Genomic DNA, 55,534 nt, shown 5'->3' with positions numbered 1-55,534 from the left:
CCCCGGTCGCCGCGGAAGTTGCCGCCGCTGAAGCCGCCAAAGCCGCCACCAGGTCCGCCGCCGAACCCTCCGGAGGGGCCTCCCCCAAAGCCAGCGCCGGGTCCGCCGCCAAAACCGCCGAATCCGAAGCTGCCCATCATGCCCGGCTGGAACAACGGGGTGGTCGAGGTGTCGGCCGTGCGGAGAAGTTCCCGCATGGCGGTGGCCGCGTCTCGTGCCCGCACATAGACGCACTTGTGGGACATTTGCTCGGCCGAGTTGCCATCTTCAACGTCTTGATTGCTCTCCAAGTCATTCACCACCCGGCGCAAGTTTGCGGCCGTGTCGATCATCACGAGGGCGTTCCGGTGTCTCAGAACAACCACCTCGCTGGACTTGCTCAGCATCTTTTTGACATCGTCCCGCATGTCTTCGGCTGACGCGGTTTTGAGCACCAAGACGACTTGGACAATGTCCTTGCCGCCGAGCGTCTTCAACTCTTCCAGCGTGACCCGGCGGACAAGCACGGGGTCGATGGGTTGGTCGGCGGGCCAGAGGCGGAAGGATTGTTCGCCCCGGATCAGCACGAAGTTCTTGGACATCAGCCCTTCGTTAATCACATCCGTGACTTCGGAGAGCGTGTATTTCCTCGCTTCACCCGTGCTGGTTTTTGGCGGGATGAAGTTGAAGGTGCCGTCCGGGGCCTTCTCAGTGGAGAGGAACGCGAGGCCGGTTTCGGCCGCGTACCACTCGATGACCTTGGCCCACGGCTTGTCGCTCATGGCGAAGGTGACGAGCTTTTCCTTCACCACCGGCTTGGCCGGGGGTTTGGGAGTCAGCGAGGGGACTTCCACCTTCGGGACTTCCACCTTGGGAAGTTCGATTTTGGGAGCATCCTTCGGGGTTTGCTGTTCAAACAGCGGGTCGGCGGCCCAGATGGCCCCGCCCACGAAACTGGTGGCCATGCCCGCCCCGATGAAGGAGCGCATCCACCGGCGAGGCCAGAAATGTTGCCTTGAATTGCTCGTCATCGTTCGTACTCCCCCGACGGAAAGGACCGCTTCGCCCCCGCGAATCGGCCAAGAATATCATCATTAGCCGTCATGCGGCCTGTCATTGCCGGTAATTTCGGCACAACCGGTTTTCATTATTGACCAGAACAACCGAAGTTTCAGGAAAGGTTAATCTTCGCGGGGCGATTGAACGACATGCCTCTTCCCCAAAATGCCGGAACTTGGATCTTAAACGTTCTTCGCAGGCTTCGCCATCTTTTCCTGTCGGGCAGGATGGGCGGGGGAAACGGACGCTTCACTCCCCGGTCAAAGGCAACCTCACCCCCCGGCCCCCTCTCCTAAAAGAGAGGGGGAGCAAGAGGGCGCGTATCGCAGGCAATAACTTCCCGTCTTCGTTGGCCGGTTTTGTTCCCCCTCTCTGTCAGGAGAGGGGGTTAGGGGGTGAGGTTGTCTTTGCGACCCTTTTTACCGTCCCGGATCCTCGTCGCTGCTCACCGCCAGCACGGACGGTTTGGCGTAGATTGCCTTGAATGCTTCGCGGGAAGTCAGCGGAGAGAGGCCGTCGAAGGAATTGCCGATGCTGACAACGCTGCAAAACTTCTCGTTCAAATGAACGGCCGACCAGAGGCCGCCGGCGACCATCAACGGGAACGTTGCTTTCTCCTTGGCTTTTTCCTTGTCTTCATAGATTTCCTCCACGATCACATCGGCGGCGTTGATCCGGCGGACCCGGAAGACTCGCTTGTTTTGGCCCGCATCGCTGCCGTAGATGATCTGCTGGCCGCCGGCCTTGTAAATGGTCTTTTTGCGGCCGTTCAGGTCGTAGGTCGCGTCCACGGAGATTTTGCCGCTCTCGGTCTGCGTGACGGTGTACTCGTGGTTGTTCAACTTGTCCCGGAACACCGCGACGAGCAGGCCGTCTTGCGGGTGGCCGACCACCGATGTCAACGTGATGAACTTGGAAATGTCATCCTCCGGATCCACCGAATCAGGGGTTTCGGGAGGAGGTTTGATGACGGGGGCCGGGCCGAAAAAGATGTTCTTCATCGAGATCGACTGATAATCCCGGTGCGGCTCGGCCAGCGACCCGGCGAGGGCAATCGGGCTTCCCCGGCCGCTTTCGTAGGAGTGCAACGCCATCCCGGTTGATCCGAGCCCGCCGGCGATGGCCGTCGCTTGCGGTATCGCGGCGTAAAGGGTGCCGCGATCAGCCGCGTTGTCCAGGACGATGGCTTCCACGTTAATCACCACGTCCAGTTCGGCCTTGGCCTGCGCCTTGGAGTCCGACGGCCGCTGGATGTTGATCTTCTTGATCATGTGCAACATCGGCTGATCGTAAAAATGCTTGAGGAACTCCACGAAGTAATAGAGTTCCCCCTTCGCGCTGATTTCGTAAGAGAGCCGGGTATAGGCGGTCTTTTTTCCCTCGACCACCGGGGCCGACTTGGAATCCGCCTCGGAGACCACCAGTTTGAAGGAACCGGCCGGGAGGCCCGAGCGTTCCAAGAGACTCTTGAGCAGGCGCGAATAGGTGCCGCGGGAGATGTTGACATCCCCCGGCAGGCTCATTTGCTTGATGGCCTTGAATTTTTCCTTGTCCATCTGGATTTCAAGCAGTTCGAGTTCTTTCTGGGAAACCTCCCCGCCGAGGGTGACGATTTGCTCGTTCAACTTGCCCATCGGCTCAATGATGAATTGGTAGGTGATGAAACCCAGCCCGACCAAGCCGAGGAAGCCGATCAGAACGATCACCAGCATGCGATCTTTGGTAATCATGATTCGGGCCCTCCGAAGCCGCCGGGGAATCCGCCGCCAAAACCGCCGCCACCGGGAAATCCACCGCCGCCACCAACCCCCCCTTTGCCGCGAGGGTTTTCCTCCGGGCCTGTCCGTTTGTCAGGCTTGAGGGAGGGGGGCTCGACCATCTTGCGGATGTACTCGTTTGGCATCCGGTGTTCCAGTTCCGCCTTGAGTTCGTAAAGCTGCATGTTCGAGCCGAGACGGCCGCCGGTGCCGCCGCGTGTTTGCGGCACAATGTCGTGATATTTCCGGTCGCTGGTCATCACGCTTTGCAGGTTGTTGAAAGCCTTGTCCGCGCTGGTCTGCACCTTCATGACGATCCGGCCGACGTTCTTGACCTTCGCCCCCTTTTCCGGATCGCGGGCCTCGCCCCGGAACAAGTCGAGCTTGGTGGTCTTGCTGTCCGGGAAACGGGAGGACATGTCGTAAAGTTCGTCCAGCCAGTTGATCCGCTTCTGATCCCATTCCCGGACGGCCTTGATCCGTTTCCTGTCCACTTCCAATTCCTTTAACGTGTCGTCCGCCGCTTTTTTTTCTTTGATTAACTGGGCGACCTGGCGGTCCTTGGCCATCACGCGGGTATAACCGAAGACCAACGCCCCCAAGACCAGCAGCAACACGCCGAACCCGGCCAGCGCCATCATGTTCTCTTTGCGACGGGACGGCGGCTTGGGTTCGCGGGGGGACAGGAAATCGACCGCCAGCGGCAGGGCGAGGGACTTCTGTTGCAGCAGCCCCACCAACCCGGCATAGTGGCCGCGTGTTTCCGGCGTCGTGTCGTTTTCGACGCCGAACAACGGGTCGAACCCCTGCACGGGGATGGTCAGCCCCGCCCGGATGCGGCCGGACCAGGCGCCGGCCGGGCCGCTGGCCTCGACGACAAACAGGGCCTCCACGGGTTGCTGCGGGGTCTGCCCGTTATAAACGGCGAGGTTGCGCTTGATTTCGCCAAGCAGCATCGCCTCGGAGTTCAACGCCCCGGCGCTCACGGCCCGCGAGAACAACACCTGATCGTCGCGGGCGATCATCAACTCGCCCCACTTGTCGCCCCGGCTGAGCATCGCCACGGAGGCCGAGCGGGACACGGGAGCGGTGACATCTCCCGTCTTGATCGCCCGCGTCAACGCCCCGAGCGAGCCGATCGGTCGGGGGGTGGCCCCGGCCAGTTTCAGCCCGGCGGCCGTGCAAAACTGGCGATATGCCTCCAGATATTCCCGGCGAAGCGAGACGATCACCGCCCGGCGCTGGCCGTCCGGCTCCGGCCGGGTGAGCGTGTAATAGTCAATGATGACGGCGTCGACGGCCTCCGTCAGATCTTTGCTCGCCTGAAAGCGGACGAGGGAGGCTTCCTCGGTCTCGGGCACGCCGGGGGGAATCTTCGCATCCTTGACGATGACCCTGTCCCGCCCGAGGGACACCAGCACCGGAGCCGGGGCGATTCCGGCGGCCTTGAGGGCCTCCCGAAACTCCTTCCCCAAGTCGGCGGCTGTCGCCACTGAAAGCGGCGCCTTGAGGGGCAGGGCGGCCGCCGACTCCAGCGTCGGCACGCCTCCTTTCGCCACTCCCGCCACCACATGGATGTGGGTTTGATCCACATCGATCGCCAGAAATCGTGACAAACGAACACCTGTGCTTGAAGTCAATAAACCGGGCAACCATTACAAACGGTCAGCCGATGAAAACAGAAGGACAACCCGGCGGCCGCCTCCGTGCCGGATCGCCGGGAGGCTCACTGTGAGATCGTGCGAGGGTCCACGGCCCGCCCCTGATCGGTCAAATCGCGGTAGTAAACGATCCGGGGCTTTCCTTGGTTCACGTCAATCACCGCCTCGATGCGGGCGATGGGACCGACCTCGTCGAAGTGGCCGACCGAGATTACGCGGTACACCTGCGTGCGGGCGGTGATGTAGCGCTCCAGCGCCTGCAAATCCGTGGACTTCATCCCGCCGCTGGAGATGAGCCAGGCGACGGTGTTGAAGGTGGTGTCCTGTGCGTCGCCGTTGAGGTAAGTGGGGCGGTTGTTGATGATCGATTGGACGTACTGCTCTGTCATACCCGGCAGGGCCATCAGCACGTCGTGCGGGGCGGTGTTCACATTCACACGGGCCGGAAGTTCCGCATTGGCCGAGGTGGTGCATTTGTCCAGCAGCGTGCCAAGCAGGTCGCTGCTGGACCCGTCGTTGGTCAGCGGGGAAGCGAAAGACATCGACGGTTGCTGGCGGTTCTGGCTGGTGACAGTGACCGAGGCTCCCATCAGCGAAAACAAGCTGGAAATCCGTTGCTTGGGCTGTGTTTGCGCGGTGATCGCCTGATTGACGGATTGTTGTAACTGGGCCGGACTGCCCGGCCGGGACTGGGTCGCCCCGCCGCCCCCCCCCATCCCGCCCCCCTTGGGGGAAGGGGCCGATCCGCCGGAACCGGAACCGGAACCGGAACCGGAGGAAGAAGAACTGGTTCCCCCATAAATCCGGTAGGCAATGATAAAGTTGGCGAGATCGGCCCCGACGGCGGTGGTCAGGTCGGTCATGAGCGTGTTGAGGTCGTTGCCGTTGAGGTTCACCCGTTTGGCGCCAGTGCTATCCACGTTCCGCTCCCGGCTGTAGACGGTGAGAAACGCGGACCAGCCGAGGGTGAAGCCAAGGCTGTCGTCCTCGCCGGGGTCGGTCTTGCCGTTGCGGTTTATGTCCGTGCCGTAAAGCAGCAGGGGGGTCACCCCCTTGACCAGCAGCAGCTCCTCAATGGTGTCCAGCGGGCCGTTTTTGCACTGATACGGCGGGGACAACGACGAGTAATACTGGCTCTCGGCCCCGCCGGTGCTTTCGGTGTCGTTCGGGTCCACCCAGTCAACGATGCACCAGGCGATTTCGTCCGTCATGTTCGTGAGTTTCATCAGCGCGTCGTGCAGCACCTGCCCGGTGGAGTCGGCCGCATAGAGGGCGTTGATGTTCAGCTTGCTCCCCTCGTCGATCATGCCGAACCGCATCGGCGCCATCCCGGAGGTAAGCACGGACTGGTCCGCGTAATTCGGGGAGACCAGCGAGAACCGGCCCTGCGCCCTGGCGTTGTCGCTTTCCTTGACGAGGACCGACTGAAACACCGAGGGATTGTCGTAGGGGTTGCTGTTGAGCGTGCCGGAAAAGGCGTCCGGGTCGGCCAGCATCGCGCAGGCATAATGAATGCCGGAATCGGCCAGAATGCGGGCCTCGTTGGTCTTCCGCATCCGGTCGGCCGCCAGATATTCCGCGTCCATCAGCGAGCTGTACTGGTAGGCCGCCAGCATAAGGACGGCGATCACCATCAACACGGCCACGATCACAAATCCGCCCCGGCGGGGGTTCGTCGTGCGTTGCCCGGTGATCGTCGTCCGTAACAGCATGGAAAGTCACTCGTTGATTTTGTCGTCAGATCACTGGTTGGTTGTCGTCAAGTCGGCGTCCGAAGTCGCCGGGCCGGCCGCCGAGCGAATGGCGATGGTGTGCCGGATTTCCTTGGGATCTTTGCCGGGCACGTTCACCCAAAAATGGACGCGAATGGCGGCGGGCGGCCCTTGCGGGGTTTTGCCATCGGCCCCGAGAGTGGTGCCGTCCCAGCTTTCCTGCCATGCGGAGCCATCCCAATATTCAAACAGCAGATCCGTGACTTCGTCTGCGATCACATAATCGGCCTCGGATTTGTCCTGCTCAATCACCGGGTCCGAGATGTTCGCCACTTGTTCCGAGGTGACGTAGGAAATTTCCTGCCGGGCCAGACCGCGATCCGCCAACAACCAGTAAGTGATCCGGCGAATGTCCGCGACAATCGGGGGGTTGTCAGAGTTCTGTTGGAGCAAGTTGGTTTTGACGGTCCGACTGACGAAGATCGTCAGCGTCGTGGTGTCCCCGACCACTCCGGCTTGAAACGGGATGGTGTCCGTCGTCGAAGTCGCATCCGTGATGGCGTCGCTGGAATCCGTCGTCGTCGTTGCGCCGGTGCTGTCGGTCGTGGTGGTGGTCGTCGTGGAACTTACCGCCGGGGCCACGGGGCCGAGGACCATCACCAAGTCGCTTTCAAACCGCTGGGTGACGGCCCGTTCCAACGTGGCTTGTTCAATAAGGTCGCGTCCGCTGCTGGCGAGCCGGAGTTGGATATCAAGGGCCACATAAAGGGCGGCCATCAGCACGAGGGCCAGCGCGCTGGCCAGCAACACTTCCAACAACGTGAAGCCGGAACGTCGTCTGATTGTCTGAAGTCTCATGACTTGCCCCCTCCTCGGCCACCACCTCCGCCTCCGCCACCCCCCGCGCCTCCACCACCACCTCCGCCGCCCGCGCCTCCTCCACCACCCGCGCCTCCTCCGCCTCCCTTGGTTGCCCCGCCCCCGGTGGCGCCCGCCCCGGTGGTTCCTCCAGTCGAACCCGAGGTGGTTGACCCGGAAGAGGAGGAAGAAGAAGTTGTCGTGCTCGTGTCGGCCAGCAACCCCTTTTGGGTCGGGTCGAACACATATTGGGCCAGGATAATCTCGACTTTACCGCGAGGCGTGTCCCGTGAAACGGTGATCTTGACCTTGTAAAGGTTCACGGCCGTGCCGTCGGCCGTGCATTCGGCGGACCATGACCAGTCCGGTTCTTCGTCAAAGACACCGCCGCCGCCGGAACTGACGCTTTCCACCCCGGAGACGAAGTCGTTCAATTTGGACTGGCACAACCGGTTGGCCCTGGTCAACTGGCTGATCTCCAAGGCCTGGTCGGCCGAGGAACTCATGAGCTGGCCAATGGCGACCAGCGAGAACAAGAACATCGCCGTGGAAACAAGCACCTCCAAGAGGGTGATGCCAGGCCGCCGACGGGAAACGGATCGCAATCGCATGTCACTTGCCCCCCGTTTTGGGTGCGTTTCGCACGCTGACGGCCCCGGTCATTGCCCGCACCCGAATCACGATGGGGCTGGTGTCGTCGTCCGCACTGAGAGTGATTTCGCGGTCTGACGCGCAAGAACCGTCCGGCAAAAAGGTGACAACGGTAGTCCAGCCGTCCGCGCTGGTTTCGCCGAGTCCGTCGGGCACAGTGAAGACGATCGACTTCGGCAATTCTCCCTCGCTGGTGTGCGAGGGCAGGGCGGTGTCCTCGCTGACGGAGGCGCTCGAATCTCCTGATGAACCGCCCCAAGACTCGGGCGAGTCTGGGGCGATGCGAAACTTGCCGGTGTTGGGCTGCACCGCAAAGCGATAGGGCCGCCCCTCGTCAATGGAATAAGCGCGGCATTCTGTCCACGACCCGCGCACCTGGTCGGCGGCGGCCTTCACACGAATATCCCCGTACATCGCGCTGATGCTCGGCATCGCGATGGCCGCGAAGGACACCAAAATCGCCATGACAAGGAGAACTTCGATGAGCGTGTAACCGGACCGGACTGCGGGGCGGGTCATGCGAAGGCCCCTTTCAAGTGGAGGAGATCGGAGTTTATTTCTTCGTGTCGCTGCGGATTTCCGCACCTGTCTCGGGGTTGCTCGTATGAATGTAATAGCTCGTCACATCATTGTTCTGAGTGCTGCCCATTTGGAACTGGTTGCCCCACGGGTCGGTCAGTTTGCTCACGTCGCCGCCATCGATGTAGCGGATGATGTCCTGAAGCGAATTCGGCGGGTTGCCTTCGTTTTTGATGATGTACGTCTGGAGTGCTTTTTGCAGGCTGATCGCCTGGATTTTAGCGATGTCATTCTTGTTTTCCTTCTGGACCTGAAGGACAGCCACGGTGGCGACGGACGCCAGCACCAGAATGATGGCCACGACGACCAGCACTTCAAGCAACGTGAACGCCGAACGGCGTCGCGCGGGGCTTTGCGGTTGAACCAAGATCATGGGAGGGAACTCCTGCGGGGGGCGACGAGGGATGCTGTAGACAGTATATCCGAGAACGTCCTTAAAGGGTCATGAGAGAAAATTGCCCAAGCCGGGAAAGAGTTTGGCCAATCTTTGCGGGCATGGCTTCCTGTTCTTTCCGCCACCTTAAAACCGCCTGATGGATTTCTGCCCCAAAATAATGCCGACAACTCGGTTTCGGGCTTCCGGGTTCATCTTTCCACACGTGCCGAAAAGTTACAGGCACCGCGCGAACACTTTCCTTGCGCAACCTTCACAAACGTTTGTCTTTGCGGGTTATCCGGGCCATGCTGTCCATGCTGGAAAATGGTTTTTGCGATCATTTTCCAGCACGTCACAGTTCTCGCCGCACTCGGAAGGCAAACGGATGCCTGATTCGGACCCCACATTTCGACTGGTCAAACCCCTGAAACCGGGGCAGGAACTGTCGTCGGCCGCCCGGAGTTCGGACACGAGAAGGCTGACGGCCGGCTCGCCGCCCGTTGACGGCGAGGACGACATTTTCACCGCCGGGTCGGCCTTCGTGAAGCAACATTCGCACGCCGAGTCCTTTTCCCATGTTCCCCCCTTTCTGGGGCCGTACCGGATTCTGCGCCCCCTTGGCCGGGGGGGGATGTCCCGCGTTTTCCTCGCCGAACATCAGCATTTGCGGCGACAGGTGGCCATCAAGATTTTGCCGAAGTCGATGGCCGCCGATCCGGTGATGCGGGAGCGTTTCAAGCGGGAGGCCCGGGTGGTCGCCGCGCTTGACCATCCGAACATCGTCCGGGCCTATGACTTGATGGAATCGGATGGATTCCATTTCTTCGTGATGGAATACGTCGCCGGAAGAGATCTCGACCGCGTCCTGCGGGAATCCGGCTCGTTGTCGACGCATAAGGCGGTGAAACATGCCATCAAAGCCGCGACCGGGCTGAATCACGCCCATGAACGGCAAATGATCCACCGGGATGTGAAACCCGGCAATCTGCTGCTGGACGAGACGGGGACCATCAAAATCCTCGATTTGGGGCTCGCTCGCTTCAACGGGGAACTGGACGACCAGTTGACAGCCCGGCTCGACAAGGGCACTGTGATTTGCACGCCCGAATATGCCGCCCCGGAACAAATCATCGATCCCGACAAAGTGGATCAACGGGCGGACGTTTATTCCCTCGGGGCAACCTTATACGCGCTCCTGACCGGGCGCTCCCCGTTTCACGACCAACCGACCCGGCATCTCACGTCGGTCCGGCACCGCGAGGCTCCGCCGCTCCATCATCTGCAACCGGAAATCCCGCGCGCGCTGTCGGGGGTCGTCCGTCGCATGATGGCCGGTGATCCGGCCCGGCGCCCGACGAACATGGATGAGGTCATCCGTCTCCTCGAACCGTGGTCCGAGCCGCAGACCCTTGATGACACGGTTGTCAACCTGATGGAAGACACCGTCGAACAATCGTCCGATATTGTCTGCGTCACGTTGCCTGACCCACAATCACCTGAGCCGGAACCGGCCCGGCCCGTTCGCCGGTTAACACGGCGGCCAATCATTTCGGCGGCCGCCTGTGTCTTGGGTCTCTCGGCATTGGTGGCATGGGCAAACTGGCGGACGCCCGAGACGAACGAGGGAACGCCGACCGCCAATCAGTTGGCGAGCGTGTCCGAACCATCGGAACCAACTCGAACCGTTTTGTGGATGGATTTCAGAGCAATGGAACCGGGATCGGCGACGGTGAACCGGCTGGCCATGACGGAAATGGCCGGAGCGTGGCCGTCGAAATGGAATCTGACTTCCGTGGAAGGGACGACCGGGCGCGGCGGGCTGGAGACGGCCGCCGAAGAGGCCCGGCTGTTCGTCGAAACGATCGACGGCCCCGGCCACACGCAATTGGAACTCGGCCGCAGTCTGGCGAGCATGCAACCCGGCCGCCATTACCGTTGCCGCGTGGCCTATCGTTGTCCGCAAGGGCTGCGGGCGGAAGTGTTTTCGATTTGGAATTCGGATCGTTCCTTTGCCCGCCGGCTCGCGGAGACGCCGGACGGAGAGGGAACCGTCGAATGGTTGGAATCGCCCGCCACCCCCGCCCGGCTGAGCGTCGGATTCACGGCGTGGAAAGCCGCCGGAGGCGCGAGGCTGGAGGTTCGGTCGGTCGAGATCATTGAGGAGGATTTCGATCCCGCCATCGGCCGGGCGATTTGTCAGCTCAATCCCCGGATGATGACGTCCGGCGTGATGACGCGGGCCGTCCGGGGCGGGGAGATCGCCCGCTCGGGGGCGGGGCGGTTCCCCGAGGAGTGGAGCATCGATCCCGAGCCGGATTGCTCCCTTCCCGCGATGGTCGCCGTGGAAACCGGTTCGGTTTCGCGGGTGATCTCGGTGGCCGAGGGGACAAGCCTGTTCACCCCCGATCCGCAGATTTCGCTGGCCAGGGGGCACACCTATCTGGTCCGTTATGATTATCGTCTCCCTTCCGGCGGCCGAGCTTCCTTGGGAATCGGCCTCGCGGCGGGCCAGGCCGATTTCGCCGAATTACCGTTGGGCGAGCAAAGCGTTTCCCGCGTGTCCCAAGCCATCCTGAAGCCAGACCACGACGGCCCCGCCTTCCTGAGTTTCCGGCACGAAGTGTCGCCGGGATTCGGCACACGAGCCAGGGGGACGTTGCATCTGCGGTCGCTGGAGATCCTGGACCTCACCCCCGAATCCGATTCCGAGATCGTCTACCGGCTGGAAACACCCGCCCGTGGTTTTCTCACCAAGATGCGGGGCGACGAACCCGTCGAGGGGGGGGCGCCGGGAACCTGGCCCGGCTTGTGGAGCGGCAGGGGACGAGGCATCGGCACGGCGGACTTCCAGTTCGCGCCGCCGGGCAGCGGAGAGATCGTCGCGTTGCGGGGGAATGGCAGCATCGCCGAAATGCACAGCTCCCGCCCCTTGGCGAAGCTGGTCGCGGGGCGGCGATACGAAGTCCGGGTGACTTACCGAACCGACGGGGGCGGGACGGGGATGTTGGACATCAAGGATGCCCGCCAGCCGATGGCCCGCCACGGGGCGACGTTAAATGACACGCGGGGGGAATGGCAGATCACCACCCGCCAACTGTCGCCGGACCGGGACATGGCCGTGCGAATCGGCCTCCGAAACGACGGGACCACACCCGAAAAGACTCTGCGCATCCGCGAACTGGTCATCCGGGACGCGGGACCGGCGACACAGAATTGAGAACCGCCTCAAACTCGACGGCTGTCGCGGATTCCGCTAATTGATGGGACAAACGCTCCAGCGTTTCCAGATCTTCCACGCCCGCCACCCGGTTCGCCAGCGGCAACCCTTCCAACAGGAACCGGGACAAAATCGTCTCCCGGAGAACGGCTCTCGCCTCCTGCCGGGCAGCCTGCTTTTGCTGTTCGGCAATCTGCTTCTGCTGTTCGGCGGCCTGCCGGTCTCGTTCGGCGGCCTGCCGGTCTCGTTCGGCGAGTTGACTCATCTTTTCGCCAAGTTCCCTCTCCAATCGCGCGTAGCGCCGTTCTCGGGCAGTGTGATCGGCCCGGCCCATCCAGCGTTCTTCATAGACGAGGCGTTCGGCGTCAGTCATGGCCAGTTGCTCCAGCACGTTCACGGCTTCCCTGATTGTTTCATCTTTCATCGGTTCGGGCAAGTTGGCCGTGTCCAATTCCTCCGCGTGGCGCATCAGGTAGCACCAGCGATCAAGCGAGGTTCGCAGTTCCTCGGCTTCGAGGCGAAACTTGGGGAGTTCCACAAAGTGCATCTCGAATTGATCCGACAGAAGAAGCTCCGGGGGTTGGTCCGCCCGCAGATGAAACACCGTGTGGTGGCCGGGCGTGTCGAACAACACGTGGTCGAGGAACGAGATCATGATCGTCGGCCGGAGTTCGCCGTAGTTTTCGCCTTGATGCAGTTGTTCCACATATCTCTTGGACCAATAATACACGCACCGCCCGGGAAGCCGTCCGTCGCCAGCACTTGCATTTCCACAAGATACAACCGGCCGTCGGCGTCGCGGGCCTTCACGTCGAGGATCGAGAGCTTGTCCTCCGGGGATACCTTCACGCTGAACGGGTTCAGAATTTCGATGTCGGTGATGGGAGCCCGTAATCGCATCACCATTAGCGCGTTCAACAGATGGATCAACAGGTTCTTGTGGGCGGGAGAGCCGAACAATTTTTTGAAGGCGTAGTCCACCTTCGGATCGATCCCCAAGATCACGAGCCAATCTCCGAAGCGAGTATCGAGAGGCCATCGTAACCGATGGTTTCAAAACGGGCCAACTTGTTTTCGCGCTTGAGCAGTGCCCCCGGTCGGGATATCCTTTCCTCATACAACCCACCGCGAGTCACTCTCCCCATGAAGAACCTGTTGTCGGCCCTGATCGTGGGCCTTGTCTCTGTCGTCGCCGGCGCCGCCGAGCCGATCAAGGTGTTGATCGTTGACGGGCAGAACAACCATAATTGGAAGGTTACGACGCCAATTTTGAAGAAGATCTTGGAAGAGACGAAACTCTTCACTGTCGATGTCGCCACTTCCCCGCAGGGAAAGAGCGAAAAGCCGGTCGTGTTTCGGCCGAAGTTCTCCGATTATCAAGTCGTCGTCTCCAATTACAACGGGCAGGCATGGCCCAAGGAAACGCAGGCTGACTTCGTGAAGTTCGTCACCGATGGCGGCGGTTTCGTCGCCGTCCACGCGGCTGACAACTCCTTCCCCGAATGGCCCGAGTACAATGTGATGATCGGCGTCGGCGGGTGGGGCGGCCGCAACGAGAAGTCCGGGCCGTACATCCGGTTCCGCGAAGGCAAGTTCGTGCTGGACACCACCAAGGGCAACGGCGGTTCGCACGGGGCCTTTGCCCCGTTCGTCGTCGAAACACGCGACGCTGAACATCCGATCACCAAGGGGCTGCCGGAGAAGTGGATGCACGCCGGGGACGAACTGTATGACCGCCTTCGCGGTCCTGCCAAGAACGTCACCGTGCTGGCCACGGCCTTCGCCGACCCGAAAAAGGGTGGGAGCGGTGAAAACGAGCCGATGTTGATGGTGATTCCCTACGAAAAAGGCCGCGTGTTCCACACGACGCTCGGCCACAGCGATGTCTCCATGAAGTGCGCCGGTTTCCAAGTGACCTTCGCCCGAGGCGTGGAATGGGCGGCCACCGGCAAGGTGACGCAAGCCGTCCCCGCTGACTTCCCGACCGCTGAAAAGGTTTCGGCCCGGCCGTGAAAAAGAGTTTCATGTTCCAAGTTTCAAGTTCCAAGTTGAAAGCCAAGTCGAGTCCTCTGCCCGGCAATTCGCATCCCGGCATACAAGAATGGTTTTCAACTTGGAACTTGAAACTCGAAACTTGGAACTCATACCTTGGAACCCTTGCCCGAATTTCCGCATCGAATGACGTATGCCCGCGAAATGAGATCCCATGTCGGAAGCCAAGCCATCGTCGGTTGATCGTCGTGACTTTCTGCGGACCAGCGCCGCCGCCGGGGCGGCGTTGTCCCTCACGGCGGCCAGCTATGCGCGCGTGGCCGGTTCCAATGAGAAACTTGGCGTCGCCGTCTTGGGTTGCGGCGGGCGGGCGCAGGCCCATCTGAATACGTTGTTGAAATTGCGCCGCGACGGGCAGGCCGTTTCCGTCGTCGGCGTGTGCGATGTGTGGGACGGGCAGGAAGACACGTTTGACCACGAATTCCCGGTCGGCACAGTCACCCGACGAAACTATTCGCAGGGCTTGTATCCCTCGGCCAAAAAGTGCGGCCTGAACCCGAACGACACCAACCGGGTGACCAAGGATTTTCGCCGGCTGATCGACCTGAAAGACGCGGACGTGATCTGCGTGGCGACACCGGACCACTGGCATGCCCGCATGACCTTGGACGCCCTCGCGGCCGGCAAAGACGTCTACTGCGAAAAGCCGATGACCCGGACGACGGCCGAGGCCCAGGCGGTCGTCGATGCGGCCCGCAAGCACAACCGCGTGGTGGTCGTTGGCGTGCAATCACTCGCGGACGCGACATGGTCGAAAGCCCACGAACTAATTCGCGGCCATCGCATCGGCCCGGTGGTGATGGGGCAGACGGGCTTCCACCGCAACGACATTCGCGGCCAATGGCGCTATTACCGGCTCACGCCGCAGATGACGCCGAAGACCGTTGACTGGAAGATGTTTCTCGGCTCGCAATTCGAGGTCAACGGCGAACCTGTCGGCCCGACGACGGATGTGCCGTTCGACCGGGCCAAGTTCGCCCAATGGCGCTGTTATTGGCCCTTTTCCGGCGGCGTCTTCACCGATCTGTTGACGCACAAAACCACCCAATTCCTCGCGGCGACCGGCCTTCGCCACCCCCGCCGGGTGATGGCGGCGGGGGGCTTGTTCTGGGAACACGACGGCCGGGATGTTCCCGATGTCGGCACGGTGATCGCCGACTTTGACGAAGGCGTGCAACTCCTCTTCACGGCCACCACGGTGAGCGGTTACCCCGTGGAGGAAATCCTGCGCGGCCGCCTTGGCACAATGAAGTTCGTCAAAGGGGGCATCCAGCTCATCCGCGACGACCCCATGCGCGGCTCCGGCCTCCCCGCCCGGTTGGAAAAGAGCATCGAGCCGACGGAAACCATCGACGTCGCCCCGCCAAGCAACGAAACGCAGGCGATGTGGGAACATTTCTTGGAATGTGTCCGCACACACAATCGCTCTACCCTCTGCCCGCCGGAACTCGGAGCGGCGGCCGTCACCATCGCCGCCTTGGGAGTGGAAAGCTTCCGCACCGGCCAAGTGCTGACATGGGACAAGGAAGCCCGCCGCCCAACCGCCTCCAACGGTGCCGCTTGGGCCGGCAACTGGGAAACCCGAAGCCACAACCGCGAACGCTTCGCCGGCCTCCAGCCGCCGAAATACATGGGCCTGGCGGGCGATCAGGAAGGGTGAGGAGCCGGTACGGATTAGAGAAAGGGACCGGACTCGCTTTCTTGGCCCCACTCCTTAAGAATGCGACGGGCGGACTTGGCCACTTCGTCGGACCCGGCTGCCACGGCTCGAAACAGTTCCATCACCTCGGCCGTCGGGCCGAGCGCCTTCAGCCCGCTCATGACTCCGCATCGCACCTCCTCGGATTCCGCCTCATCCCGGAACCGCTCGGCCGACACCGTGACAATCACGGGCAAGTCGATGTACGCATCCGACACGCGGGCGAGCCAGCATTTGACCAGCCAGTCGTCCTCCCGCCGCAGCGTGTCCGCGACACATTCGCCGATGAGCCGGTGCGCTTCCGCATCCGGGGCCGGGTCGATCCCGAACCACTTGAGCAAGTGGCAGCGGGCCATGTCGTACTCGTCGGTGTTGCCGAGGATGGCGAGGAAGAAGGCGAGGACATCCCGGTCTCCGAGGTGGTCTTCCAGTTCCTCAAGCACTTGGATTTTGCCACATGCCTCCCCCTTGGCGTCGAACGGGGCGGCGTGATACGCGGCGATCTGTTCGGCAAGCCCTGCCACCATCGGGAAGCCCTCCCTTGCCGGACAACCCCGCCAGGCGGTTGTCATAACACGCGCGACTTTGAACCCGGTCACTCACACAGCGTTTTGTGCAGCCAGTACCGTGAGCGGCCGTCCCGGTAGTCAGGCAATTCTCCGCAGATGCGATAGCCGCGTTGGAGGAAGAAATCGGCCGTTTGGGAAGTGGCCGTGTCGAGGCACGCTCGCCGACATCTCCGCGTTTTGGCTTCCGTCTCGGCGGCGGCCAGCAACTGTGTGGCATGCCCTCGCCGTCGAAGCGGTTCGGCCACCCACACGAACTCCACTTCCAGCCAAGAACCGTGGGTGTGAGACAGAAGGCCGCCAAGCACTTCTCCCGTCGGGTCGCACAACGAGACAAAGAGTTGCCGCCATTCGCCGCCGGTGTTCCATCGGTGATATTCCGTCAGATGATCGGCCAACAGCCGCAAGGTGGCGAGCCGACGGGCATCGTCCGTGTCGAACACGGTCAGCGTCATGTCACCCATTGAAGACATCCCCAAGCTCTTGGTACCACCACTGGCCGGTCTGCGACGGACGGCGTTTCCCCCTGATGCCGGATGAGTCAACGCATGATATCACACTCGGGCAGATTCTTTCGCAACTCGGCGACACCGGCGTTTGTTACCTTGGTTTTGAAGAGGCCCAGAAGCCGCAGTAGTTTGAGTCCCGCCAGTTCCTTTAATCCCGCGTCCGTCACCTCGGTATTGGAAAGGCTCAGAGACTGCAGTTGCTGAAGCCCGGCCAATTCTTTCAGTTCCACATCCGTCAACTCGGCGCCGGAAAGATTCAGAAATTCCAGTTGTTTGAGCGCGGCCAGTTCCTTCAGCCCGGCCGCCGTCATCTTGACGCCGGATAGGTCCAGGTCTTCCAGTTGTTTGAGCGCAGTCAGTTCCTTCAGCCCTGCCTCCGTTATCTTCGCGTGGTGAAAGTACAGTGACTTCAGTTGTTTGAACGAGGCCAAGTCCTTCATAAACGCGTCCGTCACCGGGGTGCCTCGCAGGTCCAATGACTGGAGTTGTCGCAGACCGGCCAGTTCCTTCAGTCCCGTGTCTGTCACTTTCGTGCAGAAGAGTCTCAACTGCCGCAGTTGTTTGAGCTCGGCCAGTCCCTTCAGCCCTGCGTCCGTCACCGAGGTGCCGCCGAGGTTCAGCGACTGGAGTTGTTCAAGCCCGGTCAGTTCCTTCAGGCCCGAGCCCGTCACACTGGCGTTGTCCAGACTCAGCGACTTTAGTTGCTTGAGCGCCGCCAGTTCTTTTAATCCCGCGTCTGTCACGTTGGTGCCGTCGAGGTCCAGTGACTGGAGTTGTCGCAACCTGGCCACTTCTTTCATCCCTGCGTCTGTCACTTTCGTGTAGACAAGACCAAGCAACTTCAGTTGATTGAACGCGGCCAGTTCCTTCGCCCCCGCGTCCGTCACCTGACCGGCGAAGATTCTCAGCGATTTCAATTGTTTGAGCGCGGCCAGTTCCTTCAACCCCGCATCCGTTACTTTGGTGTTGCTGAGGTTCAGGGATTGGAGTTGCGTGAATCCGGCCAGTTCCTTCAACCCTGCGTCCGTCGGGGTATCGGAGAGATCCAGCCCGAATTTCTGCCCCGGCGACGGCAGTTTGTTCAACAACCCGGCCTGCCACGCCTTCAATCGGAATGCGGGTATTTCCGCGGGCATGCCATTTTCGCCGCGCCGGAAATTCAGATCGTCAGGCTCCATCCACCCGGCCTCGGCCCCTGCTTTTTCCCAGGCGGCCACCACCTCCGCCGGCAGCGGCGACGGGTCCTCCGGCTGGGCCAACGCCATGCCGTTCAACAGAGCTGACAACACAACCGCCATCAGGACTCGTCGCATGATATTGCCTCGGTTTGGGAATCCGTGATGCCGGTCGTCTCTCGCACCGATGCAGAAAAACTTGCAAGTCTGTGAGTTCCGGCCAGGCGGCAAGTTGGTTTTGCATTAACCAACTTGCCGCCTGGCCGGTCGGAAATTCACTTCACCAAAGTGGCATTCTCAACCAAGACATATTCATCATCTTGAAGGCCGGCGCAGAGACCCCGGAGAGTTAGTTTTTGGCCTTCTTTGACCTTTCCGGCCGACTTGGTGGCCTCGGGGGTCAGGCGGCATTCCAAGTATGGTCCCTTCTTGGCGCGGAACAAGACGATGAGTTCCTTTTTGTCGGCGGCGATCACTTCCGTCACTTCGCCCGTGACTTCGATTATTTTGCCTTTGTAAGTCTTGTTCGCGTCATCCTCATCCTTCTCATACTCTTCGATGAGTTTCTTCTGCTCGATTTTGACCGTTTCGCCGGGAGGCACGCCATCAAGTGCGATATCCCTAGCCAGCTTGCAGTTCGTCAGGATGACATACTTGGACCGACGATCAACCCCCTTGCATTTGCCGCGAATCGTGACGGTTTTGCCCTGCTCGATCCCCGCCAGTTCGGCCTGCGTTGCCGAGCCGAAATCGCAATCAATCGTGTCTTCCCGGCTCCCCAGTTCGACCGTGATGCGGCCGGGCCGCTCCTTGGAGACGAGTTTCACCTGACCGGTTACTTCCAGCACCTTGTCCTTGTAAGTTTGATCCGCCTTGATGACGTTCGTGTCGTACTCCCGGCAGAGTTGCGCCGCCGAAATCTTGGTGGCGTCGGCCACTTCCACTTCCATGTCTGCGACCTTGTTCGATGCGTTGGCCATGAACAAGATCCAAACCCCGGCGATCAACATGCTGAAGACGCTGGTGATGATCCCGGCGATTGGCAATCCCTTGCCGTGATTCGACGATCTGGCGACGAGCAGGCCAATCCCCCCAAGCACCAAACCGAGGGCTCCCCCAAAGATGGCGATCGCACCGACACACGGCATAAAGCTCACCAACAGGGAGATAATCCCTTGAATCAGCGAGAGCAGCCCGAGAATGCTCAGGGTTTTGGCCGGAGCGGTCCGGGGTTGGTCGTCGTCAAAATCCCGGCGGGGCCGGCGGGGACGATCATCTTCAAATTCATCGCGACGATCCGGCCGGCGACGCGGTCGGTCGGCATCCTCAAAATCATCACCGTCTGGACGAGAAGCTGCCATGAAGAACTCCTGAAATTTGTTGAGTCGGATGATGACAAGGCGGGGATTAATCGGCCTGCAAAAGTTAGAATATGACCAACGTGGGCCGGCGTGTTGTGATGGCAAAAATCATCTGACGATGGCTCTGTCGGCTTAACCGCGAATCAGCCCCAAAGAACGCAAAATTTCTGTTGCCCCCGCAATATGGCCAGGCACCTTGATGCTTCCCCTCTCATATCTCATCGGTGTCCACAATCAGCCCCCCGGCGGCGAGCAGCACGGCATGGGGACCGGCGGTGTCCCAATTGTTAAACGCCCCGCCGAGTCCTTTGTTGATGCCGGAGACATCGCATTCGCCTCGGGCATGCCATGCAGGTTCGCAACGAGGATGGCCAGGCGAGACATGATGATTCCTTGATCGGCGTAATATTCTTGGCTATAAGCAATTGCTGCGATGATGCTTCCGACGCCCTTCGGCGATTGGTGATCGGATCTTCCCACGGAAAAGATCCGCCGTCAATCTTCGTTACCAAGCGCTTGCCGATCACCGGAGGCCACCAATTTAGCTGTTAACAAACGGCTGCATTTTTGATGGTTCTGGAGCAAATTTCAAATTGACATCGCGTCGGGGCCACCCGTCCTCCGTTGGCGGGGCGTGCTACGGTATCGGAAGAATCAAGCGCAGTTCGGGGGCGGGTCGATGGCTTTGTGGCGAATCATTCGCGAGGCGGCGGTTCGATTTCCCGACCGAATCGCCGTGAGCGTCGGCGAACAGCATATCACTTACACCCAATTGGATGATCTCGTGGAACGGGTGGCGGCGGGGCTTCGATTTCAGGGCTTGGGGGAGTCGGATCGCGTCATCACGTTTCTGGGCAACACTATCGAACATCTGGGCCTCTTGCTGGGTTGCTTCCGGGCCGGTCTGGTGGCCGTGCCGCTGGCGCCCTGGTCGATCCCGGCCCAAATTCGGCACGCCGTCCGCAGCAGCGGGGCGCGCGGCATCGTGGCGCCGACGGCCACGCTTCGTGCCGTCTTCGAGGGGCATGAAGAACTCCGGCCGGAAGTGATGGTCACGGTGGGCGACCTCAATCCGCCTCCCCCCGTCCTCCCTTGGGAAATCATCGAGGCCGGCCCCGGCCAATCGCCGACCGAACCGGACCCGCGTCTCGATCATCTGGCGATGATCGTTTACACCTCGGGAACCACGAACCGGCCGAAAGCCGTCATTCACACGCAGAACCGGATGGCCCGGCGGGCGCTGGCCTTCGCGGACGACACGGGCCTGACCTCCGAGGACGTGGCCTTCGTCGCCGCCGGGATTTGCCGGCCGATGATCCTCCTCGGGCAGATCATGCCAATGTGCCGGGCGGGGGGCCGGTGCGTGATGATCGAATCCCCCAAGCCGGGCCTGTTCTGGAGTGCCTACAAGAGCAGGCCGCCGAAAACATACGTCATGACGGGAACCGGCACGACCGACGCGCTGTTTGCCAATCCGGCCGCCCGTGACGCCGACCACTCGGCCCTTCGGCTCTGGATCGCGGGGGGTGACATCGTTCCCAAGGGGCTGCACGGCCGGTTTCGGGAAACCACCGGCCGGGATTTGGTGGAAATGAGCGGGATGACCGAGACGGGATTTTTTGCGATCAATCCCCTCTCTGGCCCGGTGCGGCCGGGTTCGTGCGGCCGGTTGATGCGCGGGGTGGAGATTCGCCTCCTTGGGCCGGACGGCCATGAGGCGCCGGCCGGGGAGGCGGGCGAGATCGCTATCCGCAGCAACGACCTCATGTTTGGCTATTGGAACGACACGGCGGAAACCTTCCGCGTCCTCCGCGAAGGCTGGCTGCACACCGGCGACCTGGCCCGGATCGACGACGACGGATTCTTATGGCACTTGGGGCGGGCGCAGAACATTATCAATCGAGGCGGCCGCCGGATTTCTCCCACGATCATTGAACAGGCCCTGAGCCATCACCCCGCGATCACGCGCGCCGTGGTCGTCCCCGCCCCGGATACCGCCAGCGGTCAGGTTCCCTTTGCGTTCATGACACTCCGCGCAGGCCATGACCGGCCCGACGAGGCCGGGTTAAAGGCTTGGCTCGCGGATCAACTCGATACCTGCTCCATGCCAGAGGGCTTCGCCTACATCGACGAATGGCCTCTGACCTATCACGGCAAACTCGACCGTGCTCGGCTCACGTGGATCGCCGCCAACGGTGGAGAGCCTTTCTGAACACGTGGCCGGAGATTTTACCCCACCAGATCCTTGATGACCCGGCCGCCGTTGACAATCGGCACCGGGCGGCCGAGCGGGGTGGTGTAGGTCTTGCTGCTGTCGATGCCCATTTGGTTGAAGATCGTCCGCAGGATGTCTTCGACGCTCACTGGGTCGGCGGTGGGTTCGGTGGCGTTTTTGGTGGTGGCGCCGATCACGATGCCGGGTTTGACGCCGCCGCCAGCGAAGAGGACGCTTTGGGCGGCCGACCAGTGGTCGCGGCCGGCCTGGGCGTTCACCTTCGGCGTGCGGCCCATTTCGCCCATCATCACCACGAGGGTGCTGTCCAGCAGGCCGCGATCTTCGAGGTCGGTCACAAGGGCGCTGAAGGCGTGGTCCACGCTGGGGATCAGGTCTTTTTCAAGGCTCGGGAAGCAGGTGAAGTGCGTGTCCCAACCGCTGTGGTCGGTGCCGACGAACCGGCAACCGGCCTCCACCAACCGGCGGGAGAGCAGCGCGCATTGGCCGAGGGTGGTGTAGCCGTAGGCCTCCCGCAATTTCGCCGGTTCGGATTTGATGTCGAACGCCTTGCGGGCGGCGGGGGAACTCATCAAATCGCGGGCCTTGTCGTAATAGGTGGCCATCGTCCCGGCTTTCCCGGCGGCTGATTGCGATAGATCCAAGCCGCCGAGCAATTTCTGACGGCGGGCGTCCCGCTTGGCGTCGATCCCCTCGACGGGAAGCAAATCTCGCACTTCAAAATCCGGCTGGACCGGGTCCCCCTCGATCACGAACGGCGCGTGTTCGGCCCCGTAGAAACCGGGTCCGCCGGCGGTCAGCGGGTGGGGCATGTTGATGTACGGCGGGACGGTGCCGCGATTGCCGAGTTCCCGCGAGACGACCGAGCCGATGGACGGATACAGCACGTTGTTCGGCTTGCGGCTGTTGGTGCCGTCGGCGAAGTCGGCCTTCACGCCGGTCATCACATAGTGGTAACCGGTGGTGTGGCCGTTGTCGTTGTGGCTGTGGCTGCGGAGGATTGTGTATTTGTTGGCGATCTTGGCGCATTTTGGCAAATGTTCGCCAATGAACGTCCCGGGCACGTTGGTCGGAATTTGCTTGTACGGCCCGCGAACCTCGGCCGGGGCGTCCGGCTTCATGTCCCACATGTCGATGGTGCTGGGGCCGCCTTCCAAGAAGAGGAAGATGCACGACTTCGCCTTCACCGGAGCCTCCGTCCCGGCGAACGCCTGCATCTGGAGCAACCGGGGAAGGGACAACCCGCCGAGCATCCCCACGGTGCCGATGTGGAGGGCCTGGCGACGGGACATCGGTCGGGTGCGGAATGACGACATGGTCTTTTCCTTTTAACTTCGGCGTTCTTCCCAACACAAAAAGCTCAATGTGCGTTGAAGCAGACCCCCTCCAACTCCCCCTTGCCAAGGGGGAGAGCAAAACCGGCCTCTCTTCCAAGGCTAATGGTTTTGGCAACGACCGGATTTCCTCTCCCCCTTGGCAAGGGGGAGCTGGAGGGGGTCTCTTCGGTTTTAATCCAAAGGCTCAATCAAAGTAATGCAAAATCAAGCAACATTTGCAATGATTCCAAGAGCCCCACTGCGTCAGCGGTGGGGGTAGCTGTCACACTTGGAAAACACCCCCACCGCTCACGCAGTGGGGCTCTTGCTCAAGTGTCTGTTGATTTTCCACTCACAACCAACCCCGGCCATGTGTTCAGCCGCCGAGGCCACCTTTCACCGGTTGTACAAAAACTCTTTGCTGTTCAATATCGCCCACAATACATCTTCGGTCGCGTTCTTCCGGTCGCCGTCGGCGAAGGCTTCCAGCATTTTGGCCCGTTCGGTGTCGTTGGGGCGGCGGCTCAGGGCGGTCAGGAAGACTTCATCAATGATCGCCTCCGGCTTTTTGTCGGAGTCGGAGAGCTTGCGGGCCAGGCCGTTGCGGGAGCGGACCTTGGCGCCGATCTCCGGGGAGTTCATCAGGTGCAAGGCTTGGGCGATGCTTGGGTCGGTGCCCCGTTCGCATTCACACACGCTATATCGGACCGGGCGGCCGAAGATGTGGAAGAAATACGAGGGCATCCGGTTGTCCCACACTTGGATGGCCCGGTAGCCTTCCGGCCAGCCGTTGAACTTCTCCGCAACGCCGGTCACTTGCGACACGGCATCCAACAACACTTCGGCCGGCATCGGCTTGACGGCGGCATGGGAGAAGTTTTGCTCGTCCGTCTGGTTGGCCGGTGTGGGCTTGCTGCTCAATTGATAGGCCCGCGACAGCAGCAGCGTCTTGGTGAAGGCTTTCAGGTCGTATTTCTTTTCCCGCAAATGGGCGGCGAGGGCGGCCAGCAGCGGTTCGTTGGAGGCCGGGTTGGTGGCCCGCATGTCGTCGAGCGGTTCGACCAAGCCCCGGCCGAAATAGTGGGACCAGAGGCGGTTGGAAATCGCCGGGGCAAAGAACGGGTTCTCCGGCCCGGTCATCCAGTCGGCCAACACCTTGCGGCGGTCGTCCGTCGGCGCGTATTCGCGGGAAGCGGCCCCGAGGGGCTTGGCGGGGATGGTTTGTGTGCCATTCGCTTTCTTGGAAACCTTTGGGCCAAGATCCACGCCCCCCTTCCAGACGACGGCCTCCGAACCGCCCGGCAGGGGTTTGCGAGTGACGCCGGAGAACATTCCGGCCAGCGCCCAGTAATCGTCCTGTCCCCAACGTTCCGAGGGGTGGTGGTGGCACTCGGCACATTCGATCCGCACGCCGAGGAACACTTGGCTAATAGAGCGGGCGGCGATTTCCGGGGTGCCGAGCGATTTGTACAACGCGGCCGGACCTTCGGCGGTTGTGCTGCCCTGGGCGGTCACGATGTCGCGGGTGATGGCGTCATATGGGCGGTTGTCGGCGAACTGTCGGCGAATCCACCGGGTCATCGCCACCGCGCCTTGCGGGGTGACGGCGTCCTTGTCCACCTTCAAGATGTCGGACCATTTCAAGGCCCAAAAGTCGGCATACTCGGGCCGATCCAACAAGCGGTCGATCAGTTTCGCCCGTTTGTCCGGCGAGGCGTCGGCGAGATAGGCTTTCGCCTCGTCGGCGGTCGGGAGGGTGCCGATGGTGTCGAGGTAAACTCGCCGCAAGAACGCGGCATCCTCGGCCGGGTCGCTCGGGGGGATGCCAAGGCGTTCCAGTTTGTCCCAAACATGTTTGTCAACAAAGTTCGCCTCGGCCGGCCGGGGGAACTTCACTCCCGGTCGCGGGAGGGTCACCCGGCAGACGGTGACTTGGCCCATGTAGCGGACCAAGATGGCGGCTTCACCCGGCTTGTCCCCGGCGGTCACCAAGCCGCGCCCGTCCACCCCGGCGATGGTTCCGGCGTTGGAGTCGTACTCGGCCTCGGCGGTCACGCAGCGGCGGGAGCCATCGGCGGCGACAGCCGTCACCCGCAGTTGTTGGGTGCTTCCAAGGGCAAGGGTCCGTTGGCTCGGTTCCACTTCAATCGCTGTCACCGGCGAAACGGGGGAACCGGAGTAGAGGGTGCCTTCTTTGAGCCAGCGCATCAGGCGGCGATAGCGAAGATTGTCCTTGTCCAGCTTCTTGCCGCCGCCGTGGGGGATTTGGCCGGTTCCTTTCGCCAACAACAGACTGTTTTCGGGGGAGGCGGGGAAAATCCGGCGGCCACGGGCGTCGTTCACCAAGGCTTGATAATCGGCGGCCGGGTCGAAGCCGAAAACGCTGAGCTTGAAACCGGCCTGCCCCTCGGCCTTGCCGTGGCAGCCGCCGCTGTTGCAGGAAGCCTTGGTGAGAATCGGGATGATTTCCTGCTCGAACGACACCGGCCGGGGAGCCTTCAACCCGGTGACTTCAACGGGAATGCGGATCGTTTCCCCGCTGTGGGTGATGCGCACTTCCGTGCGGCCCTCGGCCTTGGGTGTCACCATTCCGGCGGCATCCACCCCGGCGATGGCGGGATCGGCGATTTCGTATTTGGCGGTGCGGGTGCCGTCGGCGGCCGGAAGAGTAACCAGCAATTGCTGCGAGGCTTCCGGGTTGTCCAGTCGCACGGCAGGGGGAGTCACGACCACGGCGGCGCGGGCGGGCGCAATCCCGAAGACAAGCGACAACAGCACGGCCCAAAGCGTCTTGGTCATGGAACCACTCAGAGTCGGCGGGCGTGGAGAGAGCGGCCGTTTGGCGGGGTAGGTTGACAAAGGCAACTATATCCCGGCCTAGAGGCCAACACAAGCAATAATTGGCGACAGATGTCCGGCCGTCAGATTGAAACAATGGTCTCACACAGTCATGTTTATGTCATAACTCCTTATCCACATGAACCTTTCTTGAACATTTTGATTGACTTGCCCGGTCAATACCCGTTACCCTACTTTCCTGATTCGCCTCCCGTGCCGGGGTTCCCTCAATGATCGAATCCATTCCCGGCGAACCGATATCCCCCGCATCTTGGTAATCATCATGAGCTATCTCTCTCGACTGGCCGCGATTATCGCCTCAAAATCATCAGGCAAACCCCGCGTCGCCAAGTTGCGGCTCGACTCGCTCGAAGACCGGGCGGTCCCGGCGACTTATGCCGTCACCGGGACCACGCTGACGATCACGCTGGACAACGCCGCCGAAACAGTGACGCTGAACGAATCCGGGGCGAACATCAATGTGGTCGGTTCGGCCACGGCGGTTGCCGCCGGGTCGTTCACGGCGACGTTCGGCTCCACTTCCGGGACGAACGCCACGATTCTGCCGGCGGTGACCGCCATCAACATTGTGGACACGGCCAACAACACCAAGGTCTTCTTCGCGGACAGCGGGGCGAACGCTTACGCCCAGCCGTTTACCATCAACCTGGCCAACACCGGCACCCAAGTCAACTTCACCGGCAATTCGACCTTCGGGACATCGTTCACCGCGACGGCCAACACCATTCAAAGTTCCGGGACGGGCAACGTGACGCTCACCGGGGGCACATCCAACCTCTTGTTGACCTCACGGGGAAACACCTCTCTGGCCAACACGGCGCTCGTCGTCGGCGGAACGGCCACCTTTGACAAGAGCACCAACTCGGGCACCATTGATGCCTCGAATCCCGGCAACACGGTGGCCGGTTTGGTTGACTTCAACGAAGTGTCGGGGGGGACGATCACCACGCTGAAATGGAGCAACGGCAGCTCGGTGGCCCAAATGCCGGTGCTTTCGGATCTGGCGAGTCTGGCCACCGTCAGCGTGAGCCATCCGAACGCCCCGCTGGCCACGGGAGCCATCACCGCCACGAACAGCCTGAGCCTGACGGCGTTTGGGGATATCACGCAGTCGGGGGTATTGACGAGCCCGGTGAGTTCCAGCTTTAACGTGCTTGGCAATTCAAAGATCACCCTGTCGAATCCCGCCAATGAATTCGGCTCGCTAAACATCTCGGCCACGCACAGCACCCAAGCGCTGTCGCTGACGGACGCCAATGCGATTACCCTTGGCGCGGCCAGTGTCGGCCGGGCCTCTTTGAACCTGACGGCCACCGCCGGGAATATCACCCAAACCGGCTCCATCACCCAACTCCCGTCCTCCGGCGGGGTCACGGTGACGGCGTCCGGCGCGGCCTCCACGGTGAATCTAAGCAATGCTTCCAATTTCTTTGGCGGCACCGTGACGGTCACTGGCACGCCGACGACCGTCAGCCTGACAGACTCGAGTCCGTCGGCCAACGCCGCCGAGTTCACCGGACTGCCGGCCGGGGTGACCAATCTCTCGTTGAATCTTGTCAACGCCCCGCTGGTCCTCGGAGCCTTCGTCCCGTCGACCGTGACGACCCTGACAGCCACCGGCACGGGGGTTTACCAGTCGGCGCCGCTGACAGTGCCGACCGCCAATATCACGTCCATCAACGGCCCGATTGTGCTGGACAAGGCGAATGATTTCACCTCGGTGACATTCCAGACCTTGGACCGGTCCAGCAACCCCACTTTTTATGACGTGACCATCAACGACACCAACGGCCTCAGCCTGACGGGGGGCAGCATCCCGATCGGCGGCCGGCTGACTGTCACGACCACGGCGGGGGATATCACCGAAACCGGCGCCATCAAAACCGGTTCGAACTCGGTGGCATTGTTCAAGCCGGGTGGAAACCTTGATTTGTCCACCGGGGCCAATCAGTTTGCCGGCCGGGTGGACGCGACGGTCACCGGGGCCAACACCCTCAAGCTCAACAACACCAGCGCGGCGTTGAATCTCGGGAACATCACCACGGCGACCGGCGCCGCCACCATCAGCACGACGACCAGCGGCGCCCTCCTGCAATCGCCGGGCACGAAACTCAACATCGGCGGCGTCTCGACCTTCACGGCGGCCAACGGCACATCGAACCTGACCAACCCCGGCAACAAGCTCACCGGGGCGGTGGCCCTGACTTCGACCAACACGTTCAATCTGGCGGCGACCGGGAACATCATTCTCGGCACGTCAACCGTCCCCACCCTGACGGTGACCGCCAACAACCTCACGACCGCGAGCGCCGACGGCGCCATCAGCCAGACCGGCCCGATCACCTCCACCGGGACGGCCACCTTCAACGGCGGGTTGTCCAAAGGCGATGTCACCCTCACCGACGGCGGGAATAATTTTGGAACCGTCGCCGGCCGGGTGAATGGCACAGGCAATTTTGCCCTCACGGACACCAACGCCGTGGCGCTCGGCTCCCTGCTCCTTGGGAATGGGAACCTGAATGTGACGGCAAACGGAAACATCAGTCAGACAGCCAGCTTGCGAACCGTGGGAACAACCTCCGGAACCTCGGGCACGGGGACAGTCACCCTGAATGCCGGGGCCAACACCGTCAGCCTGGCCAACGCGGGCAACGAATTCAACGGCAAGCTGACCATCGCGGGCGGGGCCACGAGCCTGAGCGTCTTTAATCGCGGGAACATTGATCTCGCCTCCACCGCCCAATCGATTGCGGCGACCGCTCCCGTCACCCTCAAGGCGGGCAACACGGTGACTTTGCCGACCGCCCCCCTGACCGTCTCGTCCCTCGCCACCTCGGCCTCCAAAACCCTGATTCAAGGGGATGTGACCGCCACCGGCACCATCAGCATTGCCGGTGCTTCGACCATTGGTATTCCCGCCGCCGCCGGTGTGACACTAAGCGCCAGTTCCGCCAGCTTTAACGGCGACGCCACCGTCACCAAGCCGTTGACCTTCAACACCACCACAGGGGTCGCCATCAACGGCGGCACCTGGACACAGGGGGCCAACTCCCTCACAATCAGCACCGGCGGGCTGACGATCTCCAACGCCGGCACACGTTTCGTCACTTCCGGCAACACGGCCATCGGCCTGACGGCGGGCAACCTGACGGTGGGCGTCGGGGCGGTGTTCCAAGTCGGTAACCAACCGGCCGTCGGCGAAACCGCCACGGTCACGACCACCGGGACGATCATCCTCAACGGCGACTTGCAAGTCGGCCTCGGAGCCACCGGGGACCAACTCGCCAAAGTCGGAACCGGCAATGTTGCCTTGAGTGTCGGCACTTCCCATCTCATCGGGACCGGGGTGGCCACAGCCACGCCCCTGCCGGTGATTTCGGTCACCGGCGGCGGGAATGTCACCGGCCAGTTCCTTGATTCGGTCACGCCAGGCACCACGACGACCATCCCCTTCCAAGCCGGCGGCGACTTCGTGCAGGCAGACTATTCCACGCCCACAAGCGTCGGCGTGAAGTCGGGGGCCGCCTCCGACACGGACGGCACGGTCACCGGCTTCCTTCAAGACGGGCAGGCTTACACGGTGACCAGCAGTCTCGGGGCGGCCGCCGGGCTGGTGGTGACGGAAAAGCTCGATTCCTCCGGCAACGACTTGGGACTGGACATCGTGGTGCGGACCAACACGGCCGCCTCCACGCTGACGATCACTCCGACCGTCGCCGGAACCAACGGAACCGGAACGGTTCTCATCCACTCCATCTCCGTCTCCGGCGTCGGAGCGGTCACCATCACCGCCCCGCTGGCCAATTTGGTCAACGGAACCATCACCACGCAAAGCACGCTGACGGCCGCCACCCTGCGGAACATCACTGGCAGCACAATCACCACGGACACCGGCCGGACCGCGTTGACGGCCGGGACGATTTTCACGGCCAAACTGGTGGACAACAGTACCATCGACATCGGCGGGGTGCTGACCACCTTCACCGCCGAGGATGTTCAGTCGAGCCTTACCACCACCAGCCTCATCGCGGAGAAATTCGGGACCATCAAGACCACCGGATCGACCGTCCAAGGTTCGACCGCCGGTGATTTGAAGGCCAGCCTGACCACCCGGACGCCGACCGTCGGAACCAACGTGGCCTCGGTGACGGTGGCCGGCACCCTTTCCGGCCTTTGGGACGTGCTCGGCGACATCGGCACGATCAAGGCCCGGATCACCAGCGGGTGGACCCTTGGCCGCAGTTTGACGACCGTAACTGCCGGAGCGGGCGTCCGCAACCCGGATGGTGTCCGCAACATCACGACTTCGCTGGACATCGGCCGGTCGGCCGCCGGTGAAACCGCCGTGGCCATCACCGCGACGGGCAACATCAAGGCCCTGCTGACCACGGACTTTACCTCGACTGGCAGCAGCGTCCGGGCCGGTTCGATTGGTTCGATCACCACGAAGACCAACCCGGCTGACTTCGTCAACGGGGCGAACGGCAACCTCTCGGCCAATATTCTCACCACCGGCAATCTGGCCGGAACCGCTGTCGGGACCATCACCGTCGCCGGCAATTACACGATGGGATCGAACAAACTGATCGCCTGGAACGGCAACATCGGGACGATCAAGGCGACCAAAACGCTCAGCGGTGTCATCACCACCTTCACCTATCCCACGACGGGCGGGATCACCGCGCTGGCCGGGGGTACCATCGAAGGCTTGTCCGTGACCGCCAAACGGGTCGGCTCCATCACCGGCGTCGTCAATGCGGCGGCCCAACAATTCGGAGACATTGGCGTTTCCGTGGGCAACACCTTCAACCTGCAAGGGAACGACGGCACGGCCGCCAAGAACGCCATCGGGACGATCACCGCCGGCCGGAATCTCGCCTCCAACACCTTTAACTTGCTCGGCGGCAATCTCGGATCGATCACGGTTCCGTATCGGTCTTCCAACAACACGTTCAAACTGTCGGATTCGACGGCCGGCCGGGTCGGTTCCTTCACGGTCGGAGAATCGACCAGCGACAACTTTGCCTTCGTCGAATCCATCGGGAATGTCACCGCCAAGGGAGTCGCCCAGACGCTCGCAAGCACCGCGCCCCAGCTTGGCAATTTCAGCAACTTCACCCTCAACACTTACCGCGAGACGGGAACAGTGGCCGGGATCGGGGCGGTCAAGGCGGCCGCCAACATCTCGGGCACGCTGACGGCGCCCAACGGCATCACCAGCATCACCGCCGGCCGTGATTTGAGCGGCGTCATCACCACGGATTCGCCCGTGCCCGGCACGGACGTGGTCGGCCGCGTGGGAAGCATCACCGCCGGCTCTATCTCCTCCGGGATCACCCTGGTCGGCGAAAGCGTCGGGGCGATCAAGACCACCGGATACCTGACACCGGAAAGCGGAGCCACCTCCCGCATCGCCGGTGTGTTCAACGCTTCGGAACTGCTCCTCAAGGGAACCGGCGTGGCGTCCGGCGTTGGTGTCGGCGCCATCACGACGGATTCCAGCATCAGCACGGTGACCGTGGATGCCCCGTTCGGGGTGACTTCGATCACCGCCAAGGGGCAAGTGAATACGCTCTTTGTGACCGCCGATGATCTTCCGCTCGCCCTGGCCACGGTGAAGCCCGGCTACGGCAAGGTCGGCTCGATCACCGGGTTCGATTTGAGCAACATCTTTGTGGCCGCCGCGTCAATCGGAACGGTGAAATCGTCGGCCGATTATCTCTCGAACTCCCGAGGATCGATCTCCGTTTCCGAATTTGTCGCCCGCGACACGGCCGCAACGGCGACCGGAATCACATCCATCACAACGGACGGTAGTTTCGCCGGGAATGTCGCTGTGATCGCCCCCGCCGGCTTGGGTTCGCTGACGGTGGACGAATCGCTCGCCAGCGGCCTCATCGCGGCCGGATATGCGGCCAACAAGTCGATTGGAACCATCAAGGCCGGGGATGTGGCCGGGTTCGTCATTCTTGCCCGGCAACTCGGCTCGTTCAATGTGATCGGCAACCAAGAACCGGGATCAAGCCTCGGTGGCGGGGTGATTGCGGCGTATGTGAATGTCTTCGGGAACACAGCCGGAGTCGGCCTCGGAACGTTCTCGGCCCTCGGCACGGTGTCGGGCGGCACGATCTTCGACATCACGGACGGAAACCTGACCTCCTTCACCGCCGCCCGGCTCCAGAACAGCACGATCCAGGTTGGCGCCCGCTTCCAGAAGGGGAATGCCGTGGCCAATGGAGCGACCTTCGGCCTGACGGATCGCTCCCTTGGCAGCCTGAGCCTGACGGCTCCGTTCTTCGGAGCCAGCCCGTCGCCGGAAGATCGCCGGGATGGTTCCGGCTTCCGCGACAGTTATGTGGCGGCCGCGAACATCGGCACGGTGACGGTGGCCAGTGTCGCCGCCACCCTCAACCCGCTGACGGAAGAAGATGGTGTCACTTACAAGTCCGGCGCGGCGGCGGCCGGCACCGTCTCGGTTGGCGGGGTGACCATTGTCAACGACCAATTGGCAATTGATGGCAGCAAGTTCGCCAAACGTCCTTCTATCTGATGAGCATCATGAACAACTCGATGTTTCGATCTGTATTGTTGCTGGCGGCGATTTTCGCCGCCAGCCCGGCGACGGCGGCCGAACCGGAGTCGTCTCGCGTCATCCGTGAGTCCATTGAATGGCTGGATGTGTGGGTTCCCGGCAACAACACCAAGGATATTCCGAAGGTGTTGTTGATCGGGGATTCCATCACCCGCGCCTATTACAAGGACGTGGAAGACCGGCTCAAGGGGAAGGCGGTCGTCTGCCGGCTGGCGACCTCCAAGAGCCTCGGCGATCCGGGCTTGGTGGCCGAGGTAAAACTCGTGCTGGGGCAGGCGACCTTCGACGTGATCCATTTCAACAATGGCATGCACGGCTGGGGTTACTCGGAGGGCGAATATGCCAGAGCGTTGCCCCAGATGCTGGACGTGCTGCGGCAAGGGGCGCCAAAGGCGAAACTTGTCCTCGCCAGCACCACCCCGGTGCGGACGGACAAGGGGGATATCCTCGCCGAGAAGACTGACCGCGTGCGGGTCCGCAACAAAGCCGTGGCCGAGTTAGGCGCCGCCGAGAAAATCCCGGTGAATGACCTGTTCGGCGTGGTGATCGACAAGCCGGAATTGTTCACCAAGGACGGCGTCCATCTGAATGCCAAAGGGAGCGAAGCCCTCGGCAAACAGGTGGCCGAGACAATCGCTTCGTTGTTGAAGTAAAGGCATTTCTTGATGGTCATGATCCATGCGGATTGGCATTCTCTCCGACACTCATGACCATCTTTCACGCACCCGGCGGGCCGTCGAAATCCTGCTTGCCGAGGGCGCGGACATTCTCATTCATTGCGGCGACCTGACCAGCCCGGACATCGTGGCCGTCTGCGCCGTTCGGCCGTTTTACTTCGTCTTCGGCAATCACGATGCCGATCAGGCGCCGGAACTCCGCGCGGCGGCCGCGCAAACCGGTTCGGTGTGTCTGGAGTGGGGCGGCATCGTCGAACTTGAGGGCAAACGGGTGGGCGTCGCCCACGGACACATGACCGTCGATGTTCGCCGGGTCATCGCAGACAGGCCGGACTATCTGTTGACCGGGCATTCCCACGACAAACATGATCGCATGAATGGCCCGATTCGCCGGATCAATCCCGGCGCGTTGTTCCGGGCCGATGAGTTCACCGTGGCCGTGCTGGATTTGCCCGAGGGGGAGCTTCGCTTTCTCAATGTGGAGTGACGGGTTTTCTCTTCCAACACTTGGGAATACAAATCACATCAGACTTACGTTCCAAGTTCCCAGCTTAGAGTTTACCCCATGACGACTCCCCCGAAGTATCCCGCCGGTGAGCGAGGATCGTTCACCACGCCGACAGTCGCCGAACGTGAAGCGATGATTGATGACATCGCCTCCCTGGCCGCCAACCTGCGGAAGGCCATCGCCGGATTGTCGGCCGAGCAACTTGCCACGAAGTACGTCAACTGGGATTCCAAACGGATCATCAGCCATCTGGCCGACAGCCACATGAACGCCTTCGCCCGGTTCAAGTTCGCGCTCACCGAGGAGAACCCGACGATCAAGCCCTACAAGCAATGGGAATGGTCGCTGACGGCCGACGCGGACACCGACCCGGAACTGTCCATCGCCCTGATCGAGGCCCTGCACGCCCGCTGGGTCGTGTTGCTCCGGGCGATGACCGACAGTGATTTCCAAACGACCTTCTATCACCCGGAACCAAACAAAACCTACACGCTGGCCGAAGGGTTGCACATCTACGCCTGGCACGGCAAACACCACACCGCCCAGATTGACTGGATGCGGCAAAACTATTCGTGGTGAACGTGATGATCTTGGCGAACCGGGCCACGCAACCATCGCCAATCTTTCTGGCATGGCCGATGGGCCTGTTTTCGCCCCGTTGAGCTTGTGAAATTATTCCAAGATCGTAAGGCGGTTTTGATTTCGCCGAGGCAATCTTTTCGCCCCCGGCCGATCATTTCCCCAAATCAAAAATCGTTAAATGTCTCGCCGCCGGCCCGCGTGCCGAGGGCGCGCCAAGTGGCTTGAAGAATGGTGTTCCGTGTGAATCGCACGGAGCCGTCCATCAACGCGGTGTTCACGCCGCCGGTGTGGAAGCTGCGGGCCGGGGCGACGGTATAGGTCGGCACGTTGGCCGTTTTGCCCTCGCGGCGGCTGGTGAAGTCCACGTCGTAGGTGATGCCGCCGGAGACATACGGGATTTTGGTGTTCGGCGGGAAGGTCGTCGTGAATCCCGATTGAATGCTGCGGGCGTCGATCCATTCAACGTGCCCGCCATCCACCTTGAAAGTGCCGCCATAGGCAATCGCGTCGGCCGGGGTGGCCGGGATGGCGACGCCGGCCGTGGCCGGGACGCCGCCGTCGCGGACGATCACGGTGAAGGTCTTTCCTTCGGACAAGCCGAGGGTATTGCTGGTCCCGTCCGTGATGTCCGCAAACTTCGTCTGGCGGTTCATGCCGAAGGCGCCGTCCCCGGTGGCGCCGGTGGAGGGATCGTAAACGAACCATGTCCCCATGTTGATGAGATAGTTCAGCGGATAGGGGGAACCGGCGGTCGCCTGGGGATGGTCGTTGACTTCGGAAGGGCAAATCAACAAGGCCACCCGGTTGACGGCCATCGCCTGCCCGTCGCTCGATTGCGAATAGTCGATCAGTTTGCCAAGATCCCCGCGTTCGATGTACGGCAGCAACCGCGTCTGCGCCGACCACGGATCGCCCACTTGCGCGACGGGCACATCTCCCTGCGTGGGGAAACAGGAATTGGTCGATTCAAAATTGTGCAGCGCCAGCCCCCATTGCTTCAAATTGTTCTGGCACTTGATCCGGTTGGCCGCCTCCCGGACTTTCTGCACCGCCGGGAGCAACAGCCCGATGAGGATGGCAATGATGGCGATCACCACCAGCAACTCGATCAATGTAAAAGCGACTCGTCGAATCATCGGGCTGTTCCTTCATTACGGGCGAACCAAGAAGGAGATGATTCTCCCATCATTGGGATGGTGATTGTGTGAAGGAAGCAAGAGATGTTGGCGAAGGAGATGACTGGTCGGGTTGAGGTTGGTTGTTGCCCTTTGATTGGGGAATCACTCCGACGTGCGAATCCTGATATCTTTAGCACGCCGACGCGAGAGAAAAATGGCAAATGTTTCCGGGATTGCGTTTTCAATCATCCGACACTGGCGTCCGCCGCCGGGCTGCGGGTATGATTAAATCGGCTTCTCTGAAGGACTTCGCCGATGAGCCACTACCTTGCCGACCCCGCCGAACTTCCCGACGGCGGGCTGAGATATTCGGAATCCTTTTCCATCATGTCTTTGTCGGGTCTTGTCTTGTCCGGCGTGTTCGCCCTCGTTTCCGAGAATCCGGAATGGTATGCCATCCCGTGGATGTTGCTTGCAATGTTGTTTGTCTGTCGTCCCGGCCTCACCCTGGCTCGCGGCCGGATCGGCGTCGCCTGCCGGGCGGGACCGTGGTGGTTGTGGGCGCGCTCTCGCCCGGCGGATTGGGTGCGGAGAATTGTCGTGCGATCCGGCGACAATTCCGATTCGATGCTGGTGATCTGCGGCGACCAAGGCAAGCCGCTCATCTTGAAATGGACGGTCTCGCGTGATTGCCTGATGCGGGCCGCCAACTCGCTGGCCGGGCGGATGGGCGTCGGCGGGAACGCGGTTTCGGTCGTCGAGGAGCGCGTCGGCTTCACGGGGGAGCGAACCGGGCAGCCATGCCTTAGCCGGGTCAATGCCCGAGAGGAGGCCAACGGCCTGGTCTTCCCCGTCCGCACGACATGGAAACTGGTGAGTCCGCCAAATCCCGATGCTTGGAACCGCGGCCCGCAATCCATTCCCGGCGGTCTGCTGCTCTTCATGGGGGTCGTTTTGGTCGCGGCTTCAGTGTGTGGAATGGTCCTGCATCTGACGGGCCGCGGACATCAGTTCATCGTGGGAATTGGCCCGTTTGTCTTCGGGCCGCCGTCGCATCCAAACCTGCTGATCCGTTTTGCCGAGGCGCTGGTGAAGGGGAGCCTCGGAATGCTCTTTGGTCTTCCGCTGGCCGTCGTCGGCTGGCAGCTGATCCGGCCGATATGGGCGTTAAGCGACGCGATTCGATATGTTCGGAACCGCCCCGGCGGTCGCGGCCGGATCGAGATCATTGTCAACAAGGAAGACCTCGCCATCCGTCGGCCAGACGGGCGGGAGATCATCCGATGGGCGCGATCCGAAGTGGCGTCGGTCAGGGCGACCCGCCTCGTCTCCACCATCACCAACGAAAGCGGCGACACGACACAGATTCTCGGCGGCCTTCAGATTCAAGCCGTCGACGGCCGGGAATGGCTTTGCCAGAACGAACGAAGACCCACCCCGGAAGATTGGGAATGGATCGCCACCCGCCTCCGGGCGACTCTGGAGGCGGAAAATGATCCGAGGGAAAAATAATCATCACAACACAAAGTGTCGCAAAGAAAAGAAGACAGCCGCTCGTTGAATGATTTTCAACGAGCGGTTGTCTTCAGAAATCCCTTTGGTGAAACGTGCCCTCCCCGCCGCCGACGCGACGAGGGTCTTGGGGAGTTGACGCCGCCCTTACTTCACCAACACCCGCAGATCCTTCACCGGGCCGGCGTCCGGGATGATGCGGACGGCGAAGAGGCCGGTGTTGGTTCCGGCGGTCACTTCCAGCGTCAACTCGCGGTCGCCTTCCTTGAGGGTGATCTTCTCAGGAACCTTCAGGTTGCTTCCCGGCGACGGCTCAAACTTCACCACATAGTTTTCGCTATAGGCCGGGCCGATCGACATCGGGATGCGGACGACCACCTTCTGGCCGGGAGCCACGGAAACCGGGGCGCTCGGAACCCGCAGGTTGATGGCTTCGATCAGGACGGTTTCATTCTTGAGCCAGTTTTCGATGTACGACTTGTTGAGGCGGAGCATCTTCAACAACGCCTCGGCGTCGGTGATGACCTTTTTGAAGTCCAGGCCCTGGCCGATGCCGCCGCGAATGTCACGCAATTTTTCCAGCAAGACGGTGATTTTTTGCTGAGTGGCAAAAACTTCGGCGGCCTCCGGCTGGCGGTTCTGGGCCACAAAACCCTGAATTGAACCGTAGCTCTTTTCGGCCTCCGGGAACTCGCGGTCCAGCACTTCGCCGAGCTTGTCCACGATCTTGGTCTTCGTGGCCGTGATGAGGTTCTTCTCCATCCGGTTCGTCTTGTATTCCAGCAGGATGCTGTTGTACTTGGCGTTCACTTCGCTGGTCTTGTTCTTCGCGGCGGTCAGTTGCTCGCCCATGTCGTTCGTGGCGGTTTGCTCCGAGACGAAATGGTCGGGCGTTTGCAGCGACGGCACGCGGGCTGTGAACGAGCGGAACTTGTTGTCCATGTCCGTCAGCTTCTTGATGACATCTTCCAATTCGTCGGCCAACTTGGCTTCGTCCATCGCGATGCGGGAAAGCAGTTCCGCGTCGGAGACAAGCCGGAACACCAGCGTTTCCTTGTTCTGGGAGGTTCCCGGCTTGGCGGCGTCCACGTTCGTGTCCACAGCCACCACGTTGAGCGTCAGCAGGTAGTTCCGCTGCACGTCGTTTTCGCTTTCGCGGCGAAGGCCGGGCACGGTTCGTCGAAGGTCAAAGCTGTATTTCGGCTCGTCCTTGTCCTCGTCTGCGTATTTCGGCTCGCTTTCGGAAGCCCGGTAATCAATGCGATTGATGACCCGCTGGTCGGCGGCCGCCGGGCGGGGCTTGGAAAGGTTCGCCTTGATCTGGTCGAGCGTTTCCATGCGGTTGGTGTAATCGTTCACGAATGCCTTCAGCGGGGTGAACGTGTCAACCACCGCCTTGTCCGACTTGATCTTGTCGTAGTTCATCCCGTGCACGACCGCGCGGTTGAGGGCGGCCCCGATGTTCGGGAACACCGGAATGTTGCCCCAATACCAGGCGGCGAACTCGGCTCGTTTCCCGGTGATGGCGGCGGGTTCGATTTCGTAATAGCTGAAAACGTAATCCACGCGGTTCAGTCCGTTGTCGTCCGTGATCGTGCTGCCGGGGGTGGCCCCGCTGCCGGGCGTGAACGGGATCAGTGCTTGCGGCGTGCACATGTAGACGCCGTCGACCTTGCGGATGATGGCCACTTCCACGTTGACTTCCGGCGGGCGGTCGTCTTTCACGACGACCTGCACGTGGCGGATCGAGGTGACGTTGTCCGTGTCCCGCAGGAAGATGTCGAAATCGGTCTGCACAGTGATGGCCGTGTGGTTTTCGGCCTTGAACGCCACCTCGAACCCGTGGCCGTCGATCACCGGCAACAACAGTGGCTTCTCGATGGTGGCGGTCGTCGCCGCTCCCCCGCCGGGTCCGGCGCCGGTCGGCAACAGTTGCACTTCGACGAGCGGCTTGTCCGACTTGCCCCGGAGGACGAAATCGGTTCCCATCGGGATGTCGAACCGCGATTTGTCCCCGGTGAGGGAGATCGGCTGGCCGGCCACCACTTGCTTCATGCCCTTGAGCAATTTCGGATTCGAACGATACGGCTTTTGCTCCTTGTCGAGTTCCTGATCCTCGACAAACGGCGCCCGATGATACAGATACGCGGGCTGGTATTCGTCCCGGTACAGTTCCTGGAGCTTCGGCGGGGGCACCAGCGTGATTTGCTTGGACGGCGTGGCGAAGTTTTCCCCCTCGATGTAAAATCGGATCGACTCCGTGATGTCCTTGGGGTTCTTGATGTCCTTGGGGCCGGAGTTGAGGGTCACCACGAACATATTATTCGGCTCGGCGCCGAGGCCTTTTTCCACGGAGGTGGCGAGGCCCCAGCCGCGAATCCGCACTTCGGCCGGAATGCGGTGCTTCTTCAACGTCCGGGACATTGACCGGTCGGCGGCCCGCTCGGCCAGTTTGTCGAAGGTCGATTGAATCGCCATCACCTCGGAGCCGATGCCGAACTTGGCGGAGAGGCCGTCTCGGGCTTCCTCATTCGGCACAAAAACTTGCTCGACATAATCGGCCGTCCATTTGGCCGGATCATCCGAGATGCCGCGAGGGAGCTTTTGACGCACCGTTTCCACGACACTGCCCGGCAACGGGATGATGTTCTCGCCGGGGAGGACCGCCGGGACATCCGTCCACAGCAGCGGCCGCCAGCCAACCGGGGAGGCGCTGTCGGCGATGACCCACTTGTAAGCAACCACACGCAGGCTGACATCCTGCCCGCGAACGATGCGGAGTTCCTCATCCGGAAAATCGACGAGTTCCATGTACGCCCGCCGGGGCCATGGGGTGTTCTTCAACAGCACATCCCGCTCGACGAGGATCGTCGAAACCTCTGTGAACTCCGGAATGAACTCGCCCGGCGACATCCGGGCCAGGGCGCAGACGGCCCCGCCGCTGACGAGGAAGAACCCAAGCGTGGCCAGCGAGAGCAACAGCCCGCGCAATTGAAGCCGTTTCCAGTTGAACGCCTGCCCGACCGGCACCTGATCCATGCGGTCGCGCACGTCGTTGATGGTCTTTTCGATCATCTGCGTCGAGTAGCCGTAAGATTTGGCCTTTTCCAGATCGGAGAGTTGCACGGCCGTGATGAGCCGGTCCCCGAGGATGGCGGGGAAGCGTTTTTCCAAAATCAGGGCGAGGGACGATTGCGAAAAATCCCGCGTGAGCCGCAATAGCATCTTGGAGACGACGACCGCCAGCAACATCGAACACGCCAAGACGAGCATGATGGTGCGGAGCGTCTTGGGTGCGTCCGTCGCCCAGTCGAAGGTGAACAGTTTGAAGATGCCGAAATCAAACAGCATGGCCAGCCAGAACCAGACGGCCAGAAACAGGCCGACGGCCAGCAAGCTTTCGATGACGACATACCGCCGGATGATCCCCCGCAGTTTGGCCAGCGGGGAGGCGATCTTCGGGTCGTTGTTGCGATATTCGAGCATTGTTGCCATGAGCTTCAATTGTTAAGTGCCGTCGTCAAGCAGTCACACATCAACCAACCGTTTAGAACGCCAAAACCCATCGAAAACTAATACCCCGTGTCAGTCATAGCCCGACGCGCAAGCGAGGGTGCTTGGATAGTCCCACACCCTCGCTTGCGCGTCGGGCTATGACTGACACGGGGCCGGATTTTATTGGGTTCCGGCCCGCGCTCCGCTCCGAAGACTCCGCGTCGCGGCTTCACGGTCACGCCAGTTTCAACAACTTCCGCGTCAGCCATTCCACCGACAAGAGCGTGCCGCATAGCAACAGCATATAACCCACGCGCATCGGGCGGTCGGTGGGGCCGGTCAGCCAGGTCGTCATCCACGAGGGGAGGGCGAAACCCTTGTCCCAGTAATCATCGACCTTGCCCTTGTTGCGGATGGTCTTCGCGTCCTGCTTGATGCAATCGGGGATCAACTTCAAGGATTCCTCGTCGCCGAACTTGAAGGCCAGCCGCTTCCCTTCGGGGCCGCCGGCGGTGGCTTTTTGCAGGCTGGCGACAAGAGTTTCATCCGGAAGGCGGCCGACGATCTCGCTCACCGGCGTGGCCATGCGGTAGAGGGCGTTGAAGTCCGGCCGGGTCACGTCCAGTTCCGGGTTCGATTGCCGGATGTTGAACTTTTGCTTCAGCGTCTCGGCGCTGCTCGGGATTTCCACCTCGGCCCGCCAGATGCCGGTGGGGAACTTCTCGCTGGAGGCGAGTTGCGAACGCTGGAAGTAGCCCTGCCACGCCTCGGCTCCCTTCTTCGCGTTCATCCGGTATTCGTAGGAATACTTCGCGTGGTACTTGGCCTTGGCGGCGGCGATCTGGTTTTCTCCCTGGAGCTTTTCAATCTCCGGCGGGTACTTGTCCAGTTCCACCGGCTTGAAGCTGATCTTCGGGTCGCTGTTGGCGGGCATGAAGCCGAGCGACGGGTCGAGCAACTGGGAGGTCACGCGGATGTAGCCGCCAACGGGGACTTCCTTGGTCATCAGGATCCGCCCCCGCTGCGTTTGCTTGCGACGGCTGCCCGAACCCATGTAACGGATCAGTTTCGTCCAGAACCGCTCGAAGTAATCATCGCGAAACTGCCGGAGCCGCCAGATTTCCGGGGAGCCGATCCACATGGTCTTGCCCTGGCCATATTGCATGGTGGCCATCCACGGCGGGGCCTTGCCATCCGGCATCTTGATCGCGTTCGGATCGGGGAAGCGGGCCACCGGCGTGGCGACCGGCTTGAGTTCGCGGATCGGGAAGTAATTGTAAAAGCCCCGCAAAACGCGGGCTTTTTCGTCCTTTTCGTCCCGGCCGGTGAAGAAGCGTTCCCAGCCTGTTTCGATGTTCGGGATGGAGTCGTCGATCTTCATGAAGTCGAGGTCGCCGCCGAGGTTCTCAAATTCGAGCCGCCACGGCTTGTCGGCGGTTCGCTTGGCGGCCGCGAGATCCGGGTCGCCGGGAACCACGGGCAGGATGGTGTTGAGGGCTTGGAACTTGTCTCCCGCGTCCGGCCGGGCGAGGTGCTTGGTGTGAATATGCCCGGCCATGAACAAGAGTCCGCCAGCCTGCAATTCGACCCAAGTGCGGAGCATGTCGATTTGCTCCGTCGTCAACTGCGTCCAGTCGATGTCAAAGGCGATAATCACGTCGTAGCGGGCGATGTTGTACCACTTCTCCGCGGGTGTCTCAGTCGGGCTTTCCTCGACGCGGATGCGATCCGGGAAGTGTTGAAGCTGGCGTTCGCCGTCTTCCAGCAGGTTGATCTTCCCGGCGGTCCCGGCTTCGTTTTGCACGAACACGCTCAGGTCGGCCTTGTCCCGCAGCAGTTGCGTGATGAGGAATTGAAAGTCCCGGTTCGGGGCGCTGCACATCACCAGCACCCGTTGCGGCTTCCGCTGCACCTTCACGACGGTCCACTCGCCGACGTGTTCTTTGTCCTGATAGCGTTCTCCCTCGACGCGCGGTGTGACGGCCCGCACCCGCCATTCTCCCTCGACGAATGCCTTGGGATTTTCCTTGCTCTTGAGCAACTCCGGGGCCTTCTCCGGGTCCAGCACAATCTCGGCCTGGGCGTGCGGCGGTTCGCCGGGCTGATAAACGGCTTCGGCCGGGACGCGGATGGTGGCGTCGGACTTGGGGGGCTGGACTTCGAGTTCGATCTTGGCCTTCTGGCCGACCAGCCCGTCGCCGTCCTGTTCGATGATGACCTTGAAGGACTCGTCCGGCGGGGTGAGTTCCGGGGCTTGAAGATCGGTGATGCGGACATTGATCGTCTTTTGCTCTGACCCGATGCCAACGGTGAAAACCGGAATCCGCTCGGCCGTGGCCCTCGCCCGCAAGTCGGCCAGCACCGCCTCGTTGCCGAGATTGCTCTGGCCGTCGCTGAAGACGATGATCCCCTCGACCATGTTGCCGGCTTCCTTGTTGATAAGGGCCAGCGTGGAATCGGGAACATTCGTCGCCGAGCCGAGGCTGCGAGCCAGTTCAACACGGGCCGGCAACTTGTCCCGGTTGTACAGCAGCACGGCCTTGTCGGCCGGGGTAAGGCCGGAGGGATAGGCGTCTTCCTTTTTGTCGAGCCACTTCTGCGCCCATTCCGCGTTGCCGGGCTTGTCCCCTTCCCACGCGGCGTTGGCCTTGACGGCGGCCGCCGCGTCGTCCGAGAGGCCGCGGATGATCCACGGCTTGAAGTCATACCCATACGCCTGCCACTCGGCCTTGCCCCAAGGGCGGCCGTTCATGCGGTTGAGCGCCCCCTCGGCGTCGGGCAACCGATACACCGGCACGGGGTCGGTGCTGCTCTTCTCGAATTGCTGCGGTTCCTCGTCGAGCCGGTTGCCGAAGCGGTAAACAAACACCGGGTTCTTGTCGAGCAACTTGTTGACGAACGCGACCCGGTCGTCGCTCATGAAGTCCAGCACCTTGGAAAGCCGGGTGACGGGCTTGGAGGAAACCTCGTCGCTGATCTGGGCCATGCTGTCCGACACATCGATGAGAACCAGCACGCGGGATTGTTTCTCGACGCGATCGTAATCCTGACGGGCCGGCATGAGGAACATGAGGGCGAGGCAGGCATAAACCGAGATGCGAAGCAACGCCAGCGGCGTCGCCCAATACCACCGGACGGTGCGCGCGTCCTTCCGATACATGAACAGAACCAACGCCACCCCGACAAACAACACGACCCCGAGGATGAGCAACCACCAATGCCCGTTGACCTCCTTGTGGAGGCCATAAATCTTGAGGGTTTCGGTCAATCGCCGAAACACAAACTCGGATTCTTGTTGAACGCCGTTGTCGTTCATTCCCGGCTCTCATCTCTCAAAATCACCCTGTCGCTGATGCAATAGGGTTTATCTCTGTGTTAAAACTCCGACCATCATCTCACGAACCACTTCGCCAGCAAGGCCCTGCCGCTTCGCCCCGCAAGAGCCTCACTGCTTCGCCCACAAGAGCCCCACTGCGTAAGCGGTGGGGGTTTTCTTCTACGTGAAGCAACCCCCACCGCTTACGCAGTGGGGCTCTTGATTGACCATGCTTCAAGTTTTCTGCCTGCGTGAAGCAACCCCGCCACTTCGCCAATAAGAGCCCCACTGCGTAAGCGGTGGGGGTTTCTCCCTTGTAAGGCAACCCTCGCCGCTCACGCAGCGGAACTCTTGATTTTAGTCAATCACAAACCTGCCAAAGCGTGTTCATCAATCCAAACACACAAAGCACCGGGTTGGTCTCTCACATAAGCGAACGCCGTCTGGATCATCCAGTCATCTGTCTTCAACCGGGTTGAACCACCATGAGTCCACCACCGACCACCCGTTGTCTTGCCGCCCAATCGATTCAACGCCCCGCTTGCATACGCTTTCAAATCTCGAAGGATCGTATTTTGATGAACGGTTTCTAGAACCGTCACCAACACATGAGCATGATTCGGCATCACGGCGACCGCCAACAAGATCCACTTGCGATAAGCCATAGTCTCCCGAATCTGTCCCGCCACGGCCACGCCCTGTTCCGGTGTGAGCCAAACAGGCTCGCCCGACAAAATCTCTTTCATCGCCTTGCGAAGCGCCGGGTTGCCCTGCTCGTATTCGGTTCCATGACCGTTGTGTATCACCTTCTCGGCATCATCAGTCCGGATGTCCCCGACAAAACCACGAGCATCACCGGGGAGCCAAGTGGCATAAGTCGTCCAAGTAATCAGCCATGTCCGGGTCACGGCATTTTGCCTTGTGAAATCACATGTTTTTTTGACTCTTCCATCATCAAACCAACCTCTTCGCACTCAAGAGCCCCACTGCGTGAGCGGTGGGGGTTTCTCCTGTGCAAGGCAACCCCGGCCACTTCGTCATTCAAGAGCCCCACTGCGTAAGCGGTGGGGGTTTTCTTCCACATGAGGCAACCCCCACCGCTCACGCAGTGGGGCTCTTGTTGATGCTGCTGCGGGGGCTTTCATAGCCACCTCATCACGCCGCCGCCACATCCGACCGGGTGTGGAAGCTCAGCCGCACGCTCATCGCTTGCTCCGCAATCAGGACGAGCAGCATCACGAAATAGAACCACGGATTTTCGGACAAATCCCGCTTGCGGGACAGCAGCGATTCCACCAGTTTTTCGTCGGTGGCGGTGTGGAGCGGGGCCTTGGCGATTTGCGTGATGTCGTTCGAGTTGGCGCGGGCGAGGTTGCCCTCATGCTCCACGTCCACGTTGTACGCCAGCACCCGGAAGTCGGCTTTCGCCGGGCCGTCCGGGGCGGCTTTGCCCGGTTCGGCGCGGCGTTCGGCAAAGCGGAAGAGGTAAGTTCCCGGGTCTTTCCCCAGGTTGAAGTCGAGCTTGAGGAAGCTCTTCTTCTCCTCGGGCTTGTCCTTGGTCTTTTCTTCTGTTCGCTCCTCGGTGGCCATCAGGTTCTCGCCAAGCGAGGAGAACCCGATCTTGTTGCCCTTCACGTCCTCGGAAAACCGGGCGGTCCGGTATTTGGCGTCGTAGTTGTTCTTCTCGAAGGTGAAGTCCCATTTGCGGCCGAGCAACGGGCTGGAGTCCGTGCCAGCGCTGGCCATGTAGCCAAGCATGTTAATCATCATCGGCGGATAGTACGCCTTGCCGAACCCCTCCATGTCGTTCCAAGAGGCCCCGGCCGAGGTCATAAAGGCGGTCACGCGGCCTTTGCCGAAACTCTTCGCCAGATAGAGCGGATCGCCGAAGGAAACTTCATCCCGCAGTTTCTCGACCTTTTCCTTGAGAATCGCGTTCTCGGCGGCGGCCCAGAAATTCACCATGCTCGGTCGCTTCAGGGCTTCGTTGCCCGGATCGTCGAGCAGCGATTCCAGCACTTTGCCAAGGTTGAACAACTCGCTGGTGCTGGCCGCCATCTGCCGCAATTGTGTGCGGTAACTGGTCAGCGTGGCCGAATAGCGTTCCCACTTCGGCTCGGTGATCGGGAACTCATCCGTCAGCTTGTTCACGCGGTCCGTGTAGGCATCCATCGGGCTGGTGTTCTGGAGGTAAACCAGCGTGCTAAGGTCCGAATTGCCGGCTTGAAGCGCCTGGGTGTTCACCCGGATATAACGGTCGATCACCACGAAGATGAAGAACTTTTCGTACTCGTCCTCGCTGACGGCCTGCCCACGATTGTCCGTGTATAGCTTTTCCAAGGCCGGGTGGGATCGGGTCTTTTTGCTGGTCAGCAGTTTCTTGTTGTAGGTCAGGCTGCGCATGAACTTCAGGGCAGACCGCTTGTCTTCGGGGATGTCGAGGCCGATGGCCTTGTCGAGAGGCACCGGGAAAATGCCTTTGCCATCACGGTAAAGTTGCTCGTTGTAGAGAGGAATCACGTCGGCCTTCATGTTCGGCCCCATGAAGAAGGAGACGCCGCCCCCGGCTTTCGCGTAGTCTTCCAAGTTCCGGATGGCTGCCGGGGTGAACCGGGGCACATCACACACGAACACGCCGACAAATTGCTGGAGGTTCAGTGTTTCCAGTTCGGCCGAGTTCTTGATCTGAACGTCGTAGCCCTTGATCGGCTCCGTGAAGAGCTTTTGTAGGAAGAACGACTCGGCTTCCTTGGTGCCGCGCTGGGCCACCGGGCCGTCGTCCACGATCAGGATTGGCACCCGGTCACGGACTTCAATGGCGGCATACCGCACGTTGTCGGCGGCGATGCCCCCGACTTCCCCCTCCAAGTGGGCGCTCACCACCGGGAACCGGCCGGCGACCGTGAGTTGCAACGTGTCCCGTTCCTCGGGGGGGAGGTTGAGTTTCGCATCCGTCAGTTTGTCGATGGCGGCGACCACGTCGTCGTCCGAGCCGGTGCGGTCGAAGTTCAGCACGAACTTGGAGACCGTTTCCCCGTTCGGCGGGATGGAGGGAATCACCACCATCCCCTCGGGACGCTCGGCCCCGTTCACCCGAATGCGGACGTTGACGGCCTTTTTCTCGCTGTTGGAGTAGTTCCGCACCTTCAGCGTGAACTCGACCGACTGATACTTGGCGACGATCTTCGAGTCCGGGCTGATTTCCGTGATCGCCAGGTTCTCGGCCGACAGTGGCGACTTGGTTTGCTCGGATCGTTCCGGGGAAACGGCATCCAGCAGGTGGACTTCGACGCCCGCTTTTTTGAGTTCCTCGAACGCTTCCGTGAGCCGAACCTTGTTTTGCTCGCCCCAGTCGGCCGAGCGGAAGTCGCCCACGACATGCAGCACCGGCCGTTTGGTGGCGTCGGCCTCGAAGAGCTTTTTCGCCGCCCGCAGTCCGTCCGTGAGGTCCGCGTGCATCAGCGACGCCTTGGTCGGGGCGAGGTAGGTCCGCATGTCGTCCAGCGTGGTGTTGTTCAACCGGCCGAAATCGCGGGGGTTGTCGAGGTCCGTCAACGGCAGGATGGTGACGAACTGCGGACTGGTCGCCTGGACGACCGAGACGCCGATGCGATCCGTGATGAGTTGTTTGGCGTCCTGATACACTTCGCGGTTCTGGCCGTCGTCGCTTCGGATGGTGTCCGAGTTGCTGAGGGTGTTGTCAAACAGGATGACGTGAAGCGTCGTCTGCCCTTCCCGCCCCTTGTCGCATCCGATGAACCGGGCGAGCAACAGGCCGACGAGCAACATCAGCAAAATTCGCAACAACAACAGGATCAATTGTTCGATGATGAGCTTCCGGCGCGCGCGTTTCTGCGACTTGAGCAGAAACTCCATCGCGGCCCACCGGACACGCTTGTACTTCATCCGGTTGATGAGATGGATGATGATCGGGCTGCTGATGAGCAACACCCCGAAAATCATGGCAAACGGATTGGCAAATAAGCTAAGCATGCGTCAGAGTTTCTATCCGTTGGTATCTGTCAGTGTCCGATTTGGCCGTGAGCCATGAGCTTTGAGCGATGAGTCAGAAAAAACCACCAGTGGTTTGGCTTAAAGTTCACGGCTCATCGCTCATGGCCAATCCTCATCCGGTCGGGGCCTTGGTGCCGCCGCTGCGGCTGGCCATGCGCATGTGCAAGAACTTCGAGAGGATCGCGTCCATGTAATCGCTTGTTTTCACCAGCGAATAATCGACCCCCATCCGGCTGCAACCACGCCGGACTTCGACGAGATATTCTTCCAACGCTTCCAAGTAACCGTCCCGCAGGGCTTTCGGGTCACACAGGAGTTGGGGAAGCTCTTCCATCCCCTCGAACTTGGTCGTGCCGCCAAAGGGGAAGTCCACTTCGTCGTCGTCCAGAATATGGAAGACCATCACGTCGTGCCGACGAGACCGCAGCATTTCCAACCCCTTGAGGAGGGGTTCGCGGTCTGTGAGCAGATCGGAAAAGATCACGATCACCCCCCGGCCGTGCGTGGCCTCGGCGACCTTCTTCAAGATCTTCATCGGGTCGGTTTTTTGCCGGGGCGTGCAGGCGTGCAGGGTCTGGGCCATGCCGTCGAGATGCAGGTCCGTGGACTTCGGCGGCATCTGATAACGAATGTCTTCGTCAAAGGCGATCAACCCGGCCGAGTCCCCCTGCTTGATGGCCATGTAGGCGAGACAGGCGGCGGCGGTGGAGGCGTATTCGTATTTGTTCAGCGTCCCGGCTTTTTTGTGCTTCTCCACGCCGTAGTGCATGGACTCGGACACATCGACGACCATCTGCGCCCGCAGGTTGGTCTCGGCCTCGTATTGCTTGATGTAAAAGCGGTCGGTCTTGGACCAGACCTTCCAGTCGAGGTGGCGGATGTCGTCCCCGCGAACATACTCGCGGTGCTGGGCGAACTCGACGGAATGCCCGAAGAACGGGCTGCGGTGCATCCCGGTGATGAACCCCTCGACCACGGTCTTGGCCCGAAGGTCCAGCCGGGAAATGCGGGCGATCACCTTGGGATCAAAAAACCGTCGCGGGTCTTCTTCGTTTCGTTGCGGAGCGCTCATGAATTCATCCTGAATTCGGAAGGAAGAGAAGACCAACCACAAAGACGCAAAGGTCACACAAAGTTTCACAAAGAAATCGAACGACCACGGAACTGTCAGGTCGTGATGACATCATGATGATCCGAGAAGAACTTTTTTCTTCTTCTCCGTGGAACTTTGTGTGACCTTTGCGTCTTTGTGGTTAGTCTTCTCTTCCTTCCGAATTCCGATCAGGAGGTGAAGATTTTCTTGAACCGTTCGTCGCTCTCCAGGTCGCCGACGCGGGTCGGCGTTTCCTTGAGCAACCGGGTGATGACGGAGTCCGTCGTGATCCCTTCGGAGGCGGCGGTGAAGTTCGCCAAAATCCGGTGGCGAAGCACCGGCAGGGCGACCGCCTGAATGTCCTCGTGGGCCACGCTCTCGCGGCCGTAGAGCAGGGCTCGGGCCTTGGCTCCGAGGACGAGGTTTTGCACGGCCCGCGGACCGGCGCCCCACGCGAGGTATTCCTTGATGAACTTCGGCACGCCCGGCTCGGTGATGCGGGTCTGCCGCACGAGGGCCAGCGTGTACTTGATGACTTCGTCGGCCACCGGAACCCGGCGGACGAGGTTCTGCAACTCCATGATCTGTTCGCCGCTGAGGACCGGCTTCGGCTCCTCCATCGTGAGGGCGGTGGTTCGCCGGGCGATTTCCATTTCTTCTTGGAAACTCGGGTACTTCACGAACACCTTGAACATGAAGCGGTCCTGCTGGGCTTCCGGCAGGGGATAGGTTCCTTCTTGTTCGATCGGGTTCATCGTGGCCAGCACGAAGAACGGGTTGGTGAGTTTGTGCCGAACGCGGCCCACGGTCACCTGTCGCTCTTGCATAGCTTCGAGCAAGGCGGCCTGCGTCTTCGGCGGCGTCCGGTTGATTTCGTCGGCCAGCACCATGTTGGCGAACAACGGGCCGGGGAGGAACTTGAACTCGCGGGAACCGGTGGAGCGGTTTTCCTCGATCACTTCCGTCCCGGTGATGTCGGCCGGCATCAAGTCGGGCGTGAACTGGATGCGGCTGAAATCCAGCGACAGACACTTGGCCAGCGAGGAAATCATGAGGGTCTTCGCCAAACCCGGCACGCCCTCCAGAATGCAGTGCCCTTTGCTAAACAGGGCGATCAGCAGCTCTTCGATGACCTGTTCTTGCCCGACGATCACCCGGCTGAGCTGTTGCTTGAGATCCTTGAAAGCCGACTTGATCCGGCCGACGGCCTCCAGATCGTTGGCTCCGAGCGTGGAAGAAAGCTGTGTCATGTGGCTTTTGATGGGGTAAGTGTGTTGACTCAGGTTATGAAATCATCAGGGTTGGCCATTAGTTATCGGGCCGGAAAGACAAACCCACTCCGGGGTTTTCGATTTCCGGCTCATGGCCACGGTCATCGTTGGTAGATCGGCAGTGTTCCGTTTTCCAATTGCAGGATCGTCAGGTTCACCGAGGTGGCGAAGACCGGGCCGATGTAGCCGCCGGTCCATGAGCCATCGGAGGCTTGGTTGCTCTTGATGTATTCAAACATGCTCTTGCGGAAATCGCTCCACTTCATGCCGTCCTTGGTCCCGACGATCTTGTCCCAACCATCGTCCCCGAGAACGTACATCGCCTGGGCGAAGTAGTAATTCTGGTATTCGTCGTGGGCCAGCCGACCTTTGCCGAAGGGAATGTTCTTCTGGCAGTATTTCAACCATTTGACCGCATATTCGGACTTGTATTCCCCCTGGCTGAAAGCACAGGCGACGGCGGCGGCCGTCAACGGCGGGCGTTCCCCGCCGTTGGCCGCGAAGCCGTTGGCCAGCGAATAAATAATCCCGCCAGCCGGGGTGGTGGATTTCTTCAAGTAATCAACCGACTTGTCGATGATTGACTTCGGCACCAGAATCCCGGCGTTCCGGGCGGCCCGCAGTCCTTGCAGTTGGGTGATGGTGACCGAGCCTTCGTCAAAGTTGCTGCCTTCGTTGGCGGAGACGTAACCCCAGCCCCCTTTGTCCGTCTGGGCTTTGCCGCAGAAATCGACGGCTTTGGTCAGCAGTTTTTCCAAATCCTTGCGGCGCTTGTCGTCTTCTTCCTCGCCGTAGACGCTTGCAAGGAAGAGCATGCCGAAACCGTGGCCGTACAGATATCGGCTGGCTTCCGTGGGGTTGTTCGGGTTGCCGAGCAGGCCGTTGGCTTGCGACCGCTTCATGAACCACTCAACGGCCTTCTTAATGTTCTGGCTATATTTGCCTTCCCGCATCGTGCTGCCTTCCATCAGCATGCAGATGCCGGCGACGGCCGTCATGGTGGTGGGATACTGGCCGCCGTTGGCCTCCCAGTTGCCTTCGGTTTTGTTTTGGTTTTTGGCGAGCCACTCCAGCCCCTTGCGAATGTTCTCTTGAACATCCACCTTGGGTTCGTCGGCCCGGCTTTGGGACGCGGGAACGAGAATCATCACGAGGGCCAAGGCCCACATGGCACGGAACAAACGGCTCATGAGCAGAGTTCTCCCACGGCTGGCAGGAATTTGACCAATCGTAAAGACGAGTCAGTCATCAAAACTTCACGGGGAATTCGCCCCGTTCGGGAGAGAATGCTTGAAGAAGTGTAAACTCCCAAAGAGTTTGCGTCAAACACAAAATAGGGAAACCGGGGTGAGCGGGGTAGACGACGAGGAGGCACTTCGCCGAAGCAAAAGCAGGCATGCCTCCGGTCAAGATTGATTCAGTCAGCCAAACCGAGTTCTTGCGGGGTGTTGGCGGTCAATAATTTTACCCCCAGTTCGTCGATCTGGGAAATGTTCATCTGTTCGAGCTTTCGCCGCACATCTTCTGGGGGAAGTTGGCCAAATTTCTTCAAACATAGTCTCAGAAAAAATTCCCGTTGCCCTTCTTCCAATGCTTGCTCCCTTACTTCCTGACTCCACAACTTTTTCATGGTCAGTGTCCTTTCTCGCTTCGGGTCAATCAGCAGTTCGTTCAAATCTCGCTTCTGATCTTCTTCCAACGGGGCATAGGATTGGATGAAATCTAATAACAAATGTTTCCGTTCGATATCCAGTGGGCTGGCGGCGATCACATCCATCGCCTCGACGGCCGCCAAAGCCCGGCGGTCTCGCTCCATGTTCATTAGCGTGGACCACGCGGCCGCCAAGGGGTTTGGATGATGGGCATAGTCTTCGGCCCGCAAACCCGGCAGGGCGACGTAATCATACTCGAAGGTCAGGATGCGGCGCTCCCAGAACCACCGCTCGAACACATCCGTGTTCCGGCCTTCCATCCGCAGATTCAGGAAGATGGCGACGGGCAGCACATCCAGCCCGAGTTTGTCGCCGGCTCCGGTGGTGTAATCGTACATCCGCTGGCGAAAATCCGCGAGGCGAGTTGAGCCTTCCGTTTCGATCAGGACAAGGGCCACCGACTCGCGGGGTTCGTTCTCCCGTGGCGGGTCGGCGGGGACAACGGGGAGTTTTGCCAAGACATCAACCACCAATTTTTCGCCGTGCGGCGGGTCGGGGAAGACTTCTTGTTCCACCCATTCCACTTGGTCGAAGCGAAAGCGATTCACCCAAGCGGGAAAGAAGATCTCGAAGAAATCCCGCAGGAACAGGTGCATCAGCCGTTTGAAGAATTGATCGTGATCCACGGAGCGAGTTTCCATTCGGATGCTGATTGACGGATTATCCGCCAATCAGCATCCGGCCGCAACCGGTCACTTGCCGAGGCTTGACTTCCCCAGATTCAGCTTAAACTTCAGGTTCCCCAGCGTCGGAGAAGTGACACCGCAGAAGACGAAGCACATTTCGTTTTCGGTTTGTTCGCCGAACCGCACGGGGATCGGCGGGTTTCGCGGGTTCAGGGGGTTACTGTCCGAGTTATCGTAGGTGGCGCGGGTTCGCAGCACGGTTCCCTTCGGCAGTTTCATCGGGGTCTTCAAAGCGTACATTTCCTGCCAGTTGTAATCCCATTCCGGGATTTTGATGACGCTCTCTTCTTTGCCATCCGGCAGGGTGACGGTCAGTTCAATTTCCTTGCCGAGCAGGTGCATGTGCGGGGTCACGGTTCGCAGGATCACATCTTCCGTGAGCGTCACCGAGGAATCGACTTTGTAATCCTTTTTCCCGGCCGGGATTTGCAGGAACAAGCCGGGCACGGGGACCGATGTGAGGTATTCGGTCATCTTGCCCTTGGTGAAATAGAGACCGATCTTGGTGCGGTCGGTTTCTTCCTTCCCGGTGCGGTGGTAGTGAATCTGCATCACGATGTCGGCGCCCTTCGGCAGCTTCTGGCCGACTCCCTCGGGCATCATTTGCGGCACAAGGCCGGGCGCCCAGCCGCCGAGCATGTTGGCCGGGCCGGGGATGAAGCCCATGCCCCGCGACAGCGAATAGCCGGGACCGCGATCCGGGTCGGTGTCTTTTTGCTTCTTCTGGGCCTCGTCCAGCAGCTTTTTGGCGCGGCCAAAGGTATCAAACGCTTGAATGGTGTGATGCACTACGCGGGGATTTCCCGGCCGCACTTCGACGGCGGCGACATACACATCCTCCGGGAAATTGGTCGGGAAGACGACGCAGTGGAACAAGTCTTTGCCATTCGCGGCGACGACGGCATCCCCGGACATTTCCAAAATCGCGTCCGGCTTGCCAAGCTGCCAGCCATCCGGGAACTTCGGCGGGGCGGGGGCATCTTTCGGATTTCCCTCGGGCATTCCTTGGGCCACCCACGCTTCCAGCGTCTTGACATCGGCCGGTTTCAAGTGTCGCGGGGCGACCAGCAGTTCGCTCGGGGCGGGCTTCCACGGCGGCATCCGGTGGTCTTTCGTCTCGGAGATGATGCCGTCCGACCACTTCACAGCTTGCTTGTATGTTTGCAGCGAAAACGGCCCGACTTCCCCCGGCCGATGGCAGCTTTGGCAGTTGTTCTGCAAAATCGGGGCGACATCGCGGTGATAGGTGACCGACCCCTCTTTCGCCACCTGCCGTTCCGCTTCGGGGAGCGGGCACCCGAACGATTGCGTTTGCGGCACGCTCACCGGTTTTCCGGCCAGCATTTCTTCGAGGGCCGTCACCACATCAAAGCGGGTGGTCTTGGGGGCGGGCCGCATCCGGCCGGTGAAGCCGTTGTCGATCCGGCCGTGATAGCGGACGACCAACTTGTCATCCAAAATGAAGGCTTCCGGGTTCATCTTCGCCCCGAGGGCTTTGACGGCCGCCCCATCGGTGTCTTTCAACACCGGGAAGTTGATGCCGTATTCCTTGGAATGGGCGATGATCTGCTCGGCTGATTCTTCCTTGTTGGCGTTGATGCCGACCACGGTGACGCCCTGCGATTTGAACTTCGTGTTCAAATCGCTCAACGGCTTCGCATAGGCATTGCTCATCGGGCATTCGCACGAGAGAAACACAATCACCGTGGCCTTGGATTTCTGATCCGCCAGATTCCACGCCTTCCCCGCCGAATCCTTGAGCGAAAAGCCGGCCACCGGCTTCGCCTCCTCGGCTTGGGCAATCAGGGCAAACGCCCAAAACAGACTTCCCAGAATGAGATGCTTGAAGGACATGTGTTGTTGTCTCCGAATGGTTGATGTGTATGGAACCCGTGAAGCCGCGACGCGGAGTCTTCGGAGCGGAGCGCGGACTCCCGGCAAACAATCGCTGACAACGACGGCAGTCACATGACGCCGCAAGTTCGCGCTCCGCTCCGAAGACTCCGCGTCGCGGCTTCACGGAGTCGCGTCACTGCTTGTGCCCCAAAAACTCCCGGAAAAACTGCAGCCGCATCATGGGCCGGTTGTGGTCCCAGACTTTGCCGCCGGGGTCCAGGTGGCCTTCCGGGGAGTATTTCGCCGGGTCGGGGGGCGGTAGGTCAATTCGCTCGAAAGTGATCTGCACGGTTTCTCCCGGTCGCGGCTGGCGTTCGATCACCAATCGCTCAATCAGGTTTTGATCGCTTCGCAGGGAGAGTTTGGCCCATTTCAAGCTGGTGGCCGCGTCTTCGCGGGGAGTGGCCACAATCTGCCGGGATGTTCCGGGGATCGCGGCTTCGTCCCCCCAAGTCAGATCGCAACTTTTCAGGAAATACTCCAGCAGTTGCGCCGGTTGCATGGACCGCACATCCAGATACTCGCGCATGGCCTCGGGAGTTTCATCCCCCTCGAAGGCAATCGCCAGTTTTGGCCCCAACGCCGCCCACGCCCGGCCCTTTTCGTCTCGGCCCCACGCACCCGGTTTGCCGTCGCCCCGTTCGAGATAGAAGCGGTCTCCCTTGGCGTGGAGGATGGTTTCCCACTCCACCTCCGGGAAGAAGAATTTCTTGCGGCCGCCGGGAATCCACCGGGTGGTCACACGATAGGCTTGCTCCAGATTGGCCGTGTGGGCGACTTTCGCCTCGGCCACCACCTCGGCCGGGCTGGCGGCCACCGTCTTGCCACTCGGGACCATCAGGAACACGGCGACCAAAACAGCCGCCGCCATCGCCCCGGCCGCCGTGAGGAGCCATCGCCGAAGGGGCCGCTTTCGGGCGGGCATCGCCTGATTCAGCCGGGCCAGCATTCGGTCGCCGTCAATCCGGGCGGCCTCGGCATCGCGGACTTGCCGCACGAGACGATCAATCGGGTGATCGGGAGAGGGAAACGGATCGTTGGTCATCGACGGGTGGTTCCTTTCATCGGGAACAACCCGCTCGCGGGAACCGGGTTACACAATTCCCAAGGTCAAAAATCGGGGGATGAAACTGGACACATTGGACACACTAAAAAGAAAAGAAAGAGCTCTTTGAGCATCTTGGAGGGGATTTGGAGCGGTAACTCCTTGCTCCGCTGGAGTTTCGGAATTTAACCTGACGGCTAAACCAATCTATGGGGTGTCCAATGGGTGTAAACCGAGATGTTGCGGGGGGATTGAGATGAAAATCGAGAACAGAGACAATGAGCATCTTCGTGAGAGATTCAAGAGCCCCACTGCGTGAGCGGTGGGGGTGGCTTCCGAAGTGTGACGGCTACCCCCACCGCTCACGCAGCAGTCGTGTGAAGATCTTTGGAAATCGT

General features: G+C 60.9%; 37 protein-coding genes. 9 read left to right on the top strand and 28 right to left on the bottom strand.

Annotated elements, in window-relative coordinates; genetic code table 11:
* The 8 genes from BGIM_RS67560 to BGIM_RS0141575 all read right to left on the bottom strand — a co-directional run.
* Window positions 1–1,010, bottom strand: a 1,010-nt coding sequence (locus tag BGIM_RS67560; RefSeq protein WP_238537819.1) for a hypothetical protein, incomplete at its 3' end; no start/stop codon positions are given.
* Between the two features lie 447 nt (window positions 1,011–1,457).
* Window positions 1,458–2,768, bottom strand: a complete 1,311-nt coding sequence (locus tag BGIM_RS0141605) for a hypothetical protein (protein ID WP_020475520.1) — start codon at window positions 2,766–2,768, stop codon at window positions 1,458–1,460.
* A complete protein-coding gene (pilM, locus tag BGIM_RS55270) occupies window positions 2,765–4,411 on the bottom strand; it encodes a type IV pilus biogenesis protein PilM (RefSeq protein WP_020475519.1) in 1,647 nt (548 codons plus the stop codon). The genes BGIM_RS0141605 and pilM overlap by 4 nt, the downstream gene beginning before the upstream one ends.
* 110 nt (window positions 4,412–4,521) lie before the next feature.
* Entirely contained in the window at window positions 4,522–6,168 is a 1,647-nt protein-coding gene (locus BGIM_RS0141595) for a type II secretion system protein GspK (protein WP_020475518.1), read from the bottom strand.
* A gap of 30 nt (window positions 6,169–6,198) precedes the next feature.
* Entirely contained in the window at window positions 6,199–7,026 is an 828-nt protein-coding gene (locus BGIM_RS0141590; protein WP_020475517.1) for a prepilin-type N-terminal cleavage/methylation domain-containing protein, read from the bottom strand.
* Entirely contained in the window at window positions 7,023–7,637 is a 615-nt protein-coding gene (locus BGIM_RS66210; RefSeq protein WP_020475516.1) for a type IV pilus modification PilV family protein, read from the bottom strand. The genes BGIM_RS0141590 and BGIM_RS66210 overlap by 4 nt, the downstream gene beginning before the upstream one ends.
* A 1-nt stretch (window position 7,638) precedes the next feature.
* A complete protein-coding gene (locus tag BGIM_RS0141580) occupies window positions 7,639–8,196 on the bottom strand; it encodes a pilus assembly FimT family protein (protein WP_020475515.1) in 558 nt (185 codons plus the stop codon).
* 34 nt (window positions 8,197–8,230) lie between these two features.
* A complete protein-coding gene (locus BGIM_RS0141575) occupies window positions 8,231–8,629 on the bottom strand; it encodes a prepilin-type N-terminal cleavage/methylation domain-containing protein (RefSeq protein ID WP_020475514.1) in 399 nt (132 codons plus the stop codon).
* A gap of 388 nt (window positions 8,630–9,017) precedes the next feature.
* On the opposite strand from BGIM_RS0141575, the gene BGIM_RS59230 reads away from it, so the two are divergent.
* Window positions 9,018–11,849, top strand: coding sequence for a serine/threonine-protein kinase (locus BGIM_RS59230; RefSeq protein ID WP_157369824.1), 2,832 nt, complete (start codon window positions 9,018–9,020; stop codon window positions 11,847–11,849).
* Here BGIM_RS59230 and BGIM_RS0141560 read toward each other — a convergent pair.
* Window positions 11,815–12,555, bottom strand: a complete 741-nt coding sequence (locus BGIM_RS0141560) for a PD-(D/E)XK nuclease family transposase (RefSeq protein ID WP_040891985.1) — start codon at window positions 12,553–12,555, stop codon at window positions 11,815–11,817. The two genes, BGIM_RS59230 and BGIM_RS0141560, sit on opposite strands and share 35 nt — an antisense overlap.
* Complete coding sequence (locus BGIM_RS67970; protein WP_029631730.1) at window positions 12,501–12,854, bottom strand: PD-(D/E)XK nuclease family transposase; 354 nt, start codon at window positions 12,852–12,854, stop codon at window positions 12,501–12,503. The genes BGIM_RS0141560 and BGIM_RS67970 overlap by 55 nt, the downstream gene beginning before the upstream one ends.
* Window positions 12,855–12,992: 138 nt before the next feature.
* Here BGIM_RS67970 and BGIM_RS0141545 point away from each other — a divergent pair, with 138 nt between their 5' ends.
* On the top strand, window positions 12,993–13,862 hold the full coding sequence (locus BGIM_RS0141545; protein WP_029631728.1) for a ThuA domain-containing protein: 870 nt from the start codon (window positions 12,993–12,995) through the stop codon (window positions 13,860–13,862).
* Window positions 13,863–14,055: 193 nt separating this feature from the next.
* Window positions 14,056–15,561 (top strand): Gfo/Idh/MocA family protein, encoded by a 1,506-nt coding sequence (locus BGIM_RS0141540; RefSeq protein ID WP_020475511.1) that lies wholly within the window; start codon window positions 14,056–14,058, stop codon window positions 15,559–15,561.
* Window positions 15,562–15,575: 14 nt separating this feature from the next.
* Here BGIM_RS0141540 and BGIM_RS0141535 read toward each other — a convergent pair whose 3' ends face one another.
* The 4 genes from BGIM_RS0141535 to BGIM_RS55250 all read right to left on the bottom strand — a co-directional run bounded on the left by BGIM_RS0141535 (window position 15,576) and on the right by BGIM_RS55250 (window position 19,211).
* Window positions 15,576–16,127, bottom strand: a complete 552-nt coding sequence (locus BGIM_RS0141535) for a hypothetical protein (protein WP_020475510.1) — start codon at window positions 16,125–16,127, stop codon at window positions 15,576–15,578.
* A 68-nt stretch (window positions 16,128–16,195) separates the two neighbouring features.
* A complete protein-coding gene (locus BGIM_RS55255) occupies window positions 16,196–16,630 on the bottom strand; it encodes a GNAT family N-acetyltransferase (protein ID WP_020475509.1) in 435 nt (144 codons plus the stop codon).
* Between the two features lie 77 nt (window positions 16,631–16,707).
* Window positions 16,708–17,988 (bottom strand): leucine-rich repeat domain-containing protein, encoded by a 1,281-nt coding sequence (locus BGIM_RS0141525; RefSeq protein WP_020475508.1) that lies wholly within the window; start codon window positions 17,986–17,988, stop codon window positions 16,708–16,710.
* A 137-nt stretch (window positions 17,989–18,125) separates the two neighbouring features.
* Complete coding sequence (locus tag BGIM_RS55250) at window positions 18,126–19,211, bottom strand: OB-fold protein (protein ID WP_020475507.1); 1,086 nt, start codon at window positions 19,209–19,211, stop codon at window positions 18,126–18,128.
* A 679-nt stretch (window positions 19,212–19,890) separates the two neighbouring features.
* Between BGIM_RS55250 and BGIM_RS0141510 the strand changes: the two genes are divergently transcribed.
* Window positions 19,891–21,423 carry a class I adenylate-forming enzyme family protein gene (locus BGIM_RS0141510; RefSeq protein WP_020475505.1) on the top strand — a complete coding sequence of 511 codons (1,533 nt, stop codon included), beginning with the start codon at window positions 19,891–19,893 and terminating at the stop codon, window positions 21,421–21,423.
* A 17-nt stretch (window positions 21,424–21,440) separates the two neighbouring features.
* Here the strand turns inward: BGIM_RS0141510 and BGIM_RS0141505 are convergent, their stop codons facing one another.
* Together BGIM_RS0141505 and BGIM_RS0141500 are read right to left on the bottom strand one after the other, a co-directional pair.
* Entirely contained in the window at window positions 21,441–22,760 is a 1,320-nt protein-coding gene (locus BGIM_RS0141505) for a DUF1501 domain-containing protein (RefSeq protein ID WP_020475504.1), read from the bottom strand.
* A 396-nt stretch (window positions 22,761–23,156) separates the two neighbouring features.
* On the bottom strand, window positions 23,157–25,559 hold the full coding sequence (locus tag BGIM_RS0141500; RefSeq protein WP_020475503.1) for a DUF1549 domain-containing protein: 2,403 nt from the start codon (window positions 25,557–25,559) through the stop codon (window positions 23,157–23,159).
* Between the two features lie 322 nt (window positions 25,560–25,881).
* Here BGIM_RS0141500 and BGIM_RS0141495 point away from each other — a divergent pair, with 322 nt between their 5' ends.
* The 4 genes from BGIM_RS0141495 (at window position 25,882) to BGIM_RS0141480 (ending at window position 33,975) form a co-directional block, all read left to right on the top strand.
* Window positions 25,882–32,169: a beta strand repeat-containing protein gene (locus tag BGIM_RS0141495; protein WP_020475502.1), complete on the top strand. Its 6,288-nt coding sequence runs from the start codon at window positions 25,882–25,884 to the stop codon at window positions 32,167–32,169.
* Window positions 32,170–32,189: 20 nt separating this feature from the next.
* Entirely contained in the window at window positions 32,190–32,864 is a 675-nt protein-coding gene (locus tag BGIM_RS55245; protein ID WP_084760536.1) for an SGNH/GDSL hydrolase family protein, read from the top strand.
* Window positions 32,865–32,889: 25 nt separating this feature from the next.
* Window positions 32,890–33,375: a metallophosphoesterase family protein gene (locus tag BGIM_RS0141485; RefSeq protein WP_020475500.1), complete on the top strand. Its 486-nt coding sequence runs from the start codon at window positions 32,890–32,892 to the stop codon at window positions 33,373–33,375.
* 78 nt (window positions 33,376–33,453) lie between these two features.
* Entirely contained in the window at window positions 33,454–33,975 is a 522-nt protein-coding gene (locus BGIM_RS0141480; RefSeq protein ID WP_020475499.1) for a YfiT family bacillithiol transferase, read from the top strand.
* Window positions 33,976–34,142: 167 nt separating this feature from the next.
* Here the strand turns inward: BGIM_RS0141480 and BGIM_RS0141475 are convergent, their stop codons facing one another.
* A complete protein-coding gene (locus BGIM_RS0141475) occupies window positions 34,143–35,114 on the bottom strand; it encodes a DUF1559 domain-containing protein (RefSeq protein WP_020475498.1) in 972 nt (323 codons plus the stop codon).
* 297 nt (window positions 35,115–35,411) lie between these two features.
* Between BGIM_RS0141475 and BGIM_RS0141470 the strand changes: the two genes are divergently transcribed.
* On the top strand, window positions 35,412–36,608 hold the full coding sequence (locus BGIM_RS0141470; RefSeq protein WP_020475497.1) for a hypothetical protein: 1,197 nt from the start codon (window positions 35,412–35,414) through the stop codon (window positions 36,606–36,608).
* A gap of 147 nt (window positions 36,609–36,755) precedes the next feature.
* Here the strand turns inward: BGIM_RS0141470 and BGIM_RS0141465 are convergent, their stop codons facing one another.
* The 11 genes from BGIM_RS0141465 to BGIM_RS0141415 form a co-directional block, all read right to left on the bottom strand.
* Window positions 36,756–40,103 carry a hypothetical protein gene (locus tag BGIM_RS0141465; protein WP_157369823.1) on the bottom strand — a complete coding sequence of 1,116 codons (3,348 nt, stop codon included), beginning with the start codon at window positions 40,101–40,103 and terminating at the stop codon, window positions 36,756–36,758.
* Window positions 40,104–40,338: 235 nt separating this feature from the next.
* Entirely contained in the window at window positions 40,339–43,419 is a 3,081-nt protein-coding gene (locus BGIM_RS0141460) for a vWA domain-containing protein (RefSeq protein ID WP_020475495.1), read from the bottom strand.
* Between the two features lie 365 nt (window positions 43,420–43,784).
* On the bottom strand, window positions 43,785–44,327 hold the full coding sequence (locus BGIM_RS0141455) for a transposase (protein ID WP_020475494.1): 543 nt from the start codon (window positions 44,325–44,327) through the stop codon (window positions 43,785–43,787).
* The gene (locus BGIM_RS0141450) at window positions 44,324–44,503 is read right to left on the bottom strand and encodes a hypothetical protein (protein ID WP_020475493.1); all 180 of its coding nucleotides are present in this window, start codon (window positions 44,501–44,503) and stop codon (window positions 44,324–44,326) included. Before BGIM_RS0141450 ends, BGIM_RS0141455 begins: the two co-directional genes overlap by 4 nt.
* Window positions 44,504–44,574: 71 nt before the next feature.
* Window positions 44,575–47,412 carry a BatA domain-containing protein gene (locus BGIM_RS0141445; protein ID WP_020475492.1) on the bottom strand — a complete coding sequence of 946 codons (2,838 nt, stop codon included), beginning with the start codon at window positions 47,410–47,412 and terminating at the stop codon, window positions 44,575–44,577.
* Between the two features lie 133 nt (window positions 47,413–47,545).
* Complete coding sequence (locus tag BGIM_RS0141440) at window positions 47,546–48,505, bottom strand: DUF58 domain-containing protein (protein WP_040892011.1); 960 nt, start codon at window positions 48,503–48,505, stop codon at window positions 47,546–47,548.
* A 209-nt stretch (window positions 48,506–48,714) separates the two neighbouring features.
* Window positions 48,715–49,776, bottom strand: a complete 1,062-nt coding sequence (locus BGIM_RS0141435) for an AAA family ATPase (RefSeq protein ID WP_020475490.1) — start codon at window positions 49,774–49,776, stop codon at window positions 48,715–48,717.
* A gap of 122 nt (window positions 49,777–49,898) precedes the next feature.
* A complete protein-coding gene (locus tag BGIM_RS0141430; RefSeq protein WP_020475489.1) occupies window positions 49,899–50,987 on the bottom strand; it encodes a prenyltransferase/squalene oxidase repeat-containing protein in 1,089 nt (362 codons plus the stop codon).
* A 227-nt stretch (window positions 50,988–51,214) separates the two neighbouring features.
* On the bottom strand, window positions 51,215–52,135 hold the full coding sequence (locus BGIM_RS0141425; RefSeq protein WP_020475488.1) for a DUF4351 domain-containing protein: 921 nt from the start codon (window positions 52,133–52,135) through the stop codon (window positions 51,215–51,217).
* A gap of 66 nt (window positions 52,136–52,201) precedes the next feature.
* Window positions 52,202–54,049 (bottom strand): redoxin domain-containing protein, encoded by a 1,848-nt coding sequence (locus tag BGIM_RS55240; protein WP_020475487.1) that lies wholly within the window; start codon window positions 54,047–54,049, stop codon window positions 52,202–52,204.
* Between the two features lie 175 nt (window positions 54,050–54,224).
* Window positions 54,225–55,136 carry a hypothetical protein gene (locus tag BGIM_RS0141415; protein ID WP_020475486.1) on the bottom strand — a complete coding sequence of 304 codons (912 nt, stop codon included), beginning with the start codon at window positions 55,134–55,136 and terminating at the stop codon, window positions 54,225–54,227.
* Between the last annotated feature and the right edge of the window lie 398 nt (window positions 55,137–55,534).

Source organism: Zavarzinella formosa DSM 19928 (assembly GCF_000255705.1).
In the GTDB taxonomy this organism is placed as follows: Bacteria; Planctomycetota; Planctomycetia; order Gemmatales; family Gemmataceae; genus Zavarzinella; species Zavarzinella formosa.
This window is presented reverse-complemented; position numbering and strand designations above follow the sequence as displayed.

Bases quoted from the DNA above. Each gene is read 5' to 3' on its own strand.
- BGIM_RS0141605 (WP_020475520.1), bottom strand. From the start codon at position 2,768: ATGATTACCAAAGATCGCATGCTGGTGATCGTTCTGATCGGCTTCCTC.
- BGIM_RS0141595 (WP_020475518.1), bottom strand. From the start codon at position 6,168: ATGCTGTTACGGACGACGATCACCGGGCAACGCACGACGAACCCCCGC.
- BGIM_RS0141590 (WP_020475517.1), bottom strand. From the start codon at position 7,026: ATGAGACTTCAGACAATCAGACGACGTTCCGGCTTCACGTTGTTGGAA.
- BGIM_RS66210 (WP_020475516.1), bottom strand. From the start codon at position 7,637: ATGCGATTGCGATCCGTTTCCCGTCGGCGGCCTGGCATCACCCTCTTG.
- BGIM_RS0141580 (WP_020475515.1), bottom strand. From the start codon at position 8,196: ATGACCCGCCCCGCAGTCCGGTCCGGTTACACGCTCATCGAAGTTCTC.
- BGIM_RS0141575 (WP_020475514.1), bottom strand. From the start codon at position 8,629: ATGATCTTGGTTCAACCGCAAAGCCCCGCGCGACGCCGTTCGGCGTTC.
- BGIM_RS59230 (WP_157369824.1), top strand. From the start codon at position 9,018: ATGCCTGATTCGGACCCCACATTTCGACTGGTCAAACCCCTGAAACCG.
- BGIM_RS0141545 (WP_029631728.1), top strand. From the start codon at position 12,993: ATGAAGAACCTGTTGTCGGCCCTGATCGTGGGCCTTGTCTCTGTCGTC.
- BGIM_RS0141540 (WP_020475511.1), top strand. From the start codon at position 14,056: ATGTCGGAAGCCAAGCCATCGTCGGTTGATCGTCGTGACTTTCTGCGG.
- BGIM_RS0141535 (WP_020475510.1), bottom strand. From the start codon at position 16,127: ATGGTGGCAGGGCTTGCCGAACAGATCGCCGCGTATCACGCCGCCCCG.
- BGIM_RS55255 (WP_020475509.1), bottom strand. From the start codon at position 16,630: ATGGGTGACATGACGCTGACCGTGTTCGACACGGACGATGCCCGTCGG.
- BGIM_RS0141525 (WP_020475508.1), bottom strand. From the start codon at position 17,988: ATGCGACGAGTCCTGATGGCGGTTGTGTTGTCAGCTCTGTTGAACGGC.
- BGIM_RS55250 (WP_020475507.1), bottom strand. From the start codon at position 19,211: ATGGCAGCTTCTCGTCCAGACGGTGATGATTTTGAGGATGCCGACCGA.
- BGIM_RS0141510 (WP_020475505.1), top strand. From the start codon at position 19,891: ATGGCTTTGTGGCGAATCATTCGCGAGGCGGCGGTTCGATTTCCCGAC.
- BGIM_RS0141505 (WP_020475504.1), bottom strand. From the start codon at position 22,760: ATGTCGTCATTCCGCACCCGACCGATGTCCCGTCGCCAGGCCCTCCAC.
- BGIM_RS0141500 (WP_020475503.1), bottom strand. From the start codon at position 25,559: ATGACCAAGACGCTTTGGGCCGTGCTGTTGTCGCTTGTCTTCGGGATT.
- BGIM_RS0141495 (WP_020475502.1), top strand. From the start codon at position 25,882: ATGAGCTATCTCTCTCGACTGGCCGCGATTATCGCCTCAAAATCATCA.
- BGIM_RS55245 (WP_084760536.1), top strand. From the start codon at position 32,190: ATGTTTCGATCTGTATTGTTGCTGGCGGCGATTTTCGCCGCCAGCCCG.
- BGIM_RS0141485 (WP_020475500.1), top strand. From the start codon at position 32,890: ATGCGGATTGGCATTCTCTCCGACACTCATGACCATCTTTCACGCACC.
- BGIM_RS0141480 (WP_020475499.1), top strand. From the start codon at position 33,454: ATGACGACTCCCCCGAAGTATCCCGCCGGTGAGCGAGGATCGTTCACC.
- BGIM_RS0141475 (WP_020475498.1), bottom strand. From the start codon at position 35,114: ATGATTCGACGAGTCGCTTTTACATTGATCGAGTTGCTGGTGGTGATC.
- BGIM_RS0141470 (WP_020475497.1), top strand. From the start codon at position 35,412: ATGAGCCACTACCTTGCCGACCCCGCCGAACTTCCCGACGGCGGGCTG.
- BGIM_RS0141465 (WP_157369823.1), bottom strand. From the start codon at position 40,103: ATGGCAACAATGCTCGAATATCGCAACAACGACCCGAAGATCGCCTCC.
- BGIM_RS0141460 (WP_020475495.1), bottom strand. From the start codon at position 43,419: ATGAACGACAACGGCGTTCAACAAGAATCCGAGTTTGTGTTTCGGCGA.
- BGIM_RS0141450 (WP_020475493.1), bottom strand. From the start codon at position 44,503: ATGTGGAAGAAAACCCCCACCGCTTACGCAGTGGGGCTCTTGAATGAC.
- BGIM_RS0141445 (WP_020475492.1), bottom strand. From the start codon at position 47,412: ATGCTTAGCTTATTTGCCAATCCGTTTGCCATGATTTTCGGGGTGTTG.
- BGIM_RS0141440 (WP_040892011.1), bottom strand. From the start codon at position 48,505: ATGAGCGCTCCGCAACGAAACGAAGAAGACCCGCGACGGTTTTTTGAT.
- BGIM_RS0141435 (WP_020475490.1), bottom strand. From the start codon at position 49,776: ATGACACAGCTTTCTTCCACGCTCGGAGCCAACGATCTGGAGGCCGTC.
- BGIM_RS0141430 (WP_020475489.1), bottom strand. From the start codon at position 50,987: ATGAGCCGTTTGTTCCGTGCCATGTGGGCCTTGGCCCTCGTGATGATT.
- BGIM_RS55240 (WP_020475487.1), bottom strand. From the start codon at position 54,049: ATGTCCTTCAAGCATCTCATTCTGGGAAGTCTGTTTTGGGCGTTTGCC.
- BGIM_RS0141415 (WP_020475486.1), bottom strand. From the start codon at position 55,136: ATGACCAACGATCCGTTTCCCTCTCCCGATCACCCGATTGATCGTCTC.